The sequence below is a fragment of the Pseudomonas guariconensis genome (assembly GCF_015680235.1).
In the GTDB taxonomy this organism is placed as follows: domain Bacteria; phylum Pseudomonadota; class Gammaproteobacteria; order Pseudomonadales; family Pseudomonadaceae; genus Aquipseudomonas; species Aquipseudomonas guariconensis_A.
This window is the reverse complement of record NZ_JADLJL010000037.1, coordinates 1-48275: the sequence shown is the minus strand read 5'-3', so window position 1 is coordinate 48275 and position 48275 is coordinate 1. Positions and strand designations below refer to the sequence as shown.

The 48275-nt window shown below is 63.7% G+C and carries 40 protein-coding genes; 22 read left to right on the top strand and 18 right to left on the bottom strand.

Annotated elements, in window-relative coordinates:
* Nucleotides 1-63: 63 nt before the first annotated feature.
* Both IRZ56_RS19965 and hrpA read right to left on the bottom strand, forming a co-directional pair.
* Nucleotides 64-1185, bottom strand: coding sequence for a beta-ketoacyl-ACP synthase III (locus IRZ56_RS19965; RefSeq protein WP_196146526.1), 1122 nt, complete (start codon nucleotides 1183-1185; stop codon nucleotides 64-66).
* A gap of 219 nt (nucleotides 1186-1404) precedes the next feature.
* Entirely contained in the window at nucleotides 1405-5310 is a 3906-nt protein-coding gene (gene hrpA / locus IRZ56_RS19960) for an ATP-dependent RNA helicase HrpA (protein ID WP_196146525.1), read from the bottom strand.
* Nucleotides 5311-5836: 526 nt separating this feature from the next.
* Here hrpA and IRZ56_RS19955 point away from each other — a divergent pair.
* Together IRZ56_RS19955 and IRZ56_RS19950 are read left to right on the top strand one after the other, a co-directional pair.
* Nucleotides 5837-7201, top strand: a complete 1365-nt coding sequence (locus IRZ56_RS19955; protein WP_196146524.1) for a glutamine synthetase family protein — start codon at nucleotides 5837-5839, stop codon at nucleotides 7199-7201.
* Between the two features lie 25 nt (nucleotides 7202-7226).
* Nucleotides 7227-8534, top strand: a complete 1308-nt coding sequence (locus tag IRZ56_RS19950; protein WP_196146523.1) for an NAD(P)/FAD-dependent oxidoreductase — start codon at nucleotides 7227-7229, stop codon at nucleotides 8532-8534.
* A gap of 149 nt (nucleotides 8535-8683) precedes the next feature.
* Here IRZ56_RS19950 and fadD1 read toward each other — a convergent pair whose 3' ends face one another.
* Nucleotides 8684-10381, bottom strand: coding sequence for a long-chain-fatty-acid--CoA ligase FadD1 (gene fadD1 / locus IRZ56_RS19945; RefSeq protein WP_196146522.1), 1698 nt, complete (start codon nucleotides 10379-10381; stop codon nucleotides 8684-8686).
* Between the two features lie 384 nt (nucleotides 10382-10765).
* The gene (gene fadD2 / locus IRZ56_RS19940; RefSeq protein WP_196146521.1) at nucleotides 10766-12454 is read right to left on the bottom strand and encodes a long-chain-fatty-acid--CoA ligase FadD2; all 1689 of its coding nucleotides are present in this window, start codon (nucleotides 12452-12454) and stop codon (nucleotides 10766-10768) included.
* A 203-nt stretch (nucleotides 12455-12657) separates the two neighbouring features.
* Between fadD2 and IRZ56_RS19935 the strand changes: the two genes are divergently transcribed.
* A complete protein-coding gene (locus IRZ56_RS19935) occupies nucleotides 12658-13602 on the top strand; it encodes an alpha/beta hydrolase (RefSeq protein ID WP_196146520.1) in 945 nt (314 codons plus the stop codon).
* Nucleotides 13603-13638: 36 nt separating this feature from the next.
* Complete coding sequence (locus tag IRZ56_RS19930) at nucleotides 13639-14109, top strand: MaoC family dehydratase (protein WP_196146519.1); 471 nt, start codon at nucleotides 13639-13641, stop codon at nucleotides 14107-14109.
* A gap of 225 nt (nucleotides 14110-14334) precedes the next feature.
* Here the strand turns inward: IRZ56_RS19930 and IRZ56_RS19925 are convergent, their stop codons facing one another.
* From IRZ56_RS19925 to IRZ56_RS19900, 6 genes are all read right to left on the bottom strand, one after another.
* Complete coding sequence (locus IRZ56_RS19925; protein ID WP_196146518.1) at nucleotides 14335-15573, bottom strand: RNA polymerase sigma factor; 1239 nt, start codon at nucleotides 15571-15573, stop codon at nucleotides 14335-14337.
* Nucleotides 15573-16064 carry an SRPBCC family protein gene (locus tag IRZ56_RS19920; RefSeq protein ID WP_196146517.1) on the bottom strand — a complete coding sequence of 164 codons (492 nt, stop codon included), beginning with the start codon at nucleotides 16062-16064 and terminating at the stop codon, nucleotides 15573-15575. Before IRZ56_RS19920 ends, IRZ56_RS19925 begins: the two co-directional genes overlap by 1 nt.
* 18 nt (nucleotides 16065-16082) lie before the next feature.
* Nucleotides 16083-16427 (bottom strand): YciI family protein, encoded by a 345-nt coding sequence (locus IRZ56_RS19915; protein WP_196146516.1) that lies wholly within the window; start codon nucleotides 16425-16427, stop codon nucleotides 16083-16085.
* A gap of 46 nt (nucleotides 16428-16473) precedes the next feature.
* Complete coding sequence (locus IRZ56_RS19910; protein WP_196146515.1) at nucleotides 16474-16899, bottom strand: YybH family protein; 426 nt, start codon at nucleotides 16897-16899, stop codon at nucleotides 16474-16476.
* 187 nt (nucleotides 16900-17086) lie between these two features.
* Nucleotides 17087-17731, bottom strand: a complete 645-nt coding sequence (locus IRZ56_RS19905) for a LysE family translocator (RefSeq protein ID WP_196146514.1) — start codon at nucleotides 17729-17731, stop codon at nucleotides 17087-17089.
* 116 nt (nucleotides 17732-17847) lie between these two features.
* Entirely contained in the window at nucleotides 17848-18804 is a 957-nt protein-coding gene (locus IRZ56_RS19900) for a threonine dehydratase (protein ID WP_196146513.1), read from the bottom strand.
* Nucleotides 18805-19449: 645 nt separating this feature from the next.
* On the opposite strand from IRZ56_RS19900, the gene IRZ56_RS19895 reads away from it, so the two are divergent.
* A complete protein-coding gene (locus IRZ56_RS19895) occupies nucleotides 19450-19641 on the top strand; it encodes a hypothetical protein (protein WP_196146512.1) in 192 nt (63 codons plus the stop codon).
* 133 nt (nucleotides 19642-19774) lie between these two features.
* Here the strand turns inward: IRZ56_RS19895 and IRZ56_RS19890 are convergent, their stop codons facing one another.
* Nucleotides 19775-20218 carry a DUF1294 domain-containing protein gene (locus IRZ56_RS19890; RefSeq protein ID WP_196146511.1) on the bottom strand — a complete coding sequence of 148 codons (444 nt, stop codon included), beginning with the start codon at nucleotides 20216-20218 and terminating at the stop codon, nucleotides 19775-19777.
* A 1-nt stretch (nucleotide 20219) separates the two neighbouring features.
* On the bottom strand, nucleotides 20220-21050 hold the full coding sequence (locus IRZ56_RS19885) for an undecaprenyl-diphosphate phosphatase (protein WP_196146510.1): 831 nt from the start codon (nucleotides 21048-21050) through the stop codon (nucleotides 20220-20222).
* A gap of 296 nt (nucleotides 21051-21346) precedes the next feature.
* On the opposite strand from IRZ56_RS19885, the gene IRZ56_RS19880 reads away from it, so the two are divergent.
* The 10 genes from IRZ56_RS19880 (at nucleotide 21347) to IRZ56_RS19835 (ending at nucleotide 31861) form a co-directional block, all read left to right on the top strand.
* Nucleotides 21347-22981, top strand: coding sequence for a methyl-accepting chemotaxis protein (locus IRZ56_RS19880; RefSeq protein ID WP_196146509.1), 1635 nt, complete (start codon nucleotides 21347-21349; stop codon nucleotides 22979-22981).
* A gap of 173 nt (nucleotides 22982-23154) precedes the next feature.
* Complete coding sequence (gene pnuC / locus IRZ56_RS19875; RefSeq protein ID WP_196146508.1) at nucleotides 23155-23721, top strand: nicotinamide riboside transporter PnuC; 567 nt, start codon at nucleotides 23155-23157, stop codon at nucleotides 23719-23721.
* On the top strand, nucleotides 23718-24269 hold the full coding sequence (locus tag IRZ56_RS19870; RefSeq protein WP_196146507.1) for an AAA family ATPase: 552 nt from the start codon (nucleotides 23718-23720) through the stop codon (nucleotides 24267-24269). Before pnuC ends, IRZ56_RS19870 begins: the two co-directional genes overlap by 4 nt.
* Nucleotides 24270-24563: 294 nt before the next feature.
* Nucleotides 24564-25013, top strand: a complete 450-nt coding sequence (locus tag IRZ56_RS19865; RefSeq protein ID WP_196146506.1) for a hypothetical protein — start codon at nucleotides 24564-24566, stop codon at nucleotides 25011-25013.
* 1 nt (nucleotide 25014) lies between these two features.
* Nucleotides 25015-25593 (top strand): adhesin, encoded by a 579-nt coding sequence (locus tag IRZ56_RS19860; protein WP_196146505.1) that lies wholly within the window; start codon nucleotides 25015-25017, stop codon nucleotides 25591-25593.
* A gap of 54 nt (nucleotides 25594-25647) precedes the next feature.
* A complete protein-coding gene (locus IRZ56_RS19855) occupies nucleotides 25648-26619 on the top strand; it encodes a heme utilization protein (RefSeq protein WP_196146504.1) in 972 nt (323 codons plus the stop codon).
* A 58-nt stretch (nucleotides 26620-26677) separates the two neighbouring features.
* Nucleotides 26678-27358 carry a C39 family peptidase gene (locus tag IRZ56_RS19850; protein ID WP_196146503.1) on the top strand — a complete coding sequence of 227 codons (681 nt, stop codon included), beginning with the start codon at nucleotides 26678-26680 and terminating at the stop codon, nucleotides 27356-27358.
* 36 nt (nucleotides 27359-27394) lie between these two features.
* Entirely contained in the window at nucleotides 27395-28135 is a 741-nt protein-coding gene (locus IRZ56_RS19845) for a hypothetical protein (RefSeq protein WP_196146502.1), read from the top strand.
* Between the two features lie 47 nt (nucleotides 28136-28182).
* Nucleotides 28183-29475 (top strand): transporter, encoded by a 1293-nt coding sequence (locus IRZ56_RS19840; RefSeq protein ID WP_196146501.1) that lies wholly within the window; start codon nucleotides 28183-28185, stop codon nucleotides 29473-29475.
* 229 nt (nucleotides 29476-29704) lie between these two features.
* Nucleotides 29705-31861: an LTA synthase family protein gene (locus tag IRZ56_RS19835; RefSeq protein ID WP_196146500.1), complete on the top strand. Its 2157-nt coding sequence runs from the start codon at nucleotides 29705-29707 to the stop codon at nucleotides 31859-31861.
* Nucleotides 31862-31987: 126 nt separating this feature from the next.
* Here IRZ56_RS19835 and pgm read toward each other — a convergent pair whose 3' ends face one another.
* From pgm to IRZ56_RS19805, 6 genes are all read right to left on the bottom strand, one after another.
* Complete coding sequence (gene pgm, locus IRZ56_RS19830) at nucleotides 31988-33625, bottom strand: phosphoglucomutase (alpha-D-glucose-1,6-bisphosphate-dependent) (RefSeq protein ID WP_196146499.1); 1638 nt, start codon at nucleotides 33623-33625, stop codon at nucleotides 31988-31990.
* 86 nt (nucleotides 33626-33711) lie between these two features.
* Nucleotides 33712-35973, bottom strand: a complete 2262-nt coding sequence (locus IRZ56_RS19825; protein ID WP_196146498.1) for an ATP-dependent DNA helicase — start codon at nucleotides 35971-35973, stop codon at nucleotides 33712-33714.
* Nucleotides 35970-37619, bottom strand: a complete 1650-nt coding sequence (locus tag IRZ56_RS19820; protein WP_196146497.1) for a VRR-NUC domain-containing protein — start codon at nucleotides 37617-37619, stop codon at nucleotides 35970-35972. Before IRZ56_RS19820 ends, IRZ56_RS19825 begins: the two co-directional genes overlap by 4 nt.
* Before the next feature lie 78 nt (nucleotides 37620-37697).
* Nucleotides 37698-39059, bottom strand: coding sequence for an aminotransferase class I/II-fold pyridoxal phosphate-dependent enzyme (locus IRZ56_RS19815; protein ID WP_196146496.1), 1362 nt, complete (start codon nucleotides 39057-39059; stop codon nucleotides 37698-37700).
* Nucleotides 39059-40345, bottom strand: a complete 1287-nt coding sequence (locus tag IRZ56_RS19810) for a hypothetical protein (protein WP_230390463.1) — start codon at nucleotides 40343-40345, stop codon at nucleotides 39059-39061. Before IRZ56_RS19810 ends, IRZ56_RS19815 begins: the two co-directional genes overlap by 1 nt.
* A gap of 660 nt (nucleotides 40346-41005) precedes the next feature.
* A complete protein-coding gene (locus tag IRZ56_RS19805) occupies nucleotides 41006-42022 on the bottom strand; it encodes a zinc-dependent alcohol dehydrogenase family protein (protein ID WP_196146494.1) in 1017 nt (338 codons plus the stop codon).
* Between the two features lie 206 nt (nucleotides 42023-42228).
* On the opposite strand from IRZ56_RS19805, the gene IRZ56_RS19800 reads away from it, so the two are divergent.
* From IRZ56_RS19800 to IRZ56_RS19770, 7 genes are all read left to right on the top strand, one after another.
* The gene (locus IRZ56_RS19800; RefSeq protein WP_230386197.1) at nucleotides 42229-43143 is read left to right on the top strand and encodes a LysR family transcriptional regulator; all 915 of its coding nucleotides are present in this window, start codon (nucleotides 42229-42231) and stop codon (nucleotides 43141-43143) included.
* A gap of 176 nt (nucleotides 43144-43319) precedes the next feature.
* Complete coding sequence (gene hxsD / locus IRZ56_RS19795; RefSeq protein ID WP_196146493.1) at nucleotides 43320-43619, top strand: His-Xaa-Ser system protein HxsD; 300 nt, start codon at nucleotides 43320-43322, stop codon at nucleotides 43617-43619.
* The gene (hxsB, locus tag IRZ56_RS19790; protein WP_196146492.1) at nucleotides 43616-45103 is read left to right on the top strand and encodes a His-Xaa-Ser system radical SAM maturase HxsB; all 1488 of its coding nucleotides are present in this window, start codon (nucleotides 43616-43618) and stop codon (nucleotides 45101-45103) included. The genes hxsD and hxsB overlap by 4 nt, the downstream gene beginning before the upstream one ends.
* A gap of 5 nt (nucleotides 45104-45108) precedes the next feature.
* Nucleotides 45109-46338, top strand: a complete 1230-nt coding sequence (gene hxsC / locus IRZ56_RS19785) for a His-Xaa-Ser system radical SAM maturase HxsC (protein ID WP_196146491.1) — start codon at nucleotides 45109-45111, stop codon at nucleotides 46336-46338.
* Nucleotides 46335-46943 carry a His-Xaa-Ser repeat protein HxsA gene (gene hxsA, locus IRZ56_RS19780; RefSeq protein WP_196146490.1) on the top strand — a complete coding sequence of 203 codons (609 nt, stop codon included), beginning with the start codon at nucleotides 46335-46337 and terminating at the stop codon, nucleotides 46941-46943. Before hxsC ends, hxsA begins: the two co-directional genes overlap by 4 nt.
* Nucleotides 46944-47223: 280 nt before the next feature.
* Nucleotides 47224-47748, top strand: a complete 525-nt coding sequence (locus IRZ56_RS19775) for an RNA polymerase sigma factor (RefSeq protein ID WP_196146489.1) — start codon at nucleotides 47224-47226, stop codon at nucleotides 47746-47748.
* Nucleotides 47745-48275: FecR family protein (locus tag IRZ56_RS19770; RefSeq protein WP_196146488.1), on the top strand; the 531-nt coding region annotated here is incomplete at its 3' end. The genes IRZ56_RS19775 and IRZ56_RS19770, both read left to right, overlap by 4 nt.

Genomic DNA, 48275 nt, shown 5'->3' with positions numbered 1-48275 from the left:
CCCACAGCAATAGTGTGGGAGCCGGCTTGCCGGCGATGGGGCCGGTACAGGCTATACGCCGAATCAGCGCTTGCGCAGGATCACGCTACCGATCGAATACCCCGCACCAAACGAGCTCAGCACGCCCAACGCGCCCTTGGGCAGGTCATCTTGGTACAGGTGGAAGGCGATTACCGACCCCGCCGAACTGGTGTTGGCATAACGGTCCAGGATCACCGGTGCATCTTCCTCGGCCACCTCGCGCCCCACCAGCTTCTTGACGATCAGGTGGTTCATGCTCAGATTCGCCTGGTGCAGCCAGAAGCGCTTGACGTCGGTCGGCTGCAGGCCGTTCTCACCCAGGTGTTCGCCGATCAGTTCAGCGACCATCGGGCAGACCTCGCGGAACACCTTGCGACCTTCCTGGACGAACAGTTTGTCCGGCGCACCGATGCCCTCCTCCGCCGCGCGGTTGAGGAAGCCGAAGTTGTTGCGGATGTTGTTGGAGAACTGGGTCAGCAGCTTGGTACTGACGATTTCGAACTGATGCGCCGAGGTGGCCTGGTCGGCACGCTCGACCAGTACCGCGGTGGCGGCATCGCCGAAGATGAAGTGGCTGTCGCGGTCCCGGAAGTTCAAATGGCCGGTGCAGATCTCCGGGTTGACCATCAGCACCGCCCGGGCCTGGCCCAGTTGCACGCTGTTGGCGGCGGTCTGGATGCCGAAGGTGGCCGAGGAGCAGGCCACGTTCATGTCGAAGGCAAAGCCCTGGATGCCCAGCGCTTGCTGCACTTCGATGGAAATGGCCGGGTACGGGCGCTGCAGGTTGGAACAAGCGACGATCACCCCGTCTACGTCGGCAGCGGTACGGCCTGCGCGTTCCAGTGCCTGGCGGGCAGCGGCCACGGCCATTTCGCAGAGGATCGACGGCTCGTCGTTGGAACGCTCCGGCAGGCGCGGCTTCATGCGCTGCGGGTCGAGGATGCCGGCCTTGTCCATGACGAAGCGGCTCTTGATACCGGAAGCCTTCTCGATGAAGGCAGCATCGGACAGCGGCGCTGCCTCCAGCTCGCCGCGCTCGATGGCGGCAGCGTTGTCGTGGTTGTACTGCTGCGCCCAAGTGTTGAAGGACGCCACCAGTTCTTCGTTGGAAATACTCTGGGCCGGGGTATACAGGCCTGTGCCGCTGATCACGACGTTATGCACGGTCGTTCCTCTGGTCAGAGGCCATCGCACGCAGCGCTGGCCGGGAAAAAGGCAACATAATGGCACTTTAGTACCAATTTATGTACGAGGGCTGCGCCCTCGATCACGGGGCACACCCCCTCCCACAGAATAGGACGCTATCCCTATAGGAGCGGGCTTGTCCCGCGATGGGCCGCACAGCGGCCCAAATTCCCGCAAGTTTGCCACATCTCCCCAGGTTTAGGCTTCCACCTGAGCCCACTGTTTGGCCAAACGTTTGTCGGAAACCGGCACCTTGGTGCCCAACTGCTGGGCGAACAACGACACCCGGTATTCCTCCAGCCACCAACGGTACACCGTGAGCTGTTCGTCCCGCTTGCCCTCCTGGGCATGCTTGTCGGCGCGGGCCTTGTACTGGGCCCACAAGTTGGCCAGCTCGCCGCTCCACACCCGGTCTTTCTGTACCTGCGAACCGAGCTTCTCCAGGCGCAGCTCCACCGCCTTGAGATAGCGCGGCAACTCCTTGAACCAAGCCGCGGGCGTCTCGCGCACGAAACCTGGGTATACCAGGTTGGCGAGTTGCTGCTTGATGTCGTTCAGCGCGACCGCCTGGCTCAGGTCGATCTTGCCCTTGAAACGCTTCTGCAAGCCATGCCACAGCTTGAGCACTTCCAGAGTCTGGCGGGCCAGGCGCTCGGCATGCTCGGCCCAGCTGCCGCGCTTGCGCTCGGCCAGCCCGGCGAGCGCTGCGCCATCACGCGGCAAGGGCGCCTCGCCTTCGAGGATGCAGCTGTCCAGGCTGGCCAGGAGGATATCCTCCACCAGCGCCTCGACCCGGCCCAGCTCGCGGTACAGCAGGCCCAGCTCGGTCAACCCCGGCAGCTTGCCACGCAGGAACTTCGCAGGCTCGGCCAGCTGTTGCAGCAGCAACCGCTGCAGCGCGCGGCGGTGCTGGAATTCGGCTTCGGCCTGGGTCGAGAAACGCCCTTCGCGCACTGCCCCGGCCTCTTCCACCAGCGCTGGGTACACCGTCAGCGACAGCCCTGCGATCTTCTGCTGGGCGGTCTGCGCCACCTCGGCGAATGCCTTGGCCTGCACCGGCTGCTCGGCTTTTTCATTACGCGGCATGGCCAGCGCAGCCTGGCTCGCGGCGGCGAAACGGGCGGTCAGCTCGGCCAGGTCGCGGCCTTCGCCGAGGAACTTGCCCTGGCCATCGACCACCTCGATGTTCATGCGCAGGTGCCCTTCCACCAGCCCGGCCGCTTCGGCCCAGGCGTCGTCCGGCACCCGGGCACCGGTCATGCGCAGCAGTTCCTGGCCCAGGGCCTGGGGCAAGGCGCCCTGGCCGAAGCTCATGCGCGCCAGGGCCGCCTTGACGAAATCGGGCACCGGCACGAAGTTCTTGCGCAGGGCCTTGGGCAGGTTGCGCACCAGCGCCACGCACTTGGCCTCGAGCAGGCCGGGTACCAGCCACTCCAGGCGCTCGCCTGGCAGGCTCGGCAGCAGCGGTGCCGGCACGCGCACGGTAACGCCGTCACGGGGGTGGCCTGGCTCGAAGTGATAGGTCAACGGCAGGCGCAGATCCCCCACTTGCAGGCTGTCTGGGTATTGCGCGGCAGTCACTTCGCTGGCCTCGCGGGCCAGCACGTCCTCTTCGCGCATGATCAGCAGGTTCGGGTCCTTCTGGCTGTTGACCCGGTACCAGCTGTCGAAGGTCGCGGTCTGGTGGATTTCTGCCGGCAGGCGCGCCTCGTAGAAGGCGTACAGGGTTTCCTCATCGGCCAGGATGTCACGCCGCCGGGCCTTGGCCTCCAGCTCGTCGAGCTGCTCGAGCAGGCGCTTGTTGGCGGACAGGCACTTGGCCCGCGACTGGATCTCAGCGCCCACCAGGCCGTCGCGGATGAACAGCTCGCGCGACACCACCGGGTCGATCGGGCCGAAGTGCACCGGCCGGCGGCCGACCAGGATCAGGCCATACAGGGTGATCTGTTCATAGGCCACCACCTGGCCGCGCTTCTTCTCCCAGTGCGGCTCGAAATGGTTCTTCTTGACCAGGTGGGTGGCCAGCGGCTCGATCCAGTCCGGTTCGATCTTGGCCACCATGCGCGCATAGAGCTTGGTGGTTTCCACAAGCTCCGCGGCCATCACCCACTGTGGGCGCTTGCGGCCGATGCCAGAGGACGGGTGAACCCAGAAACGCCGCTGACGCGCGCCCTGGTAGTCACCGTCCTCGGTCTTGTGGCCGATCTGGCTCAACAGGCCACTGAGGATGGCCTTGTGCATGCGTGGGAAGTCCGCCGGCTCCTTGTTGACCGCCAATTGCAGGTCGCGGCAGATCAGCGAGAGCTGGCGGTGGGCATCGCGCCATTCACGCAGGCGCAGGTAGCTGAGGAAGTGCTTGCGGCACCAGTTGCGCAGCGGGTTGGCGGTCAAGGCCTGGCGCTGCTCCTCGAACCCCCGCCAGAGGTTGACCAGGGCGGCGAAATCGGAGTCGGTGTCCTTCCACTGCGCATGGGCCTGGTCGGCCGCTTGCTGACGCTCCGGTGGGCGCTCGCGCGGGTCCTGCACCGACAGGGCACTGGCGACGATCAGCACCTCCTGCAGGCTGCCTTGACGGGCGCCTTCGAGCAGCATGCGGCCCAGGCGTGGGTCGATCGGCAGGCGGGCCAGCTGGCGGCCCAGCGGGGTCAGCTGATTCTCGCGATTGACCGCCGAGAGCTCTTGCAACAGGTTGAAGCCATCGCTGATGGCCTTGCCATCCGGCGGTTCGATGAACGGGAAGGCATCGATCGCGCCCAGGCGCAGGTGCAGCATCTGCAGGATCACCGCTGCCAGGTTGGTGCGCAGGATCTCGGGGTCGGTGAACGCCGGTCGGGCGTTGAAGTCCTCTTCGCTGTACAGGCGCACGCAAATGCCCGGCTCGACCCGCCCGCACCGGCCTTTGCGCTGGTTGGCACTGGCCTGGGACACGGCCTCGATAGGCAGGCGCTGGACCTTGGCCCGGTAGCTGTAGCGGCTGATGCGCGCGGTGCCGGTGTCGATCACGTAGCGGATGCCCGGAACGGTGAGGGAGGTTTCGGCAACGTTGGTGGCCAGTACTACCCGGCGCCCGGTATGAGGCTGGAAGATCTTCTGCTGCTCGGCCGGCGTCAGGCGCGCATACAGCGGCAGGATCTCGGTGTGACGCAGCTGGGCCTTGCGCAGGATCTCGGCAGCGTCACGGATCTCCCGCTCGCCCGGCAGGAACACCAGCACGTCGCCGGGGCCCTTGCCCTCGCTGCGCTCGTGATGGGCCAGCTCGTCCAGGGTGGCGAGGATCGCCTGGTCGACAGTGAGGTCGTCCTCGACACGGTTGCCCTCCTCGTCCTGCTCGCTGGTCAGCGGCCGGTACCAGGTGTCCACCGGGAAGGTACGGCCCGACACTTCGATGATCGGCGCGCCGTCGAAATGCTTGGAGAAGCGCTCCAGGTCGATGGTCGCCGAGGTGATGATCAGCTTCAGGTCCGGGCGACGGTGCAGCAGGGTCTTCAGGTAGCCGAGCAGGAAGTCGATGTTCAGGCTGCGCTCGTGGGCTTCGTCGACGATGATCGTGTCGTAGCGTTCGAGGAAGCGGTCGTGCTGGGTCTCGGCCAGCAGGATGCCGTCGGTCATCAGCTTGACCAGGGTACCGGCATCGCTCTGGTCCTCGAAGCGTACCTGGTAGCCGATCAGCCCACCCAAAGGCGTGCCCAGTTCTTCCGCCACCCGCGCCGCCACGCTGCGCGCGGCGATCCGGCGTGGCTGGGTGTGGGCGATCAGGCCATGGCGGCCGCGCCCCATCTCCAGGCAGATCTTCGGCAACTGGGTGGTCTTCCCCGAGCCGGTCTCGCCGGCGATCACCAGCACCTGGTGCTCGGCCAGGGCCTTCTTGATCTCGTCGCGCTTGGCCGCGATGGGCAGGCTGTCGTCGTAGCGGATGCTCGGCACGCTCTGCTGGCGGGCCACGACCTGGGCGCAGGACGCCTGGACCTTTTCCACCCACAAGGCCTGCTTCGCCTCGTCGGGGCGCTTGCGCAGCTCGTGCAATTGGCGCCGCAGCCGATGGCGGTCGGCGATCATGGCGTGGTCGAGGTTCTTCAGGAGTTGGTCGATTGAGTGGTCTGTCATGGGGCTTTTTGGTGATGCAGGTGAGCCTGCTTTTTCATGATCGGCATTCGAAGATGCGCGATTGTCGCAGATTTGCGACCGCTTTGCTGTCTGTGCTGCCGCCCCTGTGGGCTTTGTGTCGCGAAGCGGCCCTCTCGATCTATGCCCCGGCTTCGTACCCCTTTCGCGGCGCAAGGCCGCTCCTACAGCATTTGCGCCATTCCCTGAAATGTTTAGTCAGCCATGGAATGAACATTGCCATTCACTGCTTTAATCAACCTTACGCCCCATGTGAGTATCCAGGCATGACCCGCCCCTCGAGCAATGCGCACCCGGCTCTCCCCAAGGCCAAGGCGCGCGCCGGCGAAAACCCGCTGGTACATGTCATCCTCGCCTTCTGGGCCCTGTGGCACTGCCGCCACGCACGCCCGCCGGATACTTCGTTCGCGCCTCACTGACCCGTCCCGGCCACGTTCGGCCGGTTTCCCGGTACGACCCGCCCCCTGTATGCGGCGGTCCTGTGCGCCTGCGGGCGCGAGCGAACATCATGCACTTTGCCAACCCCGACCAGGCCAGACGCTTCCTGGCCGACAACCCTGATATCGAACTGTTCGAGCTGTTCATCCTCGACGCCAACGGCGTGCCCCGCGGCAAGCTGTTGCACCGCGACGAGCTGCTGGCGGTGTATGAAAGCGGTCGTCCCCTGCCCAGCACCATCCTAGGCCTGACCCTCAATGGCGAGGACGTGGAAGACTCCGGCCTGGTCTGGGACGTGGGCGATATCGACTGCCGCGCCTACCCGCTTGAAGGCAGCCTGGTACGCCTGCCCTGGCGGCGCGTGCCGACCGCCGCCGTGCAGGTGAGCATGCACCCCAGCGAGGGCCTGCCGGCCAGCGTGGCGGACCCGCGTCATGTCTTGCTGCGCACCCTCGAAGCGCTCGAGGCCGACGGCTACCACCCGGTGATGGCCTGCGAGCTGGAGTTCTACCTGCTCGACCAGCGACGCGACGCCCAGGGCCGCCCGCAACCGGCACTGGACAGCGACGGCGGTCGCCCACACGCCACCCAGGTGTACGGGCTGCGTGAGCTCGAGCAGATCGAACCTTTCCTCGCCGACCTCTATGCCGCCTGCAAGGCCCAGGGTATTCCGGCGCGCACGGCGATTTCCGAGTATGCCCCCGGCCAAGTGGAAATCACCCTGGAACATGGCCATGCCTTGCAAGCCATGGACCAGGCCGTGCGCTACAAGCGCCTGGTCAAGGGCATCGCCAATGCGCATGGCATGCAGGCCTGCTTCATGGCCAAACCCTTCGCCCACCTGGCCGGCACCGGCATGCACATGCATTTGAGCCTGGCTGATGCCGAAGGCAACAACCTATTCGCCAGCAGTGATCCGGCCGGCACCCCGCTGCTGCGCCAGGCGGTCGGCGGCATGCTGCGCCACCTGCGCGAATCGTTGCTGTTGTTCTGCCCCAACGCCAACTCCTACCGGCGCTTTCAGGCCAACAGCTATGCGCCGCTGGCACCGACCTGGGGCGTGGACAACCGAACCGTGAGCCTGCGCGTACCCGGCGGGCCGGCCAACAGCCGGCATGTGGAGCACCGCATCTGCGGCGCCGATGCCAACCCGTACCTGGCCGCCGCGGCCATTCTCGCCGCCGCCCACCGGGGCGTGCGCGAGCAGCTCGACCCCGGTGCGCCGGTGCAAGGCAACGGCTATGCCCAGGCCAAGGAGCACCTGCCCACCGAGTGGCTGACCGCCCTCGATGCCCTGGAGCATTCGACCTGGGCCCGGGAGGCCCTGGGCGAAGCCTTCCTCGGGGTCTACCTGAAGGTCAAGCGCGCCGAATATCGCCAGTTCATGGCCGAAGTCGGCGAGCAAGACTGGCGCTGGTACCTGCACCAGGCATGAGCCTCATCCGTTTGAAGGAATCGACATGAACGCAGCATCGAACACCCTGGCGGCGCAACGGGCGCCGTCCTACTACAGCGCCACGCTCAACGACCCGACCGCATATCCGACGCTCACCGGCACCGAGCAGGTCGACGTGGCCATCATTGGCGGCGGCTTCACCGGGGTCGCCACGGCAGTGGAACTGGCCGAGCGGGGCTTGAAGGTGGCCATCGTCGAAACCAACCGGATCGGTTGGGGCGCCAGCGGGCGCAACGGCGGCCAGGTCACCGGCAGCCTCTCGGGCGACGAGGCCATGCGCACGCAGATGCGCAACCGCCTGGGCAGCGAGGTGGACGATTTCATCTGGCACCTGCGCTGGCGCGGGCACCAGATCATCGAGCAGCGCGTGGCGCGTTACGGTATCGACTGCGACCTCAAGCGCGGCCACCTGCATGCGGCGATGAAGCCGTCACACATGAACGAGCTGCAGGCCAGCTACGACGAGGCAGTGCGCCGGGGAATGGGCGAGCAGGTGCAACTGCTCGATCGCGCCGCGGTCGGCCAGCACCTGCAGAGCCCGCTGTACCTGGGCGCCTTGAAGAACCGCCGCAACCTGCACTTGCACCCGCTCAATCTGTGCATGGGCGAGGCTCGCGCCGCCCATTCGCTGGGTGCGCTGGTCTACGAGAACTCCGAAGTGCTGGAGATCATCCATGGCCCGCGCCCGGCGGTGGTCACCGCCCAAGGCCGCATCGAGGCACGCCAGGTGCTGCTGGCAGGCGATGTCTACCACAAGCTGGAAAAGCGCCAGCTCAAGGGGAAGATCTTCCCGGCCATGGGCGGCATCGTCACCACCGCACCGCTGGGTGAGCTGGCCGAGCAGATCAACCCTCAGGACCTGGCGGTGTACGACTGCCGCTTCGTCCTCGACTACTACCGCCTGACGGCGGACAAACGCCTGCTGTTCGGCGGCGGCGCCAACTACTCGGGCAAGGATTCGCGGGACATCGAAGGCGAACTGCGCCCATGCATCGAGCGCACCTTCCCCGCACTCAAGGGCGTGCCGATCGAGTTCAAGTGGAGCTGCGCCATGGGCATCGTGGTCAACCGTATCCCGCAGCTCGGCAAGCTGTCGGACAACGTCTGGTATTGCCAGGGCTATTCAGGGCATGGCATCGCCACCAGCCATATCATGGGCGAAATCATGGCCGAGGCCTTGACCGGGACCCTGGAGAAATTCGACACCTTCGCGGCGTGCAAGCACATCAAGGTGCCGATGGGGGACTTGCTGGGCAATCCGCTGTTGGCGGCGGGGATGTGGTACTACGGGATGCTCGAGAAACTGCGCTGAGTGCGCGCAGGCCTTTGTAGGAGCGACCTTGTGCCGCGAAAGGGCCGCAAGGCGGCCCCGAGCCTCATCAGCGATGACTGAAAAAGCCGGGGCTGCCTTGCAGCCCTTCGCGGCACAAGGCCGCTCCAGGGATGCGCGTCGACAGTGAGTCAGGCGATCTTCTTCAGGCCCTGTTTCTTCAGCTCTTCATCACGCAGCTCGCGACGCAGGATCTTGCCGACGTTGGTGGTCGGCAGCGCATCGCGGAACTCGATGTAGCGTGGCACCTTGTAGCCCGTGACGTTGGCGCGCATGTGCTCCATCACCTGCTCCTTGGTCAGGGTCATGCCCGGCTTGACCACGATGAACACCTTGATCACTTCGCCCGACTTCTCGTCCGGCACGCCGATCGCCGCGCACTGCAGCACGCCCGGCAAGCCGGCCAGCACGTCTTCGAGTTCGTTGGGGTACACGTTGAAGCCGGACACCAGGATCATGTCCTTCTTGCGATCGACGATGCGCATGTAGCCGTCCGGCTGGATCACGGCGATGTCGCCGGTCTTCAACCAACCGTCCTGGTCGAGGATCTCGGCGGTGGCGTCCTCGCGCTGCCAGTAGCCTTTCATGACCTGCGGGCCCTTGACGCACAGCTCGCCGACCTCGCCCAGGCCCAGCTCGCGGCCGCTGTCATCGATGACCTTGCACAGGGTGGAAGGCACCGGAATGCCGATGGTGCCAACCTGGTTGGCCTCGGCCGGGTTGACCGCCGCCACCGGGCTGGTTTCGGTCATGCCGTAGCCTTCGCAGATGGCGCAACCGGTCACCGCCTTCCAGCGCTCGGCCACGCTCAACTGCAAGGCCATACCGCCAGAGAGGGTGATTTTCAGTGCCGAGAAGTCCAGGGCGCGGAACGCGTCGTTGTTGCACAAGGCGACGAACAGGGTGTTGAGCCCGACGAAGCCGCTGAACTTCCACTTGCCCAACTCCTTGACCATCGCCGACAGGTCACGCGGGTTGCTGATCAGCACGTTGTGGTTGCCAATCAGCATCATGGCCATGCAATGGAAGGTAAACGCATAGATGTGGTACAGCGGCAGCGGGGTGATGAGGATCTCGCAACCCTCATGCAGGTTCGAACCCATCAGCGCCCGGCATTGCAGCATATTGGCCACCAGGTTGCGGTGGGTCAGCATGGCACCCTTGGCAACCCCCGTGGTACCGCCGGTATACTGCAGCACCGCGACGTCGTTAGGCTGTGGGTTGGCCTCGGTCACCGCGCCCCCCTTGCCCAGGGCCAAGGCATCGTTGAAGCGCACGGCGCCCGGCAGGCTGTAGGCCGGCACCATCTTCTTCACGTACTTGATCACGCTGTTGATCAACAGGCGCTTGAGCGGCGGCAGCAGGTCGGCCACCTCGGTGACGATCACATGCTTGACCTGGGTCTTGGGCACCACCTTCTCGGCGAGGTGGGCCATGTTGGCCAGGCATACCAAGGCCTTGGCGCCGGAGTCGTTGAACTGGTGCTCCATTTCCCGCGCGGTATACAGCGGGTTGGTGTTGACCACGATCAGGCCGGCGCGCATGGCACCGAACACGGCCACGGGGTATTGCAGGACGTTGGGCAGTTGCACGGCGATGCGGTCGCCGGGCTTGAGGTCGGTATGCTGTTGCAGCCAGGCGGCGAAAGCGCCCGAAAGCGTATAGAGCTCACCGTAGGTGAGGGTCTTGCCCAGGTTGCTAAAGGCCGGTTTGTCGGCAAAGCGTTGGCAGGATTGCTTGAGTACCGCCTGGATATTGGGGAATTCGTCAGGATTGATTTGAGCCGTAATTCCGGCTGGGTACTTATCCTTCCAAAAATTTTCGATCATGGAAGCCCGCTCCTTCAGCAACAGCCAATTCGTCACGCATTGTGCGTTTATTATTGATATGAGATGACGGCTCATTGCAAACCGGATCATCCGAAAGCGCGCCGAGAGTAACAGCTTTGCAAAGGGTCGACTAGAGCCCGAATCGGCCCAATCGGTCACAAAAATGACTCAAAGAACTATACAGGTCATTTTTAGAGTATTTAACCAAAACGTCGCAATTCAGGCCGAAACCGGCAGGCTAGAGCGTCGCGCCCGCTCCTACAGGATCATGCCCATCATCCAGTGGCGCAGTCCCTGCAGGAGCGGGCTTGCCCCGCGATGGGCTGCCTGGCAGCCCCTCTGTGTGTCACAAACAGCTTGCCTGACAGGCTACTACGCGGGCATTCAGGCGATATCACGCAGCTCGCGGCGCAGGATCTTGCCCACCGGGGTCATGGGCAACGAATCGCGCAGCACGATGTGCTTGGGCACCTTGTAGCCTGTGAAGTTGGCCTTGCAGAACGCCTTGAGCTCCTCGACATCCAGCCCGCCCTCCCGGGGCACCACGAACAGCTTGACCGCCTCGCCGGAACGTTCGTCCGGCACGCCGATGGCTGCGCAGTTGGCGACCTTCGGATGCCCCATGACAACGTCCTCGATCTCGTTGGGGTACACGTTGAAACCCGAGACGATGATCATGTCCTTCTTGCGATCGACGATACGGGTAAAACCGTCGGGGTCGATCACGGCGATATCGCCTGTTTTCAGCCAACCCTCGGCATCCAGGGTGGCAGCGGTGGCGTCAGGCTGCTGCCAGTAACCTTTCATGACCTGCGGCCCCTTGATGCACAGCTCGCCCCGCTCGCCCAGGGGCAGCTCATTGCCCTGGTCATCGATGACCTTGAAGGCTGTGCCCGGCACCGGGATGCCCACGGTGCCCAGGCGCGCGAGCTCGCCATAGGGGTTGGTACTGGCCACCGGAGAGGTTTCGGTCAGGCCATAGCCCTCGACGATGCGACAGCCCGTCAGTTGCTCCCAACGTTCGGCGGTGGCCTTCACCAACGCCGTACCGCCTGAGTTGGTGACCTTGAGGGCGGAGAAATCCAGAGCCTTGAAACCGGGGTGGTCCATCAGCGCGACGAACAGCGTGTTCAACCCCAACAGCGCGGTGAACCGCCACTTGCCCAGCTCCTTGATGAAGCCTGGGATGTCGCGGGGGTTGGTGATCAGCACGTTATGGTTGCCGGTGACCATCATGCACATGCAGTTCGCTGTGAAGGCATAGATGTGGTACAGCGGCAGCGGCGCGATCATCACCTCCTGGCCGTCCTTGATCAGCCGCTGGCCGTCGGGGCCGTGCTGGGCGAAGCAGGCCAGCACCTGCAGCATGTTCGCGACCAGGTTGCCATGGGTGAGCATGGCGCCCTTGGCAAGGCCAGTGGTGCCACCGGTGTACTGCAGCACGGCGATGTCATCGAGCGCCAGCGCCACCGGCCTGGGCGACAGGCCGCGGCCCTGGCGCACCACCTGCTTGAACGACACGGCCTGGGGCAGGCTGTAGGTCGGGACCATCTTCTTCAACTTGTCGACCACGGTGTTGACCAACCAGCCCTTGGCGGTAGGGAGCAGGTCGCCCATCTTCGCCTCGATCAGGTACTGGATATCGGTATCGCCGAGCACCTCCTGCACGCGCTGGCCGAACATGTTCAGGTACACCAGGGCGCGGGCGCCGGAGTCCTTGAACTGGTGGCGCATCTCACGGGCGGTATAGAGCGGGTTGGTGTTGACCACGATCAGGCCGGCGCGCATCGCACCGAATACGGCGATCGGGTATTGCAGGACGTTGGGCATCTGCACCGCGATGCGATCGCCTGGGACGAGGTCGGTGTGCTGCTGCAACCAGGCCGCGAATGCCGCGCACTGGCGGTCGAGGTCGGCATAGCTGAGGGTCACGCCCAGGTTGCTGAAGGCCGGGCGGTCGGCGAAACGCTTGCAGGAGCGCTCGAAGACATCGACCACGGATTGGTAGGCATTGATATCGAGGGTGGAAGGCACGCCCGCCGGGCGCTTGTCGTTCCAGAATTCGGCTTGCATTTATAGTTGTTCCTCTGCCCGAAGCTGTCCCTACCTCTTTTGCCCTTGCGTGCAAAAGGGTGTTGAACCGACGTTAGCAGGTAAGACGCAGGTGGCATACAAGCCAAGTGCCGCTATTAACATTGTGAATCTTATTTGTTGCCGTCCTGCAATCGGCACCATTGCGCATACACTGTCTCGAAGCCGTGTGCAAAGGACCTTCCATGCCCCATGACGCCTTCTGGCTGCCTGCCAGCGAGCATTGCAGCCTCTATGTCCACCAGTGGTTGCCGGCCACCCCGGTCAAGGCCGTGGTGCTGCTGGCCCACGGCATGGCCGAGCATGCCGGTCGCTACCGGCGCCTGGGCCATGCCCTGGCGGATGCGGGTTTCGCGCTGCTCGCCCCGGACCTGCGTGGCCATGGCCGTACCGCCGAGCTGGGCTGCCTGGGCCTGTTCGCCCGTCACCATGGCTGGGCCACCGTGGTCAATGACCTGGGCCTGCTCGCCCAGCACATCGGCCAGCAGTTTCCGGGTACGCCGTTGTTCCTGTTCGGCCACAGCATGGGCAGCTACATCGCCCAGGCGTACCTGATGCACCATAGTGGCAGCCTGCATGGCGCGGTGCTCAGTGGCTCGAATTTCCAGCCACCGCTGCTGTACCGCACCGCGACCCTGGTGGCCCGCGCCGAAGCCTGGCGCCAAGGCCCTCTGGGCAAGAGCGGGCTGATCGACTGGCTGTCGTTCGGCTCGTTCAACAAGGCCTTCAAGCCCAACCGCACCGCCTTCGACTGGCTCAGCCGCGACGCGGATGAAGTCGATCAGTACATTGCCGACCCCCTGTGCGGCTTTCGCTGCTGCAACCAACTGTGGATCGATCTGCTCCAGGGCCTGGCGCAGATCAGCCAGCCGAAGAACCTAGCGCAGATCGACCCGAACCTGCCGATCCTGGTCATTGGCGGCGAATGTGATCCGGTCAGTGCCGGCAAGCGTCTGAAAGGTCTGGCCGACGCCCTGCGCGCGACCGGCAACCGGCACGTGCAACTGCGCCTGTACCCCGAGGCCCGGCACGAATTGCTCAACGAAACCAACCGCGACGAGGTCACCGCCGATATCCTCGGCTGGCTGGAGCAGGCCCTGGCCCTTGGCCGCCCTGCCCGCAGTGAATGATGTACACTTTCTCGTCCGCCCTCTAAGGAAGCCCCGATGACCCAGGTCACCAACACGCCCTACGAAGCCCTCGAAGTCGGGCAGAAAGCCAGCTATGAAAAGTCCGTGCAGGAACGCGACATCCAGCTGTTCGCCGCGATGTCCGGTGACCACAACCCGGTGCACCTGGATGCCGAGTTCGCGGCCAAGAGCATGTTCCGCGAACGCATCGCCCATGGCATGTTCAGTGGTGCCCTGATAAGCGCCGCGGTGGCCTGCACCCTGCCGGGCCCTGGGACCATCTATTTGGGCCAGCAGATGAGCTTCCAGAAGCCGGTGAAGATCGGCGACACCCTGACCGTGCGCCTGGAAATCCTCGAGAAGCTGCCCAAGTTCAAGGTGCGCATCGCCACCAATGTGTACAACCAGAACGACGAGCTGGTCGTCGAAGGCGTGGCCGAGATCCTCGCGCCGCGCAAGCAGCAGACCGTCGAACTGGTCACCCCGCCGAATTTCGTCGCCAGCTGAGACGGCGCCACCTGTGGGAGCGGGCTTGTCCCGCGATCAAGGGCGAAGCCCTTGCCAGGCGACGGCGATATCGGGCCCGGCCCAATCGCGGGGCAAGCCCGCTCCCACAAGGCCCGAAAATCAAATAGTTATGCGTTGTTCCATGAGAGCTGGCTTGCCAGCGATAGGGCCTGGGCAAGCGACTCAAGACAGTTGCTCCCACACCGCCTTGAGCCTGCTCGGTGCTCACCCCAACTCGCGCAGACACCGCTCGATATGACGCCGTTCCGGCCCTTGCCGGGTAAGCGCCAGCGCCTGGCGCCAGGCGCCTCGGGCCTGCTCATCCTGCCCCAATTGCCGATGTAACTCGGCCCGCGCGGCATGGGCCAGGTGGTAGTCAAGCAGCTCGCCCCGCCCCAGGATCGCCTCGATCGCCTGCAACCCGGCCCTCGCCCCATCCCGTTTGGCCAGTGCCACCGCCCGGTTCAGCTCGACCACCGCTGATGGCCAGTGCCGTTGCAACACATCGTATAGCCCGACGATTTCGGCCCAGTCGGTCTGCTCGGCACTGGGCGCCTCGGCATGCACCGCAGCGATGGCCGCCTGTACGGTGTAGGCACCGAACTGTCGGCTGCGCAGCGCCTGCTGCACCAATTGGCAGCCTTCGTCGATCTGCGCACGGTCCCACAGGCTGCGGTCCTGACGGTCGAGCAGCACCAGCTCCCCGGCCGCATCGGTGCGGGCATGCAAGCGCGACGCCTGCAGCAGCATCAACGCCAACAGCCCGAGCACCTCGGCATCGGGCAACAGCTGGGCGATCAAGCGCCCCAGGCGAATCGCCTCGTCGCACAATTCGCGCTGCACCAAGTCCTCGCCGGAGGACCCGGAGTAACCTTCGTTGAACACCAGGTACACCACCCGCAACACGTTTTCCAGGCGCTCGGGCAGCTCGCCCAGGGCCGGGACCTGGTAGGGAATGCGCGCATCGCGGATCTTGGCCTTGGCGCGAACGATGCGCTGGGCGATGGTCGCCGGGCTTTGCAGGAAGGCCCGGGCGATCTGCTCGGTGGTCAGGTCGCATACTTCGCGTAGGGTCAGCGGGACCTGGGCGTCGGCGGCAAGGGCCGGGTGGCAACAGGTGAAGATCAGACGCAGACGGTCGTCCACCAGCAGTTCCTCCTCGCTGGGGTCTTGCCCCTCCCCCTCCAGAAGCATGATCAGGTCAGCCTGGGAACGGTCGAAGCGGGTCCGCCTGCGCAAGGCGTCGATGGCCTTGAAACGGCCGGCGGAGACCAGCCAGGCCCAGGGGTTGTCCGGGATGCCGTCCCGCTGCCAACGTTCGACGGCGATGAAGAAAGCGTCGTGCATCGCCTCTTCGGCCAGGTCGAAATCGCCGAGCAGGCGGATCAGGGTCGCCAGGATACGCCGGGAGTCGCGGCGGTAGACCGCCTCGACTTCCCCACGCACCCGTTCGGCGTCGACCATCAGTCCGGCATCCGCTGGGTCACGACCTCCACCAGACGGTCCAGGCTTTCGCCCCATCCCTGGTAGAAGCCCATTTCTTCATGGGCGCGACAGTCGGCAGCGCTCCAGTGCAAGGCCCGGGCGGTGTAGCGGGTCTTGCCCTGCTCATCGTCGAAGGTCATCACGGCGGTCATGAAGGCCTTGCCCGACGGCACCCAACCGGGGCCGAACGCATCGGTGAATACCAGCCGCCGCGGTGCGATGATCTCCAGAAACACACCCTGGTTGGGGTACTCGGCGCCATCGGGCGCCCGCATCAGGGTCCGGAACAGGCCACCGACCCACAGCTGCATCTCGCACTCGGGGGTGGTCATGCCGTGAGGCCCCCACCATTGGCTCAGCCACTGGGGCTCGGTCCAGGCGCGGAACACCTTGGCAGGCGGTGCATCGATCAGGCGGCTGATGGCCAGCTCATGCTGTGCCTGGGCCAAGCCTGGTTGTGCAAGGCTCATTATGCGCGTTCTCCGTTGTCAGGGTTGCAGCTCGCGCACCGGTCGCACTTCCACACTGCCGACCCGCGCCGCCGGGATGCCCTTGGCGATGTTCAGCGCCTCGTTGAGGTCGCGGGCATCGACCAGGTAGAAACCGGCCAACTGTTCCTTGGTCTCGGCGAACGGGCCGTCTGTCAGGCTCATGCGCCCGCCCCGCACGCGTACCGTGGTGGCAGTCTGCACGGGCTTGAGCGCCTCGGCCGCGAGCATTCGCCCGGAGCCCTGCAACGACTCGACGTAGGCCATGCATTCGGCATCTTCGGGGCTGTCGGGCAAGCTGTGCAGCAGCCCTTCGTCACAATAGACCAGGCACAGGTATTTCATGGTCGTCTCCAATGCTGGGGTAGCGGGCAATTACCGATGAGCGGTGTCAGGGCTTGAGGTTGAACAGGGCCTTCTGGGTCTGCATGTCGAAGGGCGCCGACCAGTGTTCATGGATGACCTGCCACTGCCCGCCCCTACGACGATAGCCCACGGTGGCGCGCATGAAGCCGCACTGGCTTTCGTTGTCCGCCGGGCCGCAGCGGTTGAGCCAATGCGCCAGGGCCAGGTCGCCGTCGGCGTGCACGGTCAGCTGGGCGAGCTCGAAGACCATCGGCCCGGTGCAAAAGCTCATGCACATTTCCCAGTGTGCGCGGTAGGCGGCCTTGCCCTTGAACTGCAGTTCCTGGATGGCATCGAAGGCCACGATGTCGTCGGCATAGGGCGCGGTGATCGCATCCAGGTCACGGTCGCGCACGGCTTGCATCCAGCCTTCGATCAGTTGGCGGAGTTCGGTTTCGGCTGCGGTATTCATCGGTGTTTCCTCCGATCATTCATGAGTGAGTGGCACCGGGTGAGGCCGGTGCCTTCATGACTGGTCGAACAGGAATCGGGGAAATCGACACCGCGCTGAAAATCTTTTTCGTAGCCATCGAGGCTGTATGGCAAAGGCTTCGCCCTTGATCGCGGGGCTAGCCCACGGAACCCTGCGTGGGGTTGGCTTATAGCGCTGGGCTGGTGAGGATGAATTCGCGGTAACCGGAAAGAATCACGTACCCCGCGAAGTAACAGAAGATCGCTGCCGACAACAGGTACGACCAGGTCAGCAACCGATCCCCCAGCAAGCGCCCACCATGGCTGGCGATGCCGCACAGGCCCAGGCACCAGACCACCCCGGCGGTGAAGAAGCCTCCCAGGAACAACCCGGCCTCCAGCAGCCCGCCTGCACCGGAGCGGGAGATCAACACGCCGCCCACCGCGGCGAACCAGAGAATCGCACTGGGCGAAGACATCGCCAGGAACATTCCCCGCAGGAATTCGCGCCAGGCCGGCTCGATCACTACCTGGCCACGGGCCTCCAGGTGCCCGCCACGCCAGGCCGCCAATGCCATCTTCAGCGCAAACCATACCAACAACGCCGAGCCGCCCAGCCACAAGGCCCAGCGCACCGCCTCGAACTGCAACAGCACGGTCATGCCCGCCAACGCCGCGACGGCATAGATCAGGTCACCGACGCACGTGCCCAAGCCCAGCCAGAGGCCCTGCATGAAACCGCGGCGCATCGCCAGGGTGATCATGGCGATGTTGGCCACGCCGATGTCCAGGCACAAGGACAGGCTCAGAAGGAATCCATTCGAAAAAGGCATGGGGGCACTCTGTATTCGCTACGGCTCGAGAAGAGGCGCATTGTGCCTGGCTTGTATCGTGGCTGTCAGGCCCGTGCAGCCTGCTCGAAGACCTCCAAGATTTCAGCAGGCGCATGTCAGGCCCCCATCAATACACGCGCATACCGCTCGCGGTCGATGTTCGCCCCACTGAGCACCACGGCCACACGCTTGCCGGCCTGCAGCGCGCGCTCCTGCATCAATGCGGCCAGGGCTGCGGCCCCGGCACCTTCGGCGGTGTTGTGGGTGGCTTCGTGATAGAGGCGCATGGCCTGGGCGACTTCCTCGTCGGTGACCCGCACGATGCGCGCGGCATGCTCGCGCACCAGGGCGAAGGCGTCGGGATGGGGGACGCGGCAGGCCATGCCGTCGGCAAAAGTGTCGGCGGTTTCGGTGGTGACGATGCGGCCCTGCTCGAAGCTCCGGGCGTAGGCATCGGCGGCGCTGGAAACCACACCGACGATCTGGGTCTTCAGACCCAGCAGGTTGCGCGCCTGGATCAGGCCGCAAATCCCCGATCCCATGCCGATGGGCACATAGACGCAGTCCAGGTCGCCCACCGCCTCGAACAACTCCAAGGCATAGGTGGCCACGCCCCGCACCAGTTCCGGGTGGAAGGACGGCACCATGGCATAGCCCTTGGCCTCGGCCAACCTGGCCGCTTCTTCCCGCGCCACATCGAAATCGACGCCATGCTCTACCAGCTCGGCTCCCAAAGCCCGCATGGCGGCATTCTTCTCCCGCGAGTTGCCCTCGGGTACGACGATCACCAACGGCAGCCCGGCCTGGCGCGCCGCCAGGGCCATGCTCTGGCCATGGTTGCCACGGGTAGCGGTGACTAGCCCGCGTGGTGGCTTGCCGCTGGCCAGCAACGAACGCACATAGACCAACCCCCCACGTACTTTGAAGGCCCCGGTAGGCGCATGGTTCTCGTGCTTGACCCACACCTGGCAGCCGAGCCGGTCGGCCAACAGCGGCCAGGCGTGCTGCGGGGTGGGAGGTACGTGCTGGTGGACGAAAGCGGCGGCTTCACGCAGGGCGGGCAGGTCGAACATGACGATCATCCTTCATCGTGGCAAATGTGGACCGATCCTAAGCCCGACGGGAGCTCGCTGGCAAAGAACGTTTACCTACGAGGCCATGCGCAGGCCCTGTGGGGCTAGCGCTGGTCCCCTGTGGGAGCGGCGGTGCGGCGGTCCGACTGGCGACGGTGATATCGGGTCCGGCCCTATCGCGGGACAAGCCCGCTCAGGCAACCCGCCAGCGGCAAGGTTTGCGTAATCCTGTAGGAGCGGCCTTGTGCCGCGATGGGGCGCGTAGCGGCCCCAATTATTAAGGCAAAGCCGCTATTCAATGCGTAGAGCGCAGTCGAAAGGTTCGATCTCACACAAGATCCTGCTCACAACAACAGCAGCAGAGGCATGATCCTACCCCTTCTGTTGCTCGTCAGACGCGATAGCCCAGGCGCCGCCAAACGCGACGTCAGGAGGCCGAGTGGAAGCCTTGCGTAGGTGGGTGCCAGGCATGGATGCCTGGCAAGCGGCGCAGGGCCATGGATGGCCCTTCGCCGCGCCCCGCCGGAGCAAGGCTGGAGCGAGGGAACCCCGGAGCGCAGCGCAGGGGCCGGATGCAGGAGCCAGCGTTTTTTGGTTACTTTTTGTCGCGTTTGACAAAAAGTGACCCGCCGTAAGGGCGGAAAGGTGAATAAGCGTCGCCATCGCAAATGGACTTTGCGCTTACGTCAAAACCAACAATTTATCGACTGCATTGAAATAGCGAAATATCCATTCGCCATGGCGGCGCTCACTCACCTTTTCGCCTTTACGGCGACCTACTTTTGCTCTTGGGCAAAAGTAGGCAAAAGCCGCTGGCTCCTGCATCCGGCCTCCTGACGTCGCGTTTGGCGGCGCCTGGACCATCGCGCATCGCAAGCAGAAGCAAAGGCAAAGGCAAAGGCAAAGGCAAAGGCCGGTCGGTCATTGGGGGGCGACTTGCCTCGCGGATTGGGCCTGCCCGTGCTACCTCTCAGAGGCCGCCCAGCACCCCACCCATCCAGCGCCCATCCAACAGCAAGTGGTCAACCCAGAACACCTGGTGCACCGCCACGATGCCCCAGAATGTCAGCTGATACGACACCTTGCGCGTCTTATGCCGGAACAGCTGCTGGGCCAGCAACGCGCCTGGCCAACCGCCACACAGCTCGCTGGCATGCAGCACCTTTTCCGGCGTGCGCCAGGCTCCGGTCCGGGCTTGTTGCTTGTCTTGCCAATACAACATCAGGCTAACCAGGCTCACCGCCGGGTACAACGCCAGGGGCAGCCAGGACTGCCCGCTCCAGGCCATATGCACCGCCCCTGCCAGCGGCAGCAGGCACAGTCCGGCAAGTACCAGCAGCTTGAGGCCCAGGTTGCGAACGCCCTCCTGAGTGCGTTCGCCGCCACGGCGAGGCGCGGTCTGGGTGCGTGCCATATCAGCCGTGTGCCGTGGCCCAGTTGACCCAGCCGAACTGCCAGGTCGCCAGGATCAACAGGCCGAAGACGATGCGATACCAGGCAAAGGCCGCATAGCTGTGGTTGGCGATGAACTTGAGCAGGCCCCGCACGGCGATCATGGCGAAGATGAACGACACCACGAAACCGATCGCGAACACCGGCAGGTCGCCCGGCTGGAACAGGTCGCGGTATTTGTAGCCCGAGTATACCGCCGCCCCCACCATGGTCGGCATGGCCAGGAAGAACGAGAATTCGGTCGCTGCCTTACGCGACAGCCCGAACAGCAGGCCACCGATGATGGTAGAGCCGGAGCGCGAGGTGCCAGGGATCATCGCCAGGCACTGCACGAAACCGATCTTCAGGGCATGGCTCCAGCGCATGTCATCGACGTGATCGACCTCGATGCGGTGCTCGCGACGCTCAGCCCACAGCATGATCACCCCACCCACCACCAAAGCTGCCGCCACGGTGACCGGGTTGAACAGGTATTCGTGAATCAGGTCGGCGAACAGCACGCCCAGAATCACCGCCGGGAAGAAGGCGATCAGCAGGTTAGCCGTGAATCGGCGCGCCGTCGGCTGGCTGGACAGCCCCAGCACCACGTCGAAGATCTTGCGCCGGAACTCCCAAACCACGGCGAGAATCGCGCCGAGCTGGATGATGATGTTGAAGGCCATGGCTCGCTCGCCACCGAAGTCGATCAGATCGGCGACGATGATCTGGTGCCCGGTGCTGGAGATGGGCAGAAACTCCGTCAAACCTTCGACGATCCCTAAGATGATTGCCTGAAAGGCACTCCAAAAATCCATTGTTCCCCCGATGAGGCGCTGCTGCGTACAGGCCCCTTGTTCTTGATTTACATATGGTTGCCGCTAAGGCCCGGCCGTTTTACAGCCACGACGGGGCCAATGCCAGCGGAAAAGGCCCAGATACCTAAAGGTTTCATCTTGCGCGGCCGAGATCCTATCAGAGCAGCCTGTCGATGGCTCGCGTCAGATGCGACACGAAACGTCTGGCCCGGCACTTAGCCCTTGGTCGAGTGTGCCGCATCGGCCCCGGCATGCTTGGATGCACCTGATAACAAGAACAACGGGGAGTACCTTTGATGAAGACCTTGAGGTCGATGTCGATCAGCCGGCGCCTGTCGCTGATTTTGCTGGTGTCGGTGGGCATGCTGGTGGCGTTCGCCCTACTGATGCTGCGCCAGCTCCATGGCGACCTGTATCAGGCCAAGGCCGAGAAGACCCGGCACGTGGTGCAGACTGCCGCCGGCGTGCTGGCCTACTACCAAGGCCTGGAGGCAGCCGGTACGCTCACTCGCGAGGCTGCCCAGCAGCAGGCCCTGCAGACTGTGCGCAGCCTGCGTTACGACAAGGACGACTACTTCTGGATCAATGACCTGGCGCCCAGGATGGTCATGCACCCGACCAACCCCAAGCTCGACGGCCAGGACCTTTCCGGTATCCGTGACCCCGACGGTTTCGCCGTGTTCAACGAGATGGCAAGCCTGGCGCGCAGCCAGGGCGCAGGCCCGGTGAACTACCGCTGGCCCAAGCCCGGCGCCAGCGAGCCGGTGGCCAAGACGTCCTACATCCAGCTGTTCAAGCCCTGGGGCTGGATCATCGGCTCGGGCGTGTATGTCGATGACGTGCAGGCCGAGTTCACGCGCCAGGTGCGCGATGCCTCCCTGGTGGGGCTTGGCATCGCCCTGTTGATGGCGCTATTGGTCGTGTTGATCGCCCGCAGCATCGCCCGCCCGTTGCAGGAGGCGGTGCAGGCCATGGCCACCATCGCCAGCGGCGAGAGCGACCTCACCCGCCGTCTGGATACCCATGGGCGTGACGAGGTCACCCGCCTGGGCGAGCATTTCAACCGTTTCAACGGCAAGCTGCAAGGCGTAGTCGGCCAACTACAGGATGCAGCCCATGCCCTGGCCCGATCGGCCGAGCATGTGGGCGACAACGCAGGTCAGGCCCAGGCGCGCAGTGCCCAGCAATCGTTGCAGATGGACCAGGTGGCCACGGCGGTCAACGAAGTCACCTATGCCGTGCAGGACGTGGCCAAGACCGCCGAGCAGGCCGCCAGCGAAATGCAGGCGGCGCAGCGCCAGGTCGACCATGGCCAGCAGGCGATCCATGGCAGCCTGCAGCAGATCGACCGACTGTCCAGCACCATCGACCAAGCCGTGCAGGTGATCGGCGAGCTGGCCGGGCACAGCACGCGGATCGGCGGCGTACTGGAAGTGATCCGCTCGATTGCCGAGCAGACCAACCTGCTCGCGCTCAACGCCGCCATCGAGGCGGCCCGCGCCGGCGAACAGGGCCGCGGGTTTGCCGTGGTTGCCGACGAGGTGCGGCTGCTGGCCCAGCGCACTGCCCAGTCGACCGCCGAGATCCAGGCCATGATCGAGCACCTGCAAGGCCAGTCCGAGGCGGCGGTCAGGGCCATTGGCACCAGCAGCGAAGCCTCGCGCCAGACCGTCGAACAGGCCCGCGAGGCGGGTACCAGCCTGGATGCCATCAGCCAGGCGCTGCACAACCTCACCGCCCTCAATGCCTCGATCGCCAGCGCCACGCTGCAGCAGGCCCATGTGGTAGAAGAGATCAATCGCAACGTGCTGGAGACCGCCGGCCTGTCGCAACAAACCGCCGACGCGGCGCGCCAATCCAGCGACGCCGGCGCCTCCCTGGCGCGGTTGAGCGAGGAGTTGGAGCAGCTGCTGCACCAGTTCCGGGTGTGACCGTACCGCTCGCTCGTAGCCGGCGCCGCCCTTGCCATTTAATTGCGCTACCAGGGCCGGCCCAATCGCGGGGCAAGCCCCGCCAGTTTAACCACAACGCCTGGAGGTTCCCCTACAGCTTCCCTGCCCTACAGGCTACAATCGCGCCCTCAACCTTTGCCCAAGGATCGCCGATGTCCGGCCTCGAACTCTTCGCCGCCGTACTCGGCGTCATCGCCGTGTGGCTCACGGTCAAGCAGAACCCCTGGTGCTGGCCGATCGGCCTGGTGATGGTGCTGCTCTACAGCTGGATCTTCTACGAAGTGAAGTTGTATTCCGACATGCTCCTGCAACTGGTCTACGCCGTGCTGCAGCTATACGGCTGGTGGCAGTGGACCCGCCCTGACCATGTGGAAGACGCACGCCAGGTTTCCAGCCTGGCGGCCGGGCACGTGTTCACCGGCCTGGGCGTGGGCCTGCTGGCGAGCCTTGGCCTGGGCGCCGCCATGGCGCACTGGACCGACGCGGCACAACCCTGGCTCGATGCGGCCCTGACCGGCTTCAGCCTGGTGGCGCAGGTGTGGATGGCGCAAAAGCGCGTGCAGTGCTGGGCACTTTGGGTGGTACTGGACGTCGTCTTCGTTGGGTTGTTCCTCTACAAGGGCCTTTATCTCACCGCGGCGCTCTACGCGCTGTTTACCCTGATCGCCGTGCGTGGCTGGCTGCAATGGCGCCGTGACCCGGCATTGGCCCCGGCATGAAGGTCTTGGTGCTGTGTGGGCCGGAGTCCAGCGGCAAAAGTTGGCTCAGCGGCGAAATCCAGGCGCATTTCGGTGGCGTGGTCGTCGGTGAGTACGTCCGTTATTTCATCGAGCAGGAACAGCGCGACACCTGCTACGCCGATATCCCCGCTATCGCACGCGGCCAGCTTGCCTGGGAGGACCAGAGCCGGCTGCAGGCTCCGGAGCTGTTGATACTCGACACCCACCTGCTCAGCAACATCCTCTGGAGCCGGGTACTGTTCGCAGATTGCCCCACCTGGCTCGAGCAGGCCTTGCTCGAACGCCACTATGACCTGCACCTATTGCTCAGCCCACAAGGTGTCGGCTGGGTCGGTGACGGCCAACGCTGCCAACCCCGCCTGGAAGAGCGGCAAAGATTCTTCGACGACAGCCTTAACTGGTTGCGCGCTCACCGAAAGCCATTTCAAGTACTCGAAGGCGACTGGCCCACCCGCCAGGCCCAGGCCTTGGCAGCGGTGGCACGCTTGCTTGACGGCCAAGTGCCAGCTTGCGCCACCGAGTGTTAATTTTTTGTAACTGCACAGGCGGCTCTGCCCCCCATTGTTGGGGGCTTTGCCACAGACCTGGGGAAACTGTTTCAGCGGTGATACAGCCGCTGCCGTTATCCCGCGACGCATGGGTTTTCAGGGCTTGCGCAGCGATGGATGGCTTTTCTGTATCAACCTTGAAACAGAAAAACGCCAAACGCTCTCATTAACCATCCAACCTGTTGATTCCACGACGAAAATCAAAAGCGGCACGACTTTCGCTCTACCTCTGTCAACGCTGAAGGGCCAGCACACAGAGAAGGGAGCATCGCCGTGGGGAACAACAACAAGGCACTGTATGCACTGCTCGTCCTGGGTTGTCTAACCGCCGCAGCCCTTCCCCTTCCCGCCAGCGCCGAGGGCAACGGGATCATCGTCCTGACCCGCGATGTCCAGGCCCGCCAAGCCGCCCGCAGAACCGGTACGCCCGACCCCTACCCGACCACCGTCAATACCAACGAGTCGGCCCGGATAAAAGCCCAGACCAACGAACTGACCGATGGCGACTTCGCACGCATCGCCAGCGGCTCCACGGTCAATCGCATGCTCACCACCGATCACTCAGGCAGCTTGCGCGGCCTGGATACCGTGCAGTCCCGGCTGCCCGGTATGGCGGGCGGCTCGGGTGCAGGTGCCGGAGGTGGCAACAACATCTCCAACACGGTCAACCAGAACGTCCAGCGCGGCCTGGCGCCGCTGCAGATCCTCACCCGGGGCCAATGACATGCGCGCACTCAAGCTCTCCCTGCTGTGCCTGGCACTGTACGGCAGCCAAGCCTTGGCCGGCTCGCCAGTGGTGGACAACGCCACCCTCGACGCCAGCGGCCGTACCTACCAGGGCAACCTCGGCATCAACCAGGCCGCAGGCGACGCCCAACAACAGGCAAACGTCCGGGCCATGGCCATCGGCACCAACGCCAAGGCCACCACCGAGGTACACCAGCGCAACGACTTTCTTGCCGACCCGGCCCGGGACAGCCGCGCCAGCATCCACGGCAACGCTTTCAGCAACGGCAACGGCCTGCTCGGCATCAACCAGTCCGCCGGCGCCGCCACGCAGCAGGCAAACGCAGTACGGATCGGCATCAGTGCCGTCCCGCAAAGCATCGACGACAGCATTCTCAGCCAGCAGAACGTCTCGCTGGCCAATGGCTCCGAGGCAACGGACCGCGCTCCCGGCAGTCGCCAGGTCACGACCAGTGACCAGGCCTTCACCGGCAGCCGAGGCGTGATCCAGTTGAATCAGAGCGCCGGGGTGGGCAACCGAATGGGCAACACCCTGAGCGTACGGGTCGCTGACTGACCCACAAGTGGCTTCAACACAACACTTAACAACGAGAAAAAGTGGAGAAACACCATGAAACCTAAAATGGCACTCAAGCCTCTGGTCTTCGCCCTCGCAGCGGTCATGGCAGTTGCTGCACAAGCTGATAACCGGCACAACAACGGCCATCACGGCCACCACAACAACCACGACAACGTCCTGCTGCAATTGCTGGTCAGCGCGGGTGCGGCCGCCACGGTGACCGATACCCAGGTCAACGCCGGCAACACCGTGCGTAACGAAGCGACCGAAAACGACGCGGCGATGGAAGATTCGGCCAACCGCTCCAACGGCAACTTGGGCGCCAACGTGGCTGCCGGCGACGGCAACCAACAGGACAACGTGGCCGCCATCGCCACCGCCGACGAACGCTTCATCTTCGGCAGCGCCATGGCCATTTCGACCGCCACTCAGGTCAACGCGGGCAACGCAGTCAAGAACTTCTCCACCAGCAACACCGCCAACTTGGTCGACTCGGCCAACGGCAGCTCTGGCAACATCGGTGTCAACGTCACCGCCGGCGACTTCAACCAGCAGAAAAACAACCTGGCGATCGCCGTATCGGGAGGCCGCGTAGCCATGGCCGCTTCCACCGCGACTCAAGCCACTACCGGCCTGAACGTCGAAAACAACGCCGACCGCAAGATGGACAAGGAAACCCTGCACGCCAGCTTCAAGGCCTACGGCCAGTACAAAGGCGATGGCTGGGGTTATGTGGAAGACGAAAAAGGCTCCGGCCACGGCTATGGCCATGACAAGGGCAAAACCGACAAGGACCCTCTGAAGTTCCACGAAGAAGGCAGCTTCGGCCTGGCCGGTGTCGCTACCTATCAGGTACTGACCCCCAACGGCTGGAAAAACCCTGTGACCAACACCGCCACCATGAGCAACTCGCTCAATGGCGTGTCGGGCAACGTGGGCGCCAACGTCTCGGCAGGTTCGGGCAACCAGCAGAGCAACTCGCTGTCCATCGCCGCAGGTTGCAGAGCCTGCACCGGCCTGTAACACAGCCAATCGGGGCCCTTCGGGGCCCCTTTCCTGTTTCGCGTCGGGGGAGAAGGCCATGCGCGCAGTCCTGCTTGCCGCACTCATGTTCCTGGCCGGCCTGGTCGAGGCCACGCAGATGCCGATCGCGGCGATGCCGGGCGGCACCTTGGTGTACAAGCCAGTACAGAGCATCCGCGAGCGTCGCTTCGCCGACCTGGTGCAGCAGAAGACCGATTTCAGCTGCGGCGCCGCCGCACTGGCCACCATCCTCAAGCAGGCCTATTGGCTCGATGTGGATGAAAGCCAGGTCATCGAAGGCATGCTCGCCCAGGCCGACCCGGACACGGTCAAGGTCCAGGGCTTTTCCATGCTCGACATGAAGCGCTACGTGGAAAGCATCGGCATGCGTGCCCGCGGCTACCGGGTCGAAGCCGACAGCCTGCATCGGGTGAGCATCCCGGTGGTGGTGCTGATGGACATCCGTGGCTACAAGCATTTCGTCGTGCTCCAGCGCATCAACCGGGGCTGGGTGTACATCGGCGACCCGGTGCTGGGCCACAAACGCTACAAGTTCGACGATTTCGTCAAAGGTTGGAACGGCATCATCTTCGCCGTCATCGGCCCCGGCTACGACAAGGCCAACGCCTTGCTCGACCCACCGGCCCCGGTGACCGCCAAGAACCGCATCAATGGGTTCTACCCGGTGGACGATGCCCAACTGATGGAATTCGGGTTCATCCAGAGCGACTTCTTCTAGTGATTACAAAGGGGCACGGAGCTCCGGGGAGCAGCGATGAAGACAATCACCTGGCTGGTAGCGGCATGCCTGGCTGCCAGCCTCCCGACCCAGGCGCAGACGTTCAAGCCCATCGAGGTCAAAGACCAAGAGTTGGCGCAATTGCGTGGGCGTTATGTGATGCCAGGGCGGATCATCAGTTTCGGCGTGGTCATGAGCAGCACCTGGCAGAACGCCGCCGGTGACCGCATCGGCGCGACCACGACGATGCAGGTGCAGCACAACAGCTTCAAGCCGCAGTTCTACGTCTCCATGACCGGCAAGAACGGCGGCGGCATCGCTCCAGGCCAAGGCCATGGCGTGGTCACCGGCGGTGGCGGCCTGGGCAATACCCAGGGCGTGACTCAGTCGGTCCGCGCGGCCGGTGACAACAACAGCGCCTACAACGATGTCGCGATCAACGTCAGCGAAGGCGGCAAAGGGCCTGCCACCACGCCGCAAGGCCAAGTGCTGGCGTCGGGCAAGACCCTGACCAGCAGCAACAATGCCGGCACCCTGAGTGTGTCGAACACCGGCAAGGGGATCCAGATGGCCATCCAGGCCAACAACAACCAAGGCTCGAGCCTACAGCGCCTGTCCGATGGCGGCCTGCTGCAAACCACGACGCTGCTCGGAGGCAACAACGCTGTCAGCAACCTGACCCAGCTCAATGTGGTGCTGCGCGACAACCTGCCGTCGGCCGGCGCATTGAACTGCAATCTCGATCAACTCAAAGGCCTTCGAATCACCGGCTATTGATCTACGCTTCGTCTCACCATCGTAGTATTCGTAGGGACGGCTAACTTATGCATCGATTCATGTCGTTGAAAGCAGTTGTCTGTCTGGGCACCCTGGTGCCTTCCACCCTGCTCTATGCTGCCGCCGATCCGCAGGTCGAGGCCCTGAAGGCCGAACTGGCCGCATTGAAGGAACGTTACGAAGCCCAGCAGCAAGCCTTGATGGTGCTGGAGCAGCGGGTTCGCCAGGTTGAAGAACAACCCGTCGCCCCCCCACCCAAGCGCCTGACCCGCTCCCCCGCCTCGCAGCCACGCAACAACCAGGCCATCGCCGCCTCTGGCGGGGCCGCGGGAGCAACGGGGTCGTCCTATGGTGAATCGCTCAAGGACGACTCGGAACCAGCCCAGAGCGTGTCCAACCTGTATGACGAAGCCAGCGGCTTCTTCGGCGGTGGCAAGTTCAGCCTCGAGACCGGTATCACCTACGCTCGCTACGACACCCGCCAGTTGATCCTCAACGGTTTCCTGGCACTGGACTCGATCTTCCTGGGCAACATCAACCTCGACCGGATCAAGGCCGACAACTGGACCCTGGACCTGACCGCCCGCTACAACTACGACCAGCGCTGGCAGTTTGACGTCAACGTCCCGATCGTCTACCGCGAATCGACCTATCAGTCCGGCGGCGTCGGCGGTGCCTCCAATGATGTCTCCGAACGAACCGTCACCCGCGACCCCGCGCTGGGCGACGTCAACTTCGGCGTGGCCTACAAGTTCCTCGACGAGTCGGAGAACACCCCGGATGCAGTGTTCAGCGTGAGGGTCAAGGCCCCCACCGGCAAGGACCCCTTCGGCATCAAGCTGATCCGCGACCCGCTCAACGACAACCTCACTTACCCCGAAGACCTGCCCACCGGCAACGGTGTGTGGTCGATCACTCCGGGGATCTCGCTGGTCAAGACCTACGACCCGGCCGTACTGTTCGGCAGCCTGTCGTACACCCACACGTTCGAGGAGAAGTTCAGCGACGTCAGCTCCACGGTCAACCAGAAGATCCCGGGCAAGGTGAAGATCGGCGACAGCTTCCAGATCGGTGCAGGCGTGGCCTTTGCCTTGAACGAGAAGATGTCGATGTCGTTCTCGGTGTCCGAACTGATCGCCCGTCGTTCACGGATCAAGTCGGCCGAAACCGGCGACGAATGGGCCGACGTCAAGAGCAGCGACGCCAATGCGGGCTACTTCAATATCGGCATGACGCTGGCTGCGACCGACAACCTGACCATTGTGCCCAACCTGTCGATCGGCCTGACCGACGATGCGCCTGACTTCACCTTCAGCCTGAAATTCCCGTACTACTTCTGACCGACCACCCTTGCTCGTCCTGAGGGCTGCTTCGCAGCCCTTTCGCGGCGCAAGGCCGCTCCTACAGGCCCCCTGCAATTCCCAATTCGGCCTGTGGAAGCGGCCTTGCGCCGCGGCCTCGTGGGCTCGTGTCACCCTTGCATCCCGTCTGCAAACCTCGCCCCCCGCCAAGCGCCTGTTATCATGAAGCACACTTGAGTGACTGTTTCATGACAAGAAGGAAGTCTTTGTGAAAAAACTGCTCGGTCGCCCCAGCACCCGGCTCGTGGCGCTGGCCACGCTGGTGTTGGCGATCCCACTGGGCATCCGGGCCGCGCTCGGCTGGTCCACGCCCCTTGGCTATCTCTCCGACCTGGCCATCGGCAGCTTATTGGTGCTCTTGCTGCAGCGCCGCGCCTGGTGGCTGGCATTGCCCGTGCTGCTGGCCTGGGCCAGCCTGATCGTCGCCAGCGCCGAGCTGGTCAGTGCCGTGGGCCGCCTGCCCACCAGCGCCGACCTGAACTACCTGTTCGATGCACAGTTCATGGAAAACTCCACCGGCGGCGGCCTCGCCCATCCCTGGCTGCCCTGGGCGCTCGGCGCTGGCGTGTTGGCTTGGCTGGGCAGTGTCTGGTTCAGCCGTGGCACACCTGGCGTCATCCTGCCACGCATGGCCTGGGCCATCCCCGTGCTGTTGTTCGGCGTGCATTGGGGTAGCCAGCACCTGGCTCCCTCCGATGCCGACCAATGGCGCCAGTACAACCTGTCGCACCAGCTGCTCTCGGCTGCAGTGGGCGACCTCGAGCGCCACGCCCTGGCGCGCTTCGGCGAGAAACCGACGTTCAAGCCCCTGCCCTCTGCGGGCCTGACCCAGTCGGACCTCAACGGCCATAAGTTGCTCAAGGCACCCGGACAGGCGCACAACGTGCTGGTGATCGCCTTGGAAGGCATTCCTGGGGCCTATATACGGGCCAACCGCCAGGCACTGCACAGCCGCTTCGACGAAGACCTGATGCCCAAACTCAGCCGCTGGGCCGAGCGCGGCATGAACACGCCCGACTACGTGCTGCACACCCACCAGACCATCCGTGGCCTGTACGCACTGCTGTGCGGCGATTACGACAAGCTGGCCAACGGCACACCGAAAGGCATGGAGATGTTGACCCAAGATGTGCGCAACCAGGCCTGTCTGCCGGCGCAACTGCGCCATGCGGGGTTCAGTACCCATTACCTGCAGGGTGCGGGCCTGCGCTTCATGGCCAAGGATCGGATCATGCCGCACATTGGCTTCGACTCGGTACATGGCCAGGAATGGTTCAGCAACAAGAATTACCTGCCTTTCCGCTGGGGCAAGGACGACCGGGCCTTTTTCGAAGGCGCGCAGAAGTACGTGAAGCAGTTACGCAAGCAGAAGCAACCGTGGATGCTGACCCTGCTGACCGTCGGCACCCATCAGCCGTATTCCGCGCCGCAGCGCTACCTGCAGCGCTACGACACGACCAAGCAGGCAGCGGTGGCCTACCTGGACGATGCCCTCGATGCCTTCCTGGTGAACCTGGAGCGCCAGGGGGTGCTCAAGGACACCCTGGTGGTCATCACGTCGGATGAGTCCCACGGTATCGACGGGGTCCGCCTGGCCTCCTCTTGGGGGTTCAGCCTGGTCCTGGCGCCGGAGCAGGCCCAGTTGCCGCGTCTGAAGCAAGGAACCTACGGCCATGTGGACATGGCCACGTCGCTGCTCGATTACTTTGCCCTGCCGATCCCGGCCGCCTTGAGCGGGCGCTCGCTGTTCCGTGATTACGACACGGGCCGTGAAATGATTGCCTACACCAACGGCATGCTGCGCTACCACGATGGCCACGGAACCTTGACCGAGTGCGACTTCCAGCAACGCTGCCGACGGTACGCCAGCCAAGGCTTCATCGCCGACCAGGCCGAATATATGGATCGTGCCACCGATACCACCGGCCAGCAGCTCACCGCCCTGGCCAATACCCTGGACCAGTCACTGCTGCAGACGCCGTTGAACCTGCGCTACCAATTTGGCGGGCCGGCAGCGATCCAGCTACGTAAGCGCATCCGTGACGAGTGGGCCGACAACCTGATCGGTGCGCAATACCTGGAAATGCCCGAGGGCTCCCATACGCGCGTACGGGTGATCGTTCGTTCCCTGGACCCCAAGCATGACGCCTATATCCAGCTCAAGGCCAAGGAATACGAACAGGATGTGCCGCTGGGTTTGCCGGAAGAGATCATCGTGACAGCCGACCGACCACTGGAGCTGGAGTTCGGCTTCGACAACCCTTCGGCGCGCAAGGCGTTTTCCTTCCACCTGCTGGGGTATGGCGGGGGTGAGGTGGAGGTCAGCGATTTCAGCGTGATCACCGGTGTTGCCGGGGGCGGCTGATACGCCCCCGCACGCCCCGCCCGATATCAGCATTGCCCGGCAAGGGCTTCGCCCTTGATCGCGGGACCAGCCCGCTCCTACAGGGGATCGCGCTGGCCGCTTGTTCTTTGAACATCTATGCGGCGATCAGGCGATCGCCGCGTCCACCAAGACCTGGGCCTCGCGCACCAGGCGCTGCAGGTGCTCTTCGCTGACGAAACTCTCGGCGTAGATCTTGTAGATATCCTCGGTACCCGATGGCCGTGCGGCGAACCAGCCGTTGGCGGTCATCACCTTCAAGCCACCAATGGCCTGACCGTTGCCCGGTGCATGACTGAGGATCTGCTCGATCGGTTCACCGGCCAGTTCCGTGGAAGTCACCTGCTCGGCAGCCAGCTTGCTCAACAGCGCCTTCTGCCGTGCATCAGCCTTGGCCTCGACGCGGGTGGCGAACGGCTTGCCCAACTCGGCGGTAAGGTCGGCGTAGGCCTGGCTCGGGTTGCGTCCGGTGCGGGCGGTCATCTCGGCGGCCAGCAATGCCGGAATCAAGCCGTCCTTGTCGGTGGCCCAGACGCTGCCATCCTTGCGCAGGAACGAAGCCCCCGCACTTTCCTCGCCACCAAAGCCGAGCGAGCCATCGAACAGCCCTTGGGCGAAGAACTTGAAGCCCACCGGCACTTCGTACAGCTCGCGGCCCAGACGCGCCGTGACGCGGTCGATCAGCGCGCTGCTGACCACCGTCTTGCCCACGGCCGCGTCGCTGCGCCAGTGCGGGCGATGGCGGAACAGGTAGTCGATGGCCACGGCCAGGTAGTTGTTCGGCTGCAGCAGGCCGTCCGGGGTGACGATACCGTGGCGGTCGTGGTCCGGGTCGCAGGCGAATGCCACGTCGAAGCGCTCGCGCAAGCCAATCAGGCCCTGCATGGCATGAGGCGAGGATGGGTCCATGCGGATCTGCCCGTCCCAGTCGACGGTCATGAAGCGGAACGTGGGGTCGACCTCGGTGTTGACCACGTCCAGGTCCAGACGGTAGTGCTCGGCGATGGCCTGCCAGTAGCGCACCCCGGCACCGCCCAGGGGGTCGACGCCCAGGCGCAGCTTGGCGTTGCGGATAACGTCGAAGTCGATGACGTTTTCCAGGTCCGCCACGTAGCGGCCCACGTAGTCGTAGCGCTGGGTAGTCGCTGCCTGCAGGGCCTGCGCATGGTCCATGCGCTTGACACCGGCAAGGCCAGCGGCCAGCAGTTCGTTGGCCTTGGCTTCGATCCACTTGGTGACGTCGCTGTCGGCCGGGCCGCCGTTGGGCGGGTTGTACTTGAAGCCACCGCTCTGGGGCGGGTTGTGCGACGGCGTGATGACGACGCCATCGGCCAGGCCCTGCTGGCGGCCACGGTTATGGCAGAGAATGGCATGGGACACCGCCGGGGTCGGGGTGTATTCATCGTCCTTGGACAGCATCACCTGCACGCCATTGGCGGCCAGCACTTCCAGCGCGCTGGCTGCAGCCGGTGCGGAGAGCGCATGGGTGTCGGCACCGACGAACAGTGGGCCGTCGATGCCTTTTTCCTGGCGGTACAGGCAGATGGCTTGGGTGATCGCCAGCACATGGTCTTCGTTGAAGCTCAGCTCGAGCGAGGTGCCTCGGTGCCCGGAGGTGCCGAAGGCCACGCGCTGGGCCGCCACCGCGGCGTCAGGGCGGCCGGTGTAGTAAGCGGTGAGCAGGCGGGGAATATCGACCAGCACGCTGGCCGGAGCCGGCTTGCCTGCCAAAGGACTGAGCGTCATGCAAGAACCTCGAGTTCAACGGATGTAGGTGTTGGAACGCGCAGTGTACTGGGAGTTGCAACGCCGTGCGATGGGGCCCGCGGCGATTATTCGCCCGCCACCTGCCACCAGCCAGGGAACATCTGCCGTACCCGCGGCTCGGCGAAGCGTTCGTCGATCAGCAGCAGCACGCCTTGATCCTGGTCGCCACGGATCACCCGGCCGGCGGCCTGGATGACCTTGCGCACGCCTGGGTACAGGTAGGCGTAGTCGAAGCCTGCACCGAACTGCCGGCCCAGGCGCTGCTTGAACTGTTCGTTGACCGGGTTGACCTGGGGCAGCCCCAGGGTGGCGACGAAGGCACCGATCAACCGGGTGCCGGGCAGGTCGACGCCTTCGCCAAAGGCGCCGCCCAACACCGCGAAACCGACCCCCTGCCCATCGGGCACGAAGCGGGCGAGAAACGCCTCGCGTGCCCCTTCGTCCATGCCCGGAGCCTGTTCCCAACGCGGGATGGTCGGGTAACGCTCGGCCAACAGCGCCGCCACTTGGCCGAGGTATTCGAAACTGCTGAAGAACGCCAGGTAGTTGCCCGGCGCGCGTCGGTACTGCTCGGCGATCAGTTCCACGATCGGTGCCAGGGAGGCATGCCGTTCGCGATAACGGGTGCAAACCTGGCTGGCGATGCGCACCTGCAGCTGCTCGGCCCGAAACGGCGCGGATACTTCGAGCCAGGCGGTGTCGGCCGGCATGCCCAGCAGGTCAGCGTAGAAATGCCGGGGGTTGAGCGTGGCGGAGAACAACGTGACGCTGCGCGCCGCGCTCATGCGCGGGCCCAGCAACCGCGCCGGTATCACGTTACGCAAGCACAAGGTGGCCAGTCGGCGCTTGCGCGGGCCGCTGCGCACGCTCACGTCGAAGATGAAGTGTTCGTCGAACAATTCCGCGACCCGATTGAACTGCAAGGCCTGGAAATAGAACTGCAAGACGGCCGGCTCCATCTCGCCCGGGGCCTGTTCAAGACGTGCCTGGATCAGCCCGATGCACTGCTGCAATGCGCCAAGGAACGCCCCGGGCAACTGGTCGCTGGCCTCGTAGGGAGCCCGTTGCGCCTTGTACAACGCGTTCCACTGCCGGTTGAGTCGGCCCAGGGCGCTGCCCAGACCCGCCGGCTTGCCTTGACGCAACGCCTGCAATTGGCCCTGGTCGAGGCTTGCGCTGTACATGCCGCGCCCCCGCTCTACCAAGTTGTGGGCCTCGTCCACCAATACCGCGACCCGCCACTGGTTGGCCTGGGTCAAGGCATGCAACAAGGCATGGGCATCGAAGTAGTAGTTGTAGTCGGCTACCAGCACATCGACCCAGCGCGCCATCTCCTGCCCCAGATAGTACGGGCAGACCTGGTGCGCCAAGGCCACTTCGCGCAGGCCGGCACGGTCGAGCAGCGGCCGTTGCGCCGCGGCCTCACGCGCGGCGGGCAGGCGATCGTAGAAGCCTCGCGCCAGCGGGCAGGACTCGCCATGGCAGGCACTGCCGGGATGCTCGCAGGCCTTGTCCCGAGCGATCAGTTCCAGGGTACGCAAGGCCGGCTGCGGCGTGGCCTCGGTGACCTGGCGCAGGGCATCGAGGGCCAGGGCCCGCCCTGGGGTCTTGGCGGTGAGGAAGAACAGTTTGTCCAGTTGCTGCGGCACCATGGCCTTGAGCAATGGGAACAAGGTGCCGAGGGTCTTGCCGATACCGGTGCTGGCCTGTGCCATCAGGCAGCGGCCGGTACTGACCGCCTTGTACAGGGTCTCGGCCAACTGGCGCTGGCCCTGGCGGAACTGTGGGTAGGGAAAGCCCAGGGCCTTGAGATCGCGGTCGCGCTCGGCCAGGCGCCTCTCCTGCGCCTGGGCCCAGGCCAGGAAACAGCGGCATTGGCTTTCGAAGAAACGCTGCAGGTCGGTGGCGGTGTGCTGCTCGCTAATCACGGTCTGCCGGTCGCTGTCCACGTCCAGGTACACCAGCGCGACCTCGATCGAATCCAGTTGTCGCGCCTGACACAGCAGCCAGGCGTAGACTTTGGCCTGGGCCCAATGCAACTGGCGATGGTTGCCGGGTTGGCGGGCCAGGTCGCCACGATGCGTCTTGATTTCCTCCAGGCGGTTGGCTGCCGGGTCGTAGCCATCGGCTCGCCCCCGGACCTCGAGCCCCTGGTACTCGCCTTGCAGCGCCACCTCGGACTGGTACCCTGCCCCGCGCCTTGCCACCACCCGGCGATGGCCGGCAATACCTTCCTGGGCTGTGGGCGACGGCGTGAAACGCAGGTCCAGATCCCCGACCTTGGCGCTGAACTCGCACAGCGCGCGTACCGCCACGGTGTAGGTCATGCCGTATCGCTCCAGCGGACATGGCAGACCGCGACTGGCAAGCCGTGCTCACGGCAGAATTCCAGCCAGCGCAGCTGGTTGTCCTGCAGGCGGTCACCGGGCCCCTTGACCTCGACCATGCGGTAACGGCCTTCCCCCGGCCAGAACTGGACCAAGTCGGGCATGCCGGCGCGGTTGTTGCGGATATCTTGCAACAGGCGCAGGAAGCACTGTTTCAGGTGCATCGCCGGTATGCAGTCCAACGCCTGCTCCAGCAGCTCTGGCGTGAGCATCGGCCAGAACACGAAGGGCGATTGCAAGCCCTGCTTGGTCACAAAGCGCTCGGCTATGGCCTGCCGGTAGCTACCATCGTCGAGTCGAGCGAGGCAGGCGTCGAACAGGGCGGTGCGACGCTGCCGGAAATCATCGTCGTGCAGGTCTTGAGGGCCGGCCTGGAAGGGGTGGAAGAACGCGCCAGGTACCGGGGCGAAGATCGCCTCCCAACACAACAGGCCGAACAGGCTGTTGAACAGCGTGTTTTCCACGTAATGACAAGTGCCCCCGCCCTGGGTCAGGTGCAGGCGCACCGCCTCTTCGACGCCGAGTTCCGCGAGCGCCGCTGGCAGCTCCAACTCGATCAGCTCGAGCTCCGCTGCGCGGCGACGGGCCCCAGGTGGCCCGCCCAGCTTGCGCGAAAGGCGTGGCAACATGCGGGCCAGCGCCTGGGACTCAAGGGCATTGGCCGGGGCAGCGGCCATTTCCGACGCCAGTGCGTGGGCCTGCGCCCAGCGCTCGCTACGCTCCAGGGCCCGTACCTGGCGGATACGTGCCTCGGGGTGGTTGCTCCGACCGTACACCTCGAGGGCCTGGTCCCAGTCGCCCAGTCGCTCGCAGCGTTGGCCAATGCCATACAAGACCCGGGAATGGCGCCGGGCAAGCCAGGGGTTGTCGCTGTGCAGCCCCTCCAGGATAGCCAGCACGACGCCTGGCGCCTCCCCTTGCTCCAGGCGTTCGGCACACTGATGCAAGGCCATGGCCAGATCGACCTCGACGCGTTGGCGCAATGCCCGAGAGTCGGCACTGAACGGCACCTGCTCATAGCGCAGCACACCCAGGTCGGCAAGTACGAACTCTGACCAGTCCTGGTACAGGTTGCCGAAGAACAACAGGCGCAAGCGATCGCATAACGGTTGCAGGCGCCAATGGAAAATACGCACAGGGCAGGACGGGAACCATTGCGTCAGTGGCCGGGGCGAAAGCGCCAGTGGCAACAATTGCGCCAACAACTCGGCCTTTGCTGCCCGGGGCCAGCTCAGTTGCGCAGCGAAGCACTGAACGAGTTCTTCCTTGCGCAGCACACCGAACAGTTGCTCCAGGGCCAACGTCACGTGGTCACATACCCACCCAAGCTGCAACAACGGCTCGAGCGCCACCTGCCACGGGCCGATTTCGGCGTAGTCGAGCCGGTCACTGCGGAACAACTCCCCTTTGCGCATGACCATGCGCACCAGCATGGCCTGGGCAGGCTGGGGTAACTCGGCAAACGTGCGCAAGAAGCCCTGCTCGGCATCATCGAGCACATCGGCATAGCGCTGCTGGACCCATGCCACGACCTGCCTGAAGTTGTGCAGGTAATAGAATGGGTCGTCGACGGAATGGGCAATCACGGTGACGAGGCAAATAGCAGGACAAGCACTGGTTATACATACAGACCAGCCCCGCTGACAAGCGCCCCGGATCGGCGGTCACCCTGGTGCGTCATCCGCAAACGGCTGTGCCAAGGCCCGGCCCAGCCTCTGCAACAGCGGCTCCAGCCCTTCTCGGGGGGCGCCCTGCCAGGTCAGGGCCACATACCCCACATGGTTTCCCTGCAGGCTGAACCGTTCGCCGGGTGTGATCGTCAAACCCGTGCCAGCCAATACCGCCTGCGCCTCGTCAAGGTTCGCCGGCTGTGTCAAGCGGCCCCATATCCCCCGGCCACCCTCTGGTTTGGCAGCCACCACTCTGTCTCCCAGACATAGCTCGACCTGCAGAAACAAGTGCTCCATATGCGCCTGCAGCTCGCTGCGCAAGCGCGGCAACCAAGCCTCCACCTCGCCCTTGGCGCAGACCAGCGCGATAGCCTGCTGGCGCAACGGCGGGATCAGGAAGCCACGGCGGGCGATGGCCTCTTCCACTCCCATCTGGCGGCAGAGCAGATACGCATAGGGCCCCTCGGCACCCAACGTCGCCTCCAGCGACCCCAGCACCAACAGTCGGCGAATATCGACTCCGTCGCGAAGATGCATGGCCGGCGCCTCGCCAAAGCAATGCGCGCTGTCCAGGTCGTTTTCGAGCAACCAGGCCGGATGGTCGGCGAGCAATCGAGCCATAGCCTGCTGGTCGCAATACGAGACCCTGCGCCCCAAGGGCGTGGCAAGACAGGACGGCAACACCACCAGGGCCACAGGCTCACGGGCGAGCACCTGTGCCAGACGCTCCAGGTCCAGCGCGCTGTCATTGCCCGCAGGCACTTCCAGGACCCGCATCCCGGCCCAGCGCAGCGCCTGGAGCAGGCGTCGGCAACATGGCGTGGCCACCACGGCGGTCGCTCCCTGCAGGCGCAAAGCCCGCAGTAACGCCTCCAGCAAGGCCTGCACATCCGTTGCCAAGTGAACATGCTCGGCATTCCAGCTGTGCCCGGACGAGCGTGTGTAGCGAGCGGCCAGGACGTGGCGCAGCAATGCGCCCTCGCCTGAGCGCCAGCTCGACGCACCTGTTTGACGGGATAGCCGCCGCTCCTGGGCAAGCAAGGCTCGCTCGAGCCCCATGGGGGTTGCCATCGGCAGGGCGAACGCGGGCCGAGGCCGTGGCGCGGCCGATTGTTCGCGCTCCCTGGCTTCGAACGCCACGAAATAGCCAGACTTGGGCACCGACCGTACTCGCCCCTGATGCTCGAGCAGGCTGTAGGCATTCTGCACCGTGGCCAGCGATACCTTCAGACGTGCAGCCAGGTCTCGTAACGAGGGCAGACGGCCTTCCTCGGAGGGGTCGGCCTGGTTGATGAGCGCTTCAATGTAGCGACACACCGCCTGGTAGGCGAACTCGCCCCGCCCGCAGCGCCCCATCAGAGCGCCGCCTGACGCACCGTTGCAGGAGGCGGTGAGGCGCCTGGCACCAGGCGCAGATCGATGTCGCGCCGCACCAGGTTGGCCAGCACCCGCCGGACCGGGGCGCTAAGCCGCCCAGCGTAGATCGCCTGAAGCTGCGTCAAGGTGAGGCCGCTGGTATCCACCAGCCATCGCTTTACCGCCTCGGGGCACGGCTTGCCCTGCAGTGCTTTGTGCAGATACGGCAAGGCAACTTGCATACAGGGATGACAACGCTGCAGAAAGTAAGAAAGATCGCGGCCATGATCGCAAAAAGGCGCAAACAGCAGACAGGCCAGTTGCGCCTCGTTCAACCCATGGGCCTGCAGAAATGGCGCCCGGACCTGCTGCTGCACCCGCAGCCACCAGGTCAACTGCGTGCCCTTGAGCGACAGGCGCGTGCCCTGCCCTTCATCCGCACGCAGCCGGGCCTTGAGCGTGCACAAGTTCCTGACAAGGTGAGGTTCGAGGGCGTTCGCCTTGGCGTTGCCCAGATCATCCGCGAGACCCAGCATGTCATCCAGAGCGCCCATGCCAGCCGACGGATACAACAGATCGTCAACTGCGAGGACGTTGACCAGGTGTTCACGAGCCACCACAGCCGGTGCGGTGACGAAGCGCCCCGCGGGCGCCCCGACCAGCATCTGCAACCGCCCCAGGCCCTTTACCAGTGAGGCCGCGCAACGATGCACATCGTCCAGGCCCGGCGCCTTGGCAAGACGCATGATCCGGCGGCCCCACGCCAGGAATCGAAGGCGGTGACGACCCGACCAGGCCGTCACCAAGGTATTGGCTCCATCGGTACAATCGAGCGCCAGGCGCAGGGCATCGGCCAGTTGCAGGTGCAGGCGAGCGCCCAACAGCGCGGCAGGCGCTGCCTCGGCAAGGTGGCCGAACAACAGCATCGCTTCCCGCGCCCCCGACCACTGCGCCGTAACCAACGATTGACGGCAACTGAATGGCACCAGTTGGTCATCCTCGACCATGAGCAGTTCCACCCGCGGATCGTCTTGCATGACCAATGCACTGAAGCTGCGATCGTGCCGGTGGAGCGTCCCTGCATCCATCCCCGGCAAGCACGCCACCACCACGCGCAGGCGGAACGTGCTGCCGCAACGCAAGGCCAGGCTCAACTGGGCCGCCCGCACGCAGGCCAGCAGCTGGGCACTGCGCCGGTCGCTGCCCAGCACCATCAACAAGCGGAACCGGTCGAGGTACTCCTGGCCACCCGCCGCCATCACCAGGCGGTGGGTCAGCAGTTGCAACGAGGCTCGCTGTGCCCGAGGCATGTGCGCGTTAACGCGCTCGAGGACTTGTTGGTAGACATAGTGCATGGCTTGGTCATGTAGGCTGCTCATTGAATAACTCCTTGTCCTTCAGTGCGTCGCATCCACGACAAGTATTGACTGCAAGTGCGGGTACTTTTTACTTTGCAGACTTTTCCCACAGCCATTTGGGAAATTAACGCAAGGTCTAGCGACAAGCACAACGCCATTGGGCCCTGTCGGCCATACCGACCAGCCTCGAACCTTCCCACCCCTGTATACAAGCCGTCCCAAGCGCATTTTATGCTCCTTGCAATCACTGACACGGCTTCATTATCGAAGGTTGCGGTACGAATAAAAGATACAGATCTCGGTAAAAAAACCATTCAGCGGCGTCAAATTTTAATAACGACAACAGCGAGACAATCAAGCACCCCTTCGTCAAACGGCAAACTTCACCCGCAACAGCTGCAACTAAAACAAAAAAGCTGTCAGATATTATCCCTAATTACGTAAGAGCATTCTGATAACCCAAAGAAATGCGTTATGCATCAGGATAGAAAACCGCCCCGCAGTGTCGTCGCACTGCGGGGCGGCCTCATGTGAAGTCGAGAAGGTGCGCCAATGGCCCTGAGTAGCGTGCCTGGCGCAACGGGCGGATCACTCCATCGTCAATACGATCCGCCCACCGCAAGGGCAGCCATCCATGTAGCGATGGGCTTCGACCACTTGGTCGAACGGATACACCTTGACGATCTGTGGCGTCAGCAGCTGGTCGGCTGTGAACTGGTTGATATCGCGCAGCGCACGCTGCAGCGCCACCTGGTCCTGGCAGATGCCCAGTTCCGGCTTACCGGTGAAGTTGCTGATGCAATGCACGTAGAACTGGATGTTCTTCTGGAACGCGGCACATGCCGGAAACGGCGTCTGGTTGCCGCCTTGCAGGCCATACAGCACGAGACTGCCGCGTGGTGCCAACACGTCGCCCAACAGCGACATCTGTGGCCCGCCCATGCCGTCGAGGACCATGTCCACGCCGCGGCCATCGGTGTATTTGCCGACCTGCATGAGCAGGTCCTGTTCCTCGGTGACGATCACCTTCTCGGCGCCCAGGCCCAGCAGGTAGTCGCGCTGCTCCGGGTCCTTGGTGGCAGCGAATACCCTCAGCCCCAGGGCCTTGCCCAGTTGCACGAACGCGGGGCCCGCGCAGTGGCTGGCATCGGTGACCAGGGCAGTCTGCCCGGCCTTGGCCCGGGCCAGATCGACATAGGCAAAATAGGCGATCAGCAACGGGGTGTAATGGACACTGGCCTCGATGGGCGTGAGCACGTCAGGGTAGCGGGTGATGGCCGTGCGCGGCAGGACGATGACATCGCCGTAGACCGGGTGGTCGTTGGCGCTGGTGGCAGGGAAACTGGCCACCCGGTCGCCGACCGCGATGTCTTCGACACCCTCGCCGACCGCCATCACCACGCCGGCCATCTCATGGCCGATACCCGCCGGCAGACGCGCCTGGGATGGCGCCAGGTTCTGCCGCCACAGCACGTCGTACCAGCTGACGCCGATCGCCTCGACGCGGATCTGCACTTCGCCCGCCGCAGGGGACGGTTCGGCCTGCTCCTCGCAACGGAGCACATCGGCCGCGCCGAACTTGTGGAAACGGATCATGCGGGACATCGCATACCTCGCCTGTGTGAAACTCGTATTACCACGGACTTTATCCGGGCTTTTGCCGTTAGACCATCAGTGGCTATTAATAGTCGACATGCCTGTCATCGATTGGGCCCCTGGCAATTCCTTGCATTGGCACCCGGAAATCGATGCAGGGTAACAGCCTTTGGCCTTAAGATTCACCCCTGCCCCCTTCAAGGCGAAGCGTATCGATGAACCGTAACGACCTGCGTCGCGTAGACCTGAACCTGCTGATCGTGTTCGAAACGCTCATGCACGAGCGCAGCGTGACCCGTGCAGCCGAGAAGCTGTTCCTCGGCCAGCCGGCCATCAGCGCGGCCTTGTCGCGCCTGCGCACCCTGTTCGACGACCCGCTGTTCGTGCGCACCGGGCGCAGCATGGAGCCCTCGGCTCGGGCCCAAGAGATCTTCGCCCTGCTCTCCCCGGCACTGGACTCGATCTCTACCGCGGTCAGCCGCGCCGCCGAGTTCGACCCCGCCACCAGCACCTCGGTGTTTCGCATCGGCTTGTCCGACGATGCCGAATTCGCCTTGCTGCCCCAGTTGCTCAAGCGCATCCGCGCCGAGGCGCCGGGGATCGTGCTGGTGGTGCGCCGGGTCAACTACCTGCTGATGCCCACGCTGCTGGCCTCGGGCGAAATTTCGGTCGGCGTGAGCTACACCAACGAGCTGCCGGCCAACGCCAAGCGCAAGGTGCTGCGCCGCAGCAAGCCCAAGCTGCTGCGCGCCGACAGCATGCCCGGCGCCATCAGCCTGGATGACTTCTGCGCCCGCCCCCATGCGCTGGTATCGTTCGCGGGCGATCTTTCCGGTTTTATCGACGAAGCCCTGGAGGAGGTCGGTCGCAAGCGCCACGTGGTCCTGGCCGTGCCCCAGTTCAACGGCCTGGGCAGCCTGCTGGCCGGCACCGATATCGTCGCCACGGTGCCCGACTACACTGCCGACGCTCTCACGGCCGCCGGAGGCCTGCGCGCCGAGGACCTGCCCCTTGACGTACGCAGCTTCGAGCTGCACATGGCCTGGCGCGGCGCCCAGGACAATGATCCGGCCGAGCGTTGGCTGAGGTCGCGGATACAGATGTTCTTTGGCGACCCTGAGAGTCTTTGACTAGCACATCGAGCCCCGATATTTCTTCCGCCTGAATCAGGCCAACACCGTAACCTGCGAGGTGAACTACCCACCACGCCGGACAAATGTATGAAAATGTAAAAAATATGATGGCATAACGCCTCTTCAACCGGCAAAATCCACACGTATTCAACGGATTTGAAGGACCGGTTCCGATGACATGGCCAGTAACGCTGAAACTCGACAGCGCAGCCTATCCTCTGAGCGTAGTGCAACGTGCCGCTTACTCTCTGGCCGACACTGTCGCGATCCAAGTCGGCATTGAAACCGACCAAATCAGCCTCACGGCGTTCCCCGCCGAAGCAAGGCTGATGCTTTCCCCGGAGCAGATAAATACGCTGATCCTCCAACATTTGAACGACTTCGCCCTGCGCGCCCACATCAACCAAGAAACCGCAGGGTTGCGTGAAGCTCTGACCCGAGCCGCACTCGCTGGATGCGGGATTCCGCAGTGACGCTGATTGCGACAGACGCCAAGCACTACCGCTTGCTGCCTTTCCGATTCATTCGCATGAACACGGGACATGACCGTGACATCCTGCTCACCTCCGATACCGGTGAGTACATGCACGTGACCGAGGCGCAGTTACGAGCCCTCAGTTACTTCGACGTTCAAGCGGGTACGCCTTTTTTCAAGGACCTGCTGGCTCGCCACTTCATCTACGAACCAGGCCGCCACGACCCATTCCCGGAAATGGCCGCGCAGTATCGCAGCCGTAAGGACTTTCTGCTCGAAGGCCCTGCGCTGCACTTGTTCGTGGTTACATTGCGCTGCAATCACACCTGCCAATATTGCCAAGTTTCGCGCGCCCCTCTAGGTGGTTCGGGCCATGACCTGTCGCAAACGGATGCATTGGCGGCTGTCGATCGTCTTTTCGAATCGAATGCTCCTGCACTGACTGTGGAGTTTCAGGGTGGCGAGCCGCTTCTGGCCTTTGAGCGTGTCCGTCAAATCATCGAATGGATCGTTGAGAGGAACGTGCTCGAGCAACGGGATATCCAGTTCGTCATCACCACCACGCTGCACCACCTGACGAACGAAATACTCGACTTCGCAGAACAACATCGCATCCAGTTTTCGACCTCGCTGGATGGACCGGCCGCCTTGCACAATGCCAACCGTCCTACTCCGTCACGGGATTCCTACGAACGCACTGTAAAAGGCATCCAGTGGGTCCGTGAGCGCCTTGGCCATGATGCAGTTTCCGCGCTGACCACGCTGACTTCCAGAAGCCTCGAGCAACCTGAGGCGATCATCGATGAGTATGTGAACCAAGGCTTCTCCACCATCTCGCTTCGGCCGTTGAGCCCTTATGGATTCGCTACCAAAAGTGCCCATCGCCTTGATTATCCTATCGAGCGCTACCTGGCCTTCTACAAGAAGGCCCTGACCTATTTGCTCGATATCAACCAACAGGGCGTCTATCTCTCGGAGTCTTATACAAGCCTATTGCTGAAGAATATCCTGACACCTTTCTCCTGCGGCTATGTGGACCTGCGTTCCCCTGCTGGCGCAGGCACGGCAGCGCTGGTTTACAACTATGACGGTCACGTCTATCCCTCGGACGAAGCCCGAATGTTGCTGGAGATGGGTGAAGATGGTTTGAGGCTCGGCACCGTGCAGCAACCCCTGTCTGAATTACTCGCATCGCCCGTTATGGATGCGTTGCTCGCCAGTGGCGTTGCAGAAGCATTGCCGGGCTGCTCCGACTGTGCACTTGTTCCGTACTGTGGTGCTGACCCGGTCGAACACTATGCCCGCCAGGCTGATCCGATCGGACACCGGGTGTTCAGCAGTTTCTGCAAGAAGAACATGGGGCTGCTCAAGTATTTATTCGGCCTGCTTCGCGATGGAGACGACAACATTCAAAGGGTGCTGCTGTCCTGGTTGAACAGGCACTCCTATAACGACGTTCGTTTCCCGGGTTACAGGGGATGACGGCGATGCTGCGTAAAGAGACCCATTTCGAAATCCATCATCTGAGTGAGCCAAAGCTGCTCAAGGTCATCTCCCTGGATGAATTCATCGAACAAGGCCTGGCTGTTTGTGCCGGAAGCGCTGAGTTCGGAGACCTGGTGCTTTGGCTGCCAAACGAACAACGACTGCGGAACCCGCATCTGCTCTCATTGCCGGTAGGCGGATTCCTGACCCCGGAGCCGTTGATCGCAGACTTCGAGAACACCCGGCTACACCTGCACACCCCCAAAGATGCAAATGTCGTGCAGCCCGGCGATGTCATCGCCATCACACCAGGCAACGCGTTGGTACGAGTGCTCTATCGACGGGGCTCAGACAGCAACCTGTTGTTCATGACGGATCGATGCAACAGCCTTTGCCTGATGTGCTCGCAGCCGCCCAAAGATATCGATGATCGTTGGCACATCGAAGAGAACCTACGGCTGATCGACCTGATGGACGCGGGCGAGGAAAATCTGGGGGTCAGCGGCGGAGAGCCAACGCTTTATCGTGATGGCCTGCTCGAAATCCTGGCCAAGTGCAAAGCCGTTTTGCCACAGAAATCCATTCATGTGCTCAGTAACGGGCGCCTGTTGCAAGACCCAAGCTGGATCGCAGCGCTCACTGCCATCGACCACCCCCAGTTGAGCTGGGGCATCCCGCTGTATGCCGACAACGCCGAAGACCATGACCATGTGGTGCAGGCTCCAGGCGCTTTCAGTGAAACCCTGCAAGGCCTTTACAATCTGGCGCGCGCCAACCAGGTCATCGAAATACGCGTAGTACTCAATCGCCTGACCACGCCACGCTTGCCCGAGCTGGCCCACTATGTGTTCAGGAACCTGCCCTTCGTGCGACATGTTGCCCTGATGGGTATCGAAAGTACCGGCCTGGCCAGAAAACACTACGAAGAACTTTGGATCGACCCGCTGGATTATCAGGAGTCGTTGAGCCAGGCCGTGTATTTTCTGTTCAACCGCGCAGTGCCGGTTTCGATCTACAACCTGCCTCTGTGCCTGATCCCGGCCCACCTCTCGCGTTTCGCCCGCCAGAGCATCTCGGACTGGAAGAACCTGTTCATCGATACCTGTCAGCAATGCGCTGCCGTCAAACACTGCTCCGGCTTCTTCAAATCCCACACCGACCGCTGGCAAAGCCGCGGCGTACAACCACTATCGACCGACGCCTTTAGCGTCTATGCAAGGAGTGCACAGTGAAATTGCTCGACCGCTGGAAAGTCCTGATCAGTGGGGTCGGCCTGCTGCCGATGGCAGGTACTACCCTGGCACAAGCTGGCCATATGTCGCTCGCCGATGCGAACTGGCAATCCAACGACAAGTTACAACCCCCGGTATTTGCCGATACGCTCAATGCGCCAGACACTGTGAATATTTATGCGGCACATCGCTCGCACAGTTCACACCGGTCCCACAGTTCGCACAGTTCTCATTACAGCGGCTCGGGAGGCTATAGCGCGCCTCGCTACTACAGCCCACCCGTTACCACTACCCGGAGCTACAGCGCGCCCAGTACTTCGAGCGGTACCTCAAGCAGCAACAGCCTTTATCAATCGTCTAGTGCCAACAGCGGGAGAAGTTCGAATACTTCAAATAGCCGCGCGACCCGTGAGCAGAAAAACAACCTGGTAACACGTGTGCAGACCGCGCTGATGGTGCGCCAGTACTATCAAGGCGCCATTGATGGGGTGATGGGCAAAGCGACACGTGGCGCATTGATGGCTTTTCAAATGGACAGTGGGCTGACCGTGAATGGCCGGATGGATACGCCATCGCTGAATGCGTTGGGTATCAAGATTCCTTAAGTCGCTTCAGATTGAATCCAGCGCCTATTCCGGAGTCCGTCTGGGCATCGATCAGCCGGCTACAAGGCAAGTGCATGTCAATCAAGCAATCTGGGGCCGCTGCGCGCCCCATCGCGGGACGAGCCCGCTTGTGTCTTCATAGGAGGTAAGGTGTTAGGTGAGAGGGGGGACGGCAAGCTGAGCTTTTCGTCCTTTGCGATAGAGGGTGTTTATTCGCGATTATTTCTCATTTACACTCGCATCCTTTCTCCGGAGCCAAGCTCCTTTTCCTGGGTGCATCGTGTCGCTCGATCCCGCCAAACCAACGCTGCTGTCCACCTTGGTCCGTCACTATGACGAACTCGTGGACCATGTTCGCCGCCGTTTTGGCGACAGGAGCACGGCGCGCGATGTGGTGCATGACGTGTGCGTGCAGTTGCTCGAACGCGATGAGAAAGAGGACGTGCGCACACCCCTTGCCCTGCTACGGAAAATTTCCCACGATACGGCGGTCAGTCGCTATCGAAGCGAGCGTCGCCGTGCCGCGTGGGTGGATGCCCTGCCCGAGCTGCCCGAGGTCGTCTGTACAGCAGCGACACCTGTGGGCCGACATGAAGCCGAGCACGAGTTCCAACTGCTCGTCGACGCCATTGCCGCCCTTCCCCCGCGTTGCCAGGCTGTATTCGTCATGCACAAGATCCATGAAATCCCCCAGGCGGAAGTGGCCACGCGCCTTGGCATTTCCATCAAGACCGTCGAAAAGCACCTGCGCTTGGGGTTGGCCACCTGCAGGGAGCGGCTCGGTCGTGGCGAGGTTCATCCATGACCAGCCCTTCGAAGAAAACCGGGCCTGCGCCGGTGGACGAGGCCTTGGGGCGTCATCGGGAAACGCTGAAAACCTTGTTTCCGCTACCGGCTTGCGAGCCAAGGCCGCGCAGGGCGTCCAAGGTCGTCGGCATCGCGCTTTCGATCGCGCTCGCCTGTGGAGCACTGGCGTGGCTGAACCCGGCGTACAAGACCGAGCGCTTCGATACCGCCATCGGCGAGCGACGTTCCCTGGTCCTGGACGATGGCAGCACGCTGCTACTCGACAGCGCCAGCCATGTCGAGGTGCATTGGCGCCTGCTCAGCCGCCAGGTCGACTTGCGTGCCGGGCAGGTGCTGTTCGATGTCGCTGCCGCTGTGTACCGGCCGTTCGTGGTGTCGGCCGGCACCGCCAGGGTCGAGGTTCGCGGCACCCTGTTCAATGTCCGGCGCCTGGATAACGACGACGTGCGTGTGACCCTGGCCCCGGGGGGGCGGGCGCCGGACCCCCCCCCCCCCCCCACACACACACCACAACAAAAAAAAAAA

Bases quoted from the DNA above. Each gene is read 5' to 3' on its own strand.
- hrpA (WP_196146525.1), bottom strand. From the start codon at position 5,310: ATGACAGACCACTCAATCGACCAACTCCTGAAGAACCTCGACCACGCC.
- IRZ56_RS19955 (WP_196146524.1), top strand. From the start codon at position 5,837: ATGCACTTTGCCAACCCCGACCAGGCCAGACGCTTCCTGGCCGACAAC.
- IRZ56_RS19950 (WP_196146523.1), top strand. From the start codon at position 7,227: ATGAACGCAGCATCGAACACCCTGGCGGCGCAACGGGCGCCGTCCTAC.
- fadD1 (WP_196146522.1), bottom strand. From the start codon at position 10,381: ATGATCGAAAATTTTTGGAAGGATAAGTACCCAGCCGGAATTACGGCT.
- fadD2 (WP_196146521.1), bottom strand. From the start codon at position 12,454: ATGCAAGCCGAATTCTGGAACGACAAGCGCCCGGCGGGCGTGCCTTCC.
- IRZ56_RS19935 (WP_196146520.1), top strand. From the start codon at position 12,658: ATGCCCCATGACGCCTTCTGGCTGCCTGCCAGCGAGCATTGCAGCCTC.
- IRZ56_RS19930 (WP_196146519.1), top strand. From the start codon at position 13,639: ATGACCCAGGTCACCAACACGCCCTACGAAGCCCTCGAAGTCGGGCAG.
- IRZ56_RS19925 (WP_196146518.1), bottom strand. From the start codon at position 15,573: ATGGTCGACGCCGAACGGGTGCGTGGGGAAGTCGAGGCGGTCTACCGC.
- IRZ56_RS19920 (WP_196146517.1), bottom strand. From the start codon at position 16,064: ATGAGCCTTGCACAACCAGGCTTGGCCCAGGCACAGCATGAGCTGGCC.
- IRZ56_RS19915 (WP_196146516.1), bottom strand. From the start codon at position 16,427: ATGAAATACCTGTGCCTGGTCTATTGTGACGAAGGGCTGCTGCACAGC.
- IRZ56_RS19910 (WP_196146515.1), bottom strand. From the start codon at position 16,899: ATGAATACCGCAGCCGAAACCGAACTCCGCCAACTGATCGAAGGCTGG.
- IRZ56_RS19905 (WP_196146514.1), bottom strand. From the start codon at position 17,731: ATGCCTTTTTCGAATGGATTCCTTCTGAGCCTGTCCTTGTGCCTGGAC.
- IRZ56_RS19900 (WP_196146513.1), bottom strand. From the start codon at position 18,804: ATGTTCGACCTGCCCGCCCTGCGTGAAGCCGCCGCTTTCGTCCACCAG.
- IRZ56_RS19890 (WP_196146511.1), bottom strand. From the start codon at position 20,218: ATGGCACGCACCCAGACCGCGCCTCGCCGTGGCGGCGAACGCACTCAG.
- IRZ56_RS19885 (WP_196146510.1), bottom strand. From the start codon at position 21,050: ATGGATTTTTGGAGTGCCTTTCAGGCAATCATCTTAGGGATCGTCGAA.
- IRZ56_RS19880 (WP_196146509.1), top strand. From the start codon at position 21,347: ATGAAGACCTTGAGGTCGATGTCGATCAGCCGGCGCCTGTCGCTGATT.
- pnuC (WP_196146508.1), top strand. From the start codon at position 23,155: ATGTCCGGCCTCGAACTCTTCGCCGCCGTACTCGGCGTCATCGCCGTG.
- IRZ56_RS19870 (WP_196146507.1), top strand. From the start codon at position 23,718: ATGAAGGTCTTGGTGCTGTGTGGGCCGGAGTCCAGCGGCAAAAGTTGG.
- IRZ56_RS19860 (WP_196146505.1), top strand. From the start codon at position 25,015: ATGCGCGCACTCAAGCTCTCCCTGCTGTGCCTGGCACTGTACGGCAGC.
- IRZ56_RS19855 (WP_196146504.1), top strand. From the start codon at position 25,648: ATGAAACCTAAAATGGCACTCAAGCCTCTGGTCTTCGCCCTCGCAGCG.
- IRZ56_RS19850 (WP_196146503.1), top strand. From the start codon at position 26,678: ATGCGCGCAGTCCTGCTTGCCGCACTCATGTTCCTGGCCGGCCTGGTC.
- IRZ56_RS19845 (WP_196146502.1), top strand. From the start codon at position 27,395: ATGAAGACAATCACCTGGCTGGTAGCGGCATGCCTGGCTGCCAGCCTC.
- IRZ56_RS19840 (WP_196146501.1), top strand. From the start codon at position 28,183: ATGCATCGATTCATGTCGTTGAAAGCAGTTGTCTGTCTGGGCACCCTG.
- pgm (WP_196146499.1), bottom strand. From the start codon at position 33,625: ATGACGCTCAGTCCTTTGGCAGGCAAGCCGGCTCCGGCCAGCGTGCTG.
- IRZ56_RS19825 (WP_196146498.1), bottom strand. From the start codon at position 35,973: ATGACCTACACCGTGGCGGTACGCGCGCTGTGCGAGTTCAGCGCCAAG.
- IRZ56_RS19815 (WP_196146496.1), bottom strand. From the start codon at position 39,059: ATGGGGCGCTGCGGGCGGGGCGAGTTCGCCTACCAGGCGGTGTGTCGC.
- IRZ56_RS19805 (WP_196146494.1), bottom strand. From the start codon at position 42,022: ATGTCCCGCATGATCCGTTTCCACAAGTTCGGCGCGGCCGATGTGCTC.
- IRZ56_RS19800 (WP_230386197.1), top strand. From the start codon at position 42,229: ATGAACCGTAACGACCTGCGTCGCGTAGACCTGAACCTGCTGATCGTG.
- hxsD (WP_196146493.1), top strand. From the start codon at position 43,320: ATGACATGGCCAGTAACGCTGAAACTCGACAGCGCAGCCTATCCTCTG.
- hxsC (WP_196146491.1), top strand. From the start codon at position 45,109: ATGCTGCGTAAAGAGACCCATTTCGAAATCCATCATCTGAGTGAGCCA.